The sequence below is a fragment of the Ignavibacteria bacterium genome, assembly GCA_017303675.1.
GTDB lineage: Bacteria > Bacteroidota > Ignavibacteria > Tepidaquicellales > OLB5 > OLB5.
The window spans coordinates 633,091-690,761 of sequence record JAFLBX010000002.1 but is presented as its reverse complement, the minus strand read 5'-3'; the positions used below and the strand labels follow the sequence as shown (position 1 = coordinate 690,761).

At 38.5% G+C, this 57,671-nt stretch carries 58 protein-coding genes and 4 tRNA genes (1 of these 62 running past the window's edge); 14 read left to right on the top strand and 48 right to left on the bottom strand.

Features of this window, described 5'->3' with window-relative positions:
• The 3 genes from J0M37_12565 to J0M37_12555 all read left to right on the top strand — a co-directional run.
• Positions 1-325 carry the 3' portion of a nodulation protein NfeD gene (locus J0M37_12565; protein MBN8585915.1) on the top strand. The gene continues 977 nt to the left of window position 1, outside the view, so the window shows 325 of its 1,302 coding nt (coding positions 978-1,302); its start codon lies off the left edge, out of view; it ends in the stop codon at positions 323-325.
• 188 nt (positions 326-513) lie between these two features.
• Positions 514-1,287, top strand: a complete 774-nt coding sequence (locus tag J0M37_12560) for a slipin family protein (GenBank protein MBN8585914.1) — start codon at positions 514-516, stop codon at positions 1,285-1,287.
• 251 nt (positions 1,288-1,538) lie between these two features.
• Complete coding sequence (locus J0M37_12555; GenBank protein ID MBN8585913.1) at positions 1,539-2,960, top strand: SBBP repeat-containing protein; 1,422 nt, start codon at positions 1,539-1,541, stop codon at positions 2,958-2,960.
• 151 nt (positions 2,961-3,111) lie between these two features.
• Here the strand turns inward: J0M37_12555 and J0M37_12550 are convergent, their stop codons facing one another.
• A complete protein-coding gene (locus tag J0M37_12550; GenBank protein ID MBN8585912.1) occupies positions 3,112-4,941 on the bottom strand; it encodes a DNA primase in 1,830 nt (609 codons plus the stop codon).
• A gap of 182 nt (positions 4,942-5,123) precedes the next feature.
• A complete protein-coding gene (locus J0M37_12545; GenBank protein MBN8585911.1) occupies positions 5,124-6,446 on the bottom strand; it encodes a dipeptidase in 1,323 nt (440 codons plus the stop codon).
• Positions 6,447-6,631: 185 nt separating this feature from the next.
• On the opposite strand from J0M37_12545, the gene J0M37_12540 reads away from it, so the two are divergent.
• From J0M37_12540 to J0M37_12530, 3 genes are read left to right on the top strand one after another with little or no spacing between them, the layout of a single operon-like run.
• Positions 6,632-7,582: a glycosyltransferase family 9 protein gene (locus J0M37_12540; GenBank protein ID MBN8585910.1), complete on the top strand. Its 951-nt coding sequence runs from the start codon at positions 6,632-6,634 to the stop codon at positions 7,580-7,582.
• An 11-nt stretch (positions 7,583-7,593) separates the two neighbouring features.
• Positions 7,594-8,325 (top strand): hypothetical protein, encoded by a 732-nt coding sequence (locus J0M37_12535; protein MBN8585909.1) that lies wholly within the window; start codon positions 7,594-7,596, stop codon positions 8,323-8,325.
• Positions 8,326-8,346: 21 nt separating this feature from the next.
• Complete coding sequence (locus J0M37_12530) at positions 8,347-9,138, top strand: DUF3108 domain-containing protein (protein MBN8585908.1); 792 nt, start codon at positions 8,347-8,349, stop codon at positions 9,136-9,138.
• 132 nt (positions 9,139-9,270) lie between these two features.
• Here the strand turns inward: J0M37_12530 and J0M37_12525 are convergent, their stop codons facing one another.
• Together J0M37_12525 and J0M37_12520 are read right to left on the bottom strand one after the other, a co-directional pair.
• Entirely contained in the window at positions 9,271-10,188 is a 918-nt protein-coding gene (locus tag J0M37_12525) for a phosphatase PAP2 family protein (protein MBN8585907.1), read from the bottom strand.
• A gap of 37 nt (positions 10,189-10,225) precedes the next feature.
• Positions 10,226-11,221 (bottom strand): transglycosylase SLT domain-containing protein, encoded by a 996-nt coding sequence (locus J0M37_12520; protein MBN8585906.1) that lies wholly within the window; start codon positions 11,219-11,221, stop codon positions 10,226-10,228.
• A gap of 277 nt (positions 11,222-11,498) precedes the next feature.
• On the opposite strand from J0M37_12520, the gene J0M37_12515 reads away from it, so the two are divergent.
• From J0M37_12515 to J0M37_12505, 3 genes are all read left to right on the top strand, one after another.
• On the top strand, positions 11,499-12,068 hold the full coding sequence (locus J0M37_12515; protein MBN8585905.1) for an RNA polymerase sigma factor: 570 nt from the start codon (positions 11,499-11,501) through the stop codon (positions 12,066-12,068).
• Positions 12,069-12,177: 109 nt separating this feature from the next.
• Positions 12,178-12,942 (top strand): hypothetical protein, encoded by a 765-nt coding sequence (locus tag J0M37_12510; GenBank protein ID MBN8585904.1) that lies wholly within the window; start codon positions 12,178-12,180, stop codon positions 12,940-12,942.
• Between the two features lie 37 nt (positions 12,943-12,979).
• Positions 12,980-13,450: a hypothetical protein gene (locus tag J0M37_12505; GenBank protein ID MBN8585903.1), complete on the top strand. Its 471-nt coding sequence runs from the start codon at positions 12,980-12,982 to the stop codon at positions 13,448-13,450.
• Between the two features lie 3 nt (positions 13,451-13,453).
• On the opposite strand, the gene J0M37_12500 is transcribed toward J0M37_12505, so the two are convergent.
• The 20 genes from J0M37_12500 to J0M37_12405 form a co-directional block, all read right to left on the bottom strand.
• Positions 13,454-14,749 (bottom strand): bifunctional folylpolyglutamate synthase/dihydrofolate synthase, encoded by a 1,296-nt coding sequence (locus J0M37_12500; protein ID MBN8585902.1) that lies wholly within the window; start codon positions 14,747-14,749, stop codon positions 13,454-13,456.
• Complete coding sequence (locus J0M37_12495) at positions 14,746-15,276, bottom strand: hypothetical protein (protein ID MBN8585901.1); 531 nt, start codon at positions 15,274-15,276, stop codon at positions 14,746-14,748. The genes J0M37_12500 and J0M37_12495 overlap by 4 nt, the downstream gene beginning before the upstream one ends.
• Before the next feature lie 62 nt (positions 15,277-15,338).
• The gene (gene rpoC / locus J0M37_12490; GenBank protein ID MBN8585900.1) at positions 15,339-19,622 is read right to left on the bottom strand and encodes a DNA-directed RNA polymerase subunit beta'; all 4,284 of its coding nucleotides are present in this window, start codon (positions 19,620-19,622) and stop codon (positions 15,339-15,341) included.
• A gap of 18 nt (positions 19,623-19,640) precedes the next feature.
• Positions 19,641-23,432 (bottom strand): DNA-directed RNA polymerase subunit beta, encoded by a 3,792-nt coding sequence (rpoB, locus tag J0M37_12485; protein ID MBN8585899.1) that lies wholly within the window; start codon positions 23,430-23,432, stop codon positions 19,641-19,643.
• A gap of 152 nt (positions 23,433-23,584) precedes the next feature.
• Positions 23,585-23,962: a 50S ribosomal protein L7/L12 gene (rplL, locus tag J0M37_12480; protein ID MBN8585898.1), complete on the bottom strand. Its 378-nt coding sequence runs from the start codon at positions 23,960-23,962 to the stop codon at positions 23,585-23,587.
• Between the two features lie 37 nt (positions 23,963-23,999).
• Positions 24,000-24,536 (bottom strand): 50S ribosomal protein L10, encoded by a 537-nt coding sequence (locus tag J0M37_12475; protein MBN8585897.1) that lies wholly within the window; start codon positions 24,534-24,536, stop codon positions 24,000-24,002.
• A 21-nt stretch (positions 24,537-24,557) separates the two neighbouring features.
• Positions 24,558-25,253 carry a 50S ribosomal protein L1 gene (locus J0M37_12470; protein ID MBN8585896.1) on the bottom strand — a complete coding sequence of 232 codons (696 nt, stop codon included), beginning with the start codon at positions 25,251-25,253 and terminating at the stop codon, positions 24,558-24,560.
• A gap of 17 nt (positions 25,254-25,270) precedes the next feature.
• Positions 25,271-25,696, bottom strand: a complete 426-nt coding sequence (gene rplK, locus J0M37_12465; protein MBN8585895.1) for a 50S ribosomal protein L11 — start codon at positions 25,694-25,696, stop codon at positions 25,271-25,273.
• Between the two features lie 97 nt (positions 25,697-25,793).
• Positions 25,794-26,363 carry a transcription termination/antitermination factor NusG gene (gene nusG / locus J0M37_12460; GenBank protein MBN8585894.1) on the bottom strand — a complete coding sequence of 190 codons (570 nt, stop codon included), beginning with the start codon at positions 26,361-26,363 and terminating at the stop codon, positions 25,794-25,796.
• 5 nt (positions 26,364-26,368) lie between these two features.
• Positions 26,369-26,551: a preprotein translocase subunit SecE gene (secE, locus tag J0M37_12455; GenBank protein MBN8585893.1), complete on the bottom strand. Its 183-nt coding sequence runs from the start codon at positions 26,549-26,551 to the stop codon at positions 26,369-26,371.
• Between the two features lie 46 nt (positions 26,552-26,597).
• Positions 26,598-26,670, bottom strand: a tRNA-Trp gene (locus J0M37_12450).
• Between the two features lie 20 nt (positions 26,671-26,690).
• Positions 26,691-26,855, bottom strand: a complete 165-nt coding sequence (gene rpmG, locus J0M37_12445; protein MBN8585892.1) for a 50S ribosomal protein L33 — start codon at positions 26,853-26,855, stop codon at positions 26,691-26,693.
• 27 nt (positions 26,856-26,882) lie between these two features.
• Positions 26,883-26,955 (bottom strand) — tRNA-Gly (locus tag J0M37_12440).
• 32 nt (positions 26,956-26,987) lie between these two features.
• Positions 26,988-27,060 (bottom strand) — tRNA-Thr (locus J0M37_12435).
• A 57-nt stretch (positions 27,061-27,117) separates the two neighbouring features.
• Positions 27,118-27,200: transfer RNA gene (locus tag J0M37_12430), tRNA-Tyr, on the bottom strand.
• Positions 27,201-27,276: 76 nt separating this feature from the next.
• Positions 27,277-28,011: a biotin--[acetyl-CoA-carboxylase] ligase gene (locus tag J0M37_12425; GenBank protein ID MBN8585891.1), complete on the bottom strand. Its 735-nt coding sequence runs from the start codon at positions 28,009-28,011 to the stop codon at positions 27,277-27,279.
• Positions 28,012-28,094: 83 nt separating this feature from the next.
• Positions 28,095-29,732, bottom strand: coding sequence for a S8 family serine peptidase (locus J0M37_12420; protein ID MBN8585890.1), 1,638 nt, complete (start codon positions 29,730-29,732; stop codon positions 28,095-28,097).
• Positions 29,733-29,748: 16 nt separating this feature from the next.
• Positions 29,749-30,516 carry a hypothetical protein gene (locus J0M37_12415; protein ID MBN8585889.1) on the bottom strand — a complete coding sequence of 256 codons (768 nt, stop codon included), beginning with the start codon at positions 30,514-30,516 and terminating at the stop codon, positions 29,749-29,751.
• 82 nt (positions 30,517-30,598) lie between these two features.
• Positions 30,599-32,713 carry a peptidylprolyl isomerase gene (locus tag J0M37_12410; GenBank protein MBN8585888.1) on the bottom strand — a complete coding sequence of 705 codons (2,115 nt, stop codon included), beginning with the start codon at positions 32,711-32,713 and terminating at the stop codon, positions 30,599-30,601.
• Positions 32,714-32,930: 217 nt separating this feature from the next.
• Entirely contained in the window at positions 32,931-33,110 is a 180-nt protein-coding gene (locus J0M37_12405; GenBank protein ID MBN8585887.1) for a hypothetical protein, read from the bottom strand.
• A gap of 180 nt (positions 33,111-33,290) precedes the next feature.
• Here J0M37_12405 and J0M37_12400 point away from each other — a divergent pair, with 180 nt between their 5' ends.
• Entirely contained in the window at positions 33,291-33,692 is a 402-nt protein-coding gene (locus tag J0M37_12400; protein ID MBN8585886.1) for a hypothetical protein, read from the top strand.
• Positions 33,693-33,695: 3 nt separating this feature from the next.
• Here J0M37_12400 and J0M37_12395 read toward each other — a convergent pair whose 3' ends face one another.
• From J0M37_12395 to J0M37_12340, 12 genes are all read right to left on the bottom strand, one after another.
• Positions 33,696-34,268, bottom strand: a complete 573-nt coding sequence (locus J0M37_12395) for an orotate phosphoribosyltransferase (protein MBN8585885.1) — start codon at positions 34,266-34,268, stop codon at positions 33,696-33,698.
• Between the two features lie 6 nt (positions 34,269-34,274).
• Positions 34,275-35,123: a glutamate racemase gene (locus J0M37_12390; GenBank protein MBN8585884.1), complete on the bottom strand. Its 849-nt coding sequence runs from the start codon at positions 35,121-35,123 to the stop codon at positions 34,275-34,277.
• Positions 35,107-35,700, bottom strand: coding sequence for a hypothetical protein (locus J0M37_12385; protein MBN8585883.1), 594 nt, complete (start codon positions 35,698-35,700; stop codon positions 35,107-35,109). The genes J0M37_12390 and J0M37_12385 overlap by 17 nt, the downstream gene beginning before the upstream one ends.
• 33 nt (positions 35,701-35,733) lie before the next feature.
• The gene (locus J0M37_12380) at positions 35,734-36,120 is read right to left on the bottom strand and encodes a hypothetical protein (GenBank protein ID MBN8585882.1); all 387 of its coding nucleotides are present in this window, start codon (positions 36,118-36,120) and stop codon (positions 35,734-35,736) included.
• Between the two features lies 1 nt (position 36,121).
• On the bottom strand, positions 36,122-36,745 hold the full coding sequence (locus tag J0M37_12375) for a deoxynucleoside kinase (GenBank protein ID MBN8585881.1): 624 nt from the start codon (positions 36,743-36,745) through the stop codon (positions 36,122-36,124).
• 153 nt (positions 36,746-36,898) lie between these two features.
• Complete coding sequence (gene rplS / locus J0M37_12370; GenBank protein MBN8585880.1) at positions 36,899-37,318, bottom strand: 50S ribosomal protein L19; 420 nt, start codon at positions 37,316-37,318, stop codon at positions 36,899-36,901.
• Positions 37,319-37,343: 25 nt separating this feature from the next.
• Positions 37,344-38,018, bottom strand: a complete 675-nt coding sequence (trmD, locus tag J0M37_12365) for a tRNA (guanosine(37)-N1)-methyltransferase TrmD (GenBank protein MBN8585879.1) — start codon at positions 38,016-38,018, stop codon at positions 37,344-37,346.
• Between the two features lie 60 nt (positions 38,019-38,078).
• On the bottom strand, positions 38,079-38,318 hold the full coding sequence (locus tag J0M37_12360) for a KH domain-containing protein (GenBank protein ID MBN8585878.1): 240 nt from the start codon (positions 38,316-38,318) through the stop codon (positions 38,079-38,081).
• A gap of 163 nt (positions 38,319-38,481) precedes the next feature.
• Positions 38,482-38,934, bottom strand: coding sequence for a 30S ribosomal protein S16 (gene rpsP, locus J0M37_12355; GenBank protein ID MBN8585877.1), 453 nt, complete (start codon positions 38,932-38,934; stop codon positions 38,482-38,484).
• Positions 38,935-39,222: 288 nt separating this feature from the next.
• Positions 39,223-40,578: a signal recognition particle protein gene (ffh, locus tag J0M37_12350; protein ID MBN8585876.1), complete on the bottom strand. Its 1,356-nt coding sequence runs from the start codon at positions 40,576-40,578 to the stop codon at positions 39,223-39,225.
• A gap of 607 nt (positions 40,579-41,185) precedes the next feature.
• Positions 41,186-41,470, bottom strand: coding sequence for a hypothetical protein (locus tag J0M37_12345; GenBank protein MBN8585875.1), 285 nt, complete (start codon positions 41,468-41,470; stop codon positions 41,186-41,188).
• Positions 41,471-41,985: 515 nt separating this feature from the next.
• Complete coding sequence (locus tag J0M37_12340; GenBank protein MBN8585874.1) at positions 41,986-43,020, bottom strand: hypothetical protein; 1,035 nt, start codon at positions 43,018-43,020, stop codon at positions 41,986-41,988.
• Between the two features lie 460 nt (positions 43,021-43,480).
• On the opposite strand from J0M37_12340, the gene J0M37_12335 reads away from it, so the two are divergent.
• Entirely contained in the window at positions 43,481-44,131 is a 651-nt protein-coding gene (locus J0M37_12335) for a hypothetical protein (protein MBN8585873.1), read from the top strand.
• Positions 44,132-44,137: 6 nt separating this feature from the next.
• Here J0M37_12335 and J0M37_12330 read toward each other — a convergent pair whose 3' ends face one another.
• From J0M37_12330 to J0M37_12275, 12 genes are all read right to left on the bottom strand, one after another.
• Positions 44,138-44,332 carry a hypothetical protein gene (locus J0M37_12330; protein ID MBN8585872.1) on the bottom strand — a complete coding sequence of 65 codons (195 nt, stop codon included), beginning with the start codon at positions 44,330-44,332 and terminating at the stop codon, positions 44,138-44,140.
• Positions 44,329-44,535, bottom strand: a complete 207-nt coding sequence (locus J0M37_12325; GenBank protein MBN8585871.1) for a hypothetical protein — start codon at positions 44,533-44,535, stop codon at positions 44,329-44,331. The genes J0M37_12330 and J0M37_12325 overlap by 4 nt, the downstream gene beginning before the upstream one ends.
• Positions 44,536-44,540: 5 nt before the next feature.
• Positions 44,541-44,744, bottom strand: a complete 204-nt coding sequence (locus J0M37_12320) for an HTH domain-containing protein (protein ID MBN8585870.1) — start codon at positions 44,742-44,744, stop codon at positions 44,541-44,543.
• Positions 44,745-44,771: 27 nt separating this feature from the next.
• Entirely contained in the window at positions 44,772-45,083 is a 312-nt protein-coding gene (locus J0M37_12315; GenBank protein ID MBN8585869.1) for a hypothetical protein, read from the bottom strand.
• Positions 45,083-45,913, bottom strand: a complete 831-nt coding sequence (locus J0M37_12310; protein MBN8585868.1) for a hypothetical protein — start codon at positions 45,911-45,913, stop codon at positions 45,083-45,085. The genes J0M37_12315 and J0M37_12310 overlap by 1 nt, the downstream gene beginning before the upstream one ends.
• Entirely contained in the window at positions 45,906-46,196 is a 291-nt protein-coding gene (locus J0M37_12305) for a hypothetical protein (protein MBN8585867.1), read from the bottom strand. The genes J0M37_12310 and J0M37_12305 overlap by 8 nt, the downstream gene beginning before the upstream one ends.
• Positions 46,197-46,233: 37 nt before the next feature.
• On the bottom strand, positions 46,234-46,443 hold the full coding sequence (locus J0M37_12300; protein ID MBN8585866.1) for a hypothetical protein: 210 nt from the start codon (positions 46,441-46,443) through the stop codon (positions 46,234-46,236).
• Between the two features lie 832 nt (positions 46,444-47,275).
• Positions 47,276-48,376 carry a hypothetical protein gene (locus J0M37_12295; GenBank protein ID MBN8585865.1) on the bottom strand — a complete coding sequence of 367 codons (1,101 nt, stop codon included), beginning with the start codon at positions 48,374-48,376 and terminating at the stop codon, positions 47,276-47,278.
• 836 nt (positions 48,377-49,212) lie between these two features.
• Positions 49,213-50,520, bottom strand: a complete 1,308-nt coding sequence (locus tag J0M37_12290) for a hypothetical protein (protein MBN8585864.1) — start codon at positions 50,518-50,520, stop codon at positions 49,213-49,215.
• A 740-nt stretch (positions 50,521-51,260) separates the two neighbouring features.
• Complete coding sequence (locus tag J0M37_12285; protein MBN8585863.1) at positions 51,261-52,622, bottom strand: L-lysine 6-transaminase; 1,362 nt, start codon at positions 52,620-52,622, stop codon at positions 51,261-51,263.
• Positions 52,623-52,772: 150 nt separating this feature from the next.
• Positions 52,773-53,771, bottom strand: a complete 999-nt coding sequence (gene asd, locus J0M37_12280; protein ID MBN8585862.1) for an aspartate-semialdehyde dehydrogenase — start codon at positions 53,769-53,771, stop codon at positions 52,773-52,775.
• Complete coding sequence (locus J0M37_12275; protein ID MBN8585861.1) at positions 53,771-54,766, bottom strand: phosphoribosylformylglycinamidine cyclo-ligase; 996 nt, start codon at positions 54,764-54,766, stop codon at positions 53,771-53,773. Before J0M37_12275 ends, asd begins: the two co-directional genes overlap by 1 nt.
• A gap of 216 nt (positions 54,767-54,982) precedes the next feature.
• Between J0M37_12275 and J0M37_12270 the strand changes: the two genes are divergently transcribed.
• The 3 genes from J0M37_12270 (at position 54,983) to J0M37_12260 (ending at position 57,194) form a co-directional block, all read left to right on the top strand.
• On the top strand, positions 54,983-55,231 hold the full coding sequence (locus tag J0M37_12270) for a hypothetical protein (GenBank protein MBN8585860.1): 249 nt from the start codon (positions 54,983-54,985) through the stop codon (positions 55,229-55,231).
• A 190-nt stretch (positions 55,232-55,421) separates the two neighbouring features.
• Complete coding sequence (locus J0M37_12265; protein ID MBN8585859.1) at positions 55,422-56,228, top strand: hypothetical protein; 807 nt, start codon at positions 55,422-55,424, stop codon at positions 56,226-56,228.
• 192 nt (positions 56,229-56,420) lie between these two features.
• Positions 56,421-57,194, top strand: a complete 774-nt coding sequence (locus tag J0M37_12260) for a hypothetical protein (protein MBN8585858.1) — start codon at positions 56,421-56,423, stop codon at positions 57,192-57,194.
• The last annotated feature ends 477 nt before the right edge of the window (positions 57,195-57,671 follow it).

Sequence of the window (57,671 nt, the reverse complement as noted above, 5' to 3'; positions counted from 1 at the left end):
GCTTATAGATACAGGCTCATCGCCGCTGGAAGCGGCTGTTGATATTTCGCTAAGCGTAATTATAACCACCGTTGTTATTATTGCAGGATTGTTCTCAGTACTTGCATGGCTTGTTATCCGCACTTACAGAAGAAAAGCTATGACCGGTGAATCAGGTATGATAGGCGAAATTGGCGAAGTTTTTGTTGATATTGTTAACGGTAAAGGTACTGTCAAAGTTTTAGGCGAGATTTGGAAGGCTGAATCAGGTGAAAACATTGCCAAAGGCGATAAAGTAAAAGTACTCGAAGTGAAGGATCTGACAATAGTGGTGCAGAAGGTGTAGTTTGTTACAGGCTGCAGGTTACAGGTTACATATATCAGGTTGAGTTTGTAGATTGCGGAGGTGAAGTGTTGAATAAATGACCTGCTTTTTTGCGAGGAACGAAGTGACGAAGCAATCTTATAAATTTAAAAATTCAATTTTTATTCTTCAATATAAGTTTTATAAAAATTAAACCATAAGGAGACAATATGGAGGCAGTAATAATAACATTTTTGTTCTTTGTATTCCTATTCTTTGTCATTGTGCTCTTCAGCATGATAAAAGTATTAAGGGAGTATGAAAGAGGCGTTGTATTCCGTTTGGGAAGGTATTCCCAAACCAAGGGACCCGGACTCATAATCCTGATCCCGTTTATCGATAAAATGATAAAAGTAAGCCTGCGCACGCTTGTAATGGATGTTCCTTCACAGGATATTGTGACCAAGGATAACATTTCAGTAAAAGTGAATGCCGTTGTTTACTTCCGCGTGCTGCAGCCTGAGAAGGCTGTAATTGAGGTGCAGGACTTCCTCTTTGCTACATCGCAGATAGCGCAAACAACCCTGCGCAGCGTGCTTGGACAAAGCGAGCTTGATGAGCTGTTAACCGAAAGGGATGAGATAAACAAACGACTTCAGGCTATTATTGATGACCACACAGAACCATGGGGTATTAAAGTATCAAACGTTGAAGTAAAACAGATCGATCTGCCGATCGAAATGCAGCGCGCAATGGCGCGCCAGGCTGAAGCTGAAAGAGAAAGAAGAGCGAAAGTTATTCACGCAGATGGTGAATACCAGGCTTCGCAAAAGCTTGCCGATGCAGCCGAAGTTATCAATAAGCAGCCGATATCATTGCAGCTCAGATATTTGCAGACCTTAACGGAAATTGCTACCGAGAAGAATTCAACAATAATCTTCCCGCTGCCTGTTGATATAATATCACAGTTCATGAAGATGGTTGATAGCGGCACGAAGAAGTAATTAATTTTTTGAATATTAATGACCCGGTAGTTTATTAAACTGTCGGGTTAATTTTTTAACAACTTCCAAAAATAATGAAGTATACTAGAATTTTACTAATTATACTATTTTGTATCTTTGCGTATCAAGATGATTTGTTTTGCCAGTTTGAACAAACATGGGTTAGCAAATATATAGGGCCAAATGACAGACAAGATATCTCAAATGACATTGTAATAGATAACTCAAATAATATTTTTATTTCGGGTTTAGTGCAGGAACAGAATAATAGTTTTGATATGTGTGTGATTAAGTTTCTTCCTACCGGCGATACTCATTGGGTTAGGTTATATAACAATACTTTTGATGCTGCAAAGTCAATTACTTTGGATGCTTTTGGTAATGTTTATATTGCAGGTACTAGTAACTTTAGCAGACTGGTTGTTAAGTATAATACACTTGGTGTTAAGATTTGGGAAGTAAATATTGGTTTTGGTGAGTCAACAAAAATAGTATGTGACAAAGATAATAATGTTTGCATTACCGGCTATGTTACAAATTCTGGTTCATTTAATGATTTCATAACTACAAAATTAAACTCAAATGGCGTTATCTTGTGGCAAAAATACTACTTTGGTAGTGCTAACTCACAAGATTATCCTCAAGACTTGAGCGTTGATATTCGGGGTAACTTCTATGTAACAGGTTTTACAAATGAATCGGGGAGCATGGATGACTTTTGCACCTTGAAATACGACCCGAATGGCAATTTGATTTGGGTGAAAAAATACAATGGTCCTGGAAACAATGTAGATGGTGCATTTTCTCTGTCGCTGGATGTTTTCAATAACGTATATGTAAGTGGATATAGTACGGGCGCCGGTACAAGCTCAGATTTTTGTACTGTAAAATACGATTCAAACGGGGTAGAGAAATGGGTGAAAAGATATAATGGACCAACCAATAGCTATGAAGGTGCAAGGGTAAATGCAGTAGATTTACAAAATAATATTTATGTTGGTGGACAAAGCCCGGGAACATCAGGGGGTGATGATTATTGCCTGGTAAAATACGATATTGACGGAAATCAGCTTTGGGTTTCAAGATATAACGGTCCCGGGAATAATTTTGATGGAATCAGGGATATAGTGGTAGATCCAAATGGAAATGCTTACGTCACTGGAATAAGTTTGGGTATTAACAGTCTGTATAACGCCTGCACTATTAAATTTGATACATCCGGAACTCAACAGTGGATCGCGAGGTATATTGGTGAACCCTATAGTATTTCAACTGACATTGCACTTGATAACGAAGGGAACATACTCATAACAGGTTGCTCAGTCCCTCAAGGTAGAAATGACAGCGACATTGTAGTTATAAAGTATTCATCTACGGTTGGAATTCAGTATGTTAATTCAAGTATTCCTTCAGAATATAGATTATACCAGAATTATCCGAATCCGTTTAATCCTGTTACGTCAATAGTTTTTTCAGTCCCCAAAAGGTCCATTATTAAATTAAACGTATATAACTCAATTGGCGTTGTTGTATCTGAGTTAGTATCGGGTGAAATTAATGCGGGAAATTACAAAATTAATTGGGATGCCTCAAACTTCCCAAGCGGTGTTTATTTTTATAAAATTGAAACAGGCGAGTTTTCTGAATCAAAAAAAATGATTCTGATAAAGTAGGAATTTTTCGAGGAGCGTAAGCGACGAAGCAATCTTATATTTATAGTTTTTTATATTTACCCCCGTTGTTGGTGTTGTCACCAACAACAGAATAATTTTCCCCATGTTATTGATTAGCTTCGCTCGCAAAATGTAAACTTTCGTCACTTTCCTATAAACTCTTCATACTATTCTCAATCTGCATCTGCTCGCGGCGGAGGGTTTGCTGCTCATTTAGCAGCTTAAGTATTTCAGGTGATGAACTATCTATTGATTTGATCTTTGTCTCAATCTCTTTTATCGTATTCTTAATATTTGTAAGCTTTAATTGACCCAGTACCTGGTTCGCTTCATTCATGTAATTCCTGTTCCTGCCGCCCTGCATTACATAGTTATCATCCAGTAATGATTTCCCAATAATGCTTTTTGCTTCTTCATCCTGGAATTCAATGAAAAGCTGATTAAGCGCAAGTTTTTCAGGTGAATCGATATTCATCATCAGGTAATTTACAATTTTCCGTACTGTATCATTCTTTACCAGGTCAAGCTCAAGCTCGTTCATCAGCATTGCCTTGGTCTGCGCGTCTGAATCAACCAGCAGCCTTATGAGTACAAGCTCCACCGCTGAAAAGCGCGTGCTTTTTTCCTTAGCGGGTGTTTCCGGCTTTCTGCTTTCTGAATCGCGTTCATTGAACTGCGGTCGGCTTTTTGATTTCACTATGGTATCAAGCTCCTTACGGATTGTGCTTTCATAAATAGAAAATTTCTCCGCGATACCCTTTACATAAAAATCACGCTTAATGGCATCACGCATTTTTGCTATGAGCCCTATTATTTCTCTTACAAATTCAGTTTTTCCCTCAGGTGTGGACATCTTGCCCTCAGTTTCATAACGCTCTGCTATGTAATCTATGACTGAAAGCCTGTTTGCAAGAAGATGCTCAAACCCGCTCAGACCGTTCTTTTTAATATATGTATCCGGGTCATCGCCAAAAGGCAGCTCGAGTACGCTTACTGAAATATCATTCTCTATCAGTATCTCTATAGCCCTGCGTGATGCATTCTGTCCCGCAAGGTCGGCATCATATACAACCACAACCTCTTTTGTATAACGCCCTAAAATTTTTGTGTGAAGCTGTGTCAGCGCTGTACCGCTTGAAGCAACTACGTTCTCTATCCCGCTTTGATAAAGCGAAATAAGATCCATGTAACCCTCTACAAGTATTGCAAATCCTTTTTGTTTTATGGGACCCTTTGCGAAGTTAAGTCCGTAAAGCGTTTTGCTTTTATTGTATATCCGCGTTTCGGGTGAATTAACATACTTTGCTTCATCTGTGCCTTCATCGTACATACGCCTTCCGCCAAAACCTACAACTTTGCCTGAATCATTGAATATGGGGAACATCAGCCTGCCCCTGAAACGGTCGCGGATCTCACCCGCGCCAAGCACGAGTATCAGCCCTGCATTCTGCAGGTCTTCTGTGGTGAAATCATTTTCAAACTCCCTGAAGAGCGCATCCTTATCGCGCGGTGAGTACCCAAGCCCGAATTTTGTTATAGTATCATCCTTTAATCCGCGCTCATTTAAATACTCCTTCGCATATGCGCCTTCACGGCTCATAAGCTTATCGTAAAAATATTTGCCTGCTTTGCGGTTAATATCGTAATATAGCTCAATTTTATTTTTATCGGGGTCGTACGGCTCGTTATCAAATTCAATTGTAACATTAGCTTTTTCAGCAAGCAGCTTTACCGCGTCAAAGAAAGTCATGTTCTCTGTATCCATGATAAAGGTGAACATATTGCCGCTTTTGCCGCAGCCAAAGCAGTGGTAAACCCCTTTTTCCTGCGATACACTGAATGATGGGGTTTTCTCTTCATGGAATGGACACCTGCCCATAAAGCTTCTGCCCGCTTTGCGAAGGGGAGTGTATGCCGAGATCACATCAACTATATCAAGTGATGATGATATTTCGTCTATTTTTGATTGGGGGATCTTCATATAATCTTCATGTCATTCTGAGTGAGCGAAGCGAACGAAGAATCCAGAATATAAGTCTGGATGCTTCACTTCATTCAGCATGACAGGATTTTTTGGAAATTGAAATTATAAAATTGAGAAATTACTTTCAGTGATGGAACCCTTCGTTCCTGCCAAAAACTGCAGTCACTCCGGGTTACCGGTTAACCGCATACCTGTTTAAACACTCTCAAAAAGTTACCGCCAAGTATTTTGCGGATATCCTGCTCAGTGTAACCGCGCTCAACAAGCTTTTTGGTGATAATGGGGTAACAGGTTGCGTCATAAAGCTCATTTACTGTTGTAATGCTGCCGTCAAAATCACTGCCTAAGCCAACATAATCAACTCCAACAAGCTTTACAATATGATCAATATGGTCAATCAATATATCAACAGGTGTGCCGGTATTAACTGGATTGCCGGTAATATACTCATATCTTTTTTCGTTGAATCCAACCAGGTCATCACCGAATTCATCAGCAAACTGGTTTGCCGCATTGCGGTATTTATTCTGCGCGTTTTTAATAGAGCCCGGGTTTCCGCTTGGGTCAAGGAATTTGTAAAAGAAGTTTATCCCTATATATCCGCCTGATTTGGCTATCGCTTTTATCTGCTCATCTGTCAAATTGCGGTAATGCGGTGCAAGTGAGTAGCAGTTGGAGTGTGATGCGATAATCGGCGCATTGCTAAGCTCCGCAACCTGCCAGAATGCTGTCTCGCCCAAATGTGAAACATCGATCAGCATTCCAAGCTCATTCATTCGTTTTACTACATCCACGCCGAACTCCGTTAATCCGCCTGTTTTACCGCGCTCAGTTTCATCTTTTGCTGAAATCGCTATTGCATTGCTTGTGTTCCATGTTAAGCCAAGGTATCTCACACCGCGGCTGTATAAGGTCTCAAGGTTTTCCATTGAGCCTTCTATCATATTGCCGCCTTCGCCTCCCATTAATCCCACAAACTTTCCCGCGCTTAAGCCTGCTTCAAGCTCAGCGGAGTTCCTGCACAGTGCGAATGTTTCGGGATTTTCAGCCTGGGTTTCCTCAAGCTTATCAATCAGCTTCATTACGTAGCTGTAGTGATTTGATTTGTACCTTTCAGGCACATAGATAGAAAACATCTGTATATCCAGCCCGCCTCGCTTCCATTTCACCAGGTCTGACTGCGTCCCGGGATTATCCCTGTTAAGATCGGCACCCTGCAGGAATACCGGCATTAAAATATCGTTGTGTGTATCTATTACAATTGCGTCATAGTGAAGCCTGAAAGCGTCTTTGTTAAGATCGCTGTATTTGTTTGTGCTCATAGTTGAATCCTGTTTGCCTGAATTATTGCTTACTTTATTGCTGTCAGTTTTGCCGGTGCTTTGGGGTGATGTTTGTGGTTGGCTGCCTGTTGTGCCGTCCGTTCCGGGCGATTTGCCCGAAAAACATGCGAAGTTGCAGAACATCAACGCGGGAATTAAAGCCAGTATTAGTACTTTCATATACATTGAATTTCAGTAAATATACAATATTGCCTGCAAATGGCAATAAACGATTATACTTTTTAGTGAGAAGAAAAAAAATTATATTTAATTTATAAATTTACTAAAAAATCGCAAGAAATACTAAATTAATCGCAGAGCCAAACCGCATCCTGGTTTGCCGTACAGACCGGATCGGGGATGTATTGCTTACACTTCCTGTGATAGATGCCCTAAGGGAAAGATTTCCGGAGGCAACCATAGATCTGCTGGTGCAAAGCAGGGTATATGAGCTGGTTTCTGATTACCCGGGTTTAAACAAGGTCCATAAAATGGATGAAGTAACAACATCCGGGGTTAAAGCTCTTTGTAAGGCTGAAAAGTATGACCTTGGAATTGCGGTTTATCCCAATTTTCAAATTGCGCTGGGAATGTACTTTGGAGGAGTAAAATACAGGCTTGGTACAGGTTACCGGTGGTATTCGTTTCTGTTTAACCTTCCACATTACCAGCACAGGAAAGAAGCTATAAAGCATGAAAGTGCCTATAATGTGGATTTACTTCAAGCTGTTAACTACTATAATGAAAAGGAGTTATCCGTTAAGCTTGAAGTAAAAAATGAGCATCTGGATAGTGCTTTTGGGAAGTTAAATTCTAAAGGTTTTGATATAGCTCAGAGATTCATTGTGATACATATTCCGTCCTTAGGGTCTGCCAAAGTATGGAGTGATTTCAACTTTTTGCAGCTTTTGCGTAATATTCTTGATAATGTAAATAATTGTTATCAGGTGGTTTTAACAGGAACAACAAGCGATGAAGTTCAAGTTAAAAGGATAGTGGAACAATTACCTGAAAATAACCGCATTTTTTGCGTTTTTAACATGAATTTGAGCGAACTTGCGGCTTTGATTAGCCGGGCAAGCCTGTTTCTGGGTAATTCAACCGGACCCATACATATTGCGGCTGCTGTTGGTACGTTTGTGGTAGGCTTGTATTCACCCGTTAGGGTTGAAAGTCCGCTGAGATGGGGTCCGTTGACCGCCAAAAAGAAGATTTTCGTACCAGATGAAGATGATAATTCTCGGGATGTAATGAACGATATTGAACCAAACGAAGTTTATAATTTTATAAATAAATACATGGAATTAAATAAATAATAAATCTGAAAATGAAAAAAATACTTACTCTATTTTTGTTGATTTTTGCTGTTTTCAATGCTAATTCTCAGAATTTTAAGGAAGTTAAAACCGGGCAGGATGTTATAGATAATTATATTATTGCCTCCGGCGGAAAAGATGCACTGAATGATATTGAATCGATCCGTATGAAAGGAAAGATCGGCGAAGGCAGTGAATCCGGCAGCCTTGAAATCTATTTCAGTAAAAATTATGTTTATATGGATATTGCGATGAAGGAATTCAATATGAAACAGGCTATTGACGTGAAAAAGAAGAAAGGCTGGACGAAATTCGGAGATATGATAAAGGATATGACAGAAGAAGAGATAAAAAAGAACACAAAAAATATGGATGGCTCAATGTGGGGTAATTATGTTAACCCGAAAGAACACGGAATTACATATTTATTGCTGCAGAATGAAACAATCGACTCCACTGAATATTATACAGTGGATCTGTTAAGAGATAGTATGACCGTTTCAACTGCATATTTCGATATGAAGACTTTTAACAAGGTAAAGGAAATTAAAGCGGGCATGACAAGCAATTTTTCTGATTTCAGGAAGGTTACAGATTCTGATGTAATCATGCCTTATAAAATTTCCAGCCAGACAGGTGATGTTACCATAACAAAGATTACATTTAATTCTGATTTTGATACAAAGCTTCTCAAGCGTCCAAAGGATAAAAAAGAAGATGATTCAAAAAACGAGGAAAAATAAATAATTACGCTAAATTAATATATGAGATCAATTAAAGTATTACTGCTTTTTGCTGCCTTGAATGTTGCGGCTTATGCCCAGTTCAGAACGCATACCAACAATGCATTTTCATTCGGTGAAAGGCTTTCATTCGAAGTAAGCTACGGCTTTATTACGGCCGCAGAGGCGTTTATGACCGTATCGCCATCGCCCTTCATGTATAATAACCGTGAAACATACGAAGTGAACTTCGATGTGAATTCACGCTCAAGCTTCGATAAGATATACAAGGTTCGTGATAATTACAAAACATTCATTGATGTTCAGGGTATTTTCCCCTGGCGGTTTGAGCAGCACATACGTGAAAGTGACTTTAAACACGATTTTGAAGCTACTTTTATACAGGAAAGCCTGAAGGTATATACAAAGGTAAACTATGTGGAAGATAAAACACATATTTCAAAAAATGAATATGTGCAGGACCTTATTTCTTCATTTTATTATGCCAGAACACTTGACTGGAAAGGTAAGAAGGAAGGCGATGTTGTAACTGTGAATTATTTCTACAAAGATAATTTTTATCCGCTTGATATCCGTTTTGAAGGAAGGGAAACAGTTGATGTTGCTGCCGGTGAATTTAAAACTTTTATCCTTAGACCAATGCTTAAGGAAGGTTTTACCAACAAAACCTCAGATATTTTTATTTATTTGAGCGATGATGAAAGAAAAATTCCGGTGAAGGTTAAGATGAAGATAGTTATAGGAGCACTTGTTGCTGAGTTGACCCAGTATTCCGGCCTTAACGGCCCGCTGGATTCAAAAGTAGGTGACTAGTTACTTAATAATTGTTAATTAGAACAGAATTTTCAAGAACAAGGGGTTGCAACCCCTTGTTCTTGAATAGTAAAGATTTTTATTATTTACAGATTGATTGGTTTGAGATTTTCACCAGTTCGGTAATTCTTTTTACAGTTTCCACTTCACATTCAGCCCGCCGCGTTTATTATCCATCCATGGTGAAATAAAGAACCGTTTGCCGGGGTCTTCTTTAAATATAAAATTATCAAATATAGCGCTTATTGCAAACGCTGCACCGAAAAATGTGAGAACACCGCCGTTTACTGAGCCTTCATCAGTTTTATCTTCACCTAAAACCTGGTTTTTAAATCTGAACAATTCCTTGCGGAGTGAATACACCAAAACAGAGGAACCTGTTCCTATCAGTGCGCCAGCCAGAAGGTCGCTGGGGTAGTGCATCCCGAAATAGGGTCTGGCATAAGCTATTATAAATCCCCACACATACATCGGTGCATACACCTGGGGATAATCAGGATATCTCAATGCGAACATTGTAGCCATTGCAAATGTTGTGCTTGTATGCCCCGAAGGAAATGAATATACATCAAGTATCGGCATACCTTTGCTGTGTACATTCTTTAGCGCATTAAGCGGTCTTGCTCGTTTGAAAAAAGTTTTTATCCCGAACGTAACAGCAAAATTAGTGAACTCTGAACTAAATAACAGGTAAGCTGAATTTTCATCGTACGTATTTCTTTTCACCCTGCTGTAAATAAATAATGAAGGCGGCAGCATTAATGCTACCGGAAGCATTGAGTTATCAAATGTGTTCAGTACCTTGGTTTTAAGCGGTGAGCGTGAATTGTTTATTGAGCGGAAAAGCCTTACATCAAAGTTCGTAGGTTCCAGCGGAATTGGTATTGTAATCGAATCCCCTGAATTTTGCGGAACGGTAGTTACTTTTTTATGAGAATCTTCTGACTTCGTTTTAAGAGAGTCAAACAGTTTAAAGTTGATCGTATCCTGTGAATAGGAACTATAACCAAGCAGTAAGGTAATTATGATACAGGACAATTTTATATTCATTCAGTAAAGATTCCTGCTTTCGCAGGAATGACAATTATTATTTAGTTTTCTTCTTCTTATTTAACTTCTTATTGTCTTCGGGTAAGGGGTACAGCTTTTTATACTGCTGCCAGTACCACATTATATTTTCAACGTAGTTATAAGGCTCTTTCCAGTTTGCAAAAACTGCATGAGGCGGCCTTGAGTTCCATACAAGCTGGTGCAGGGAGTCATTACCCGGTGCAAGCAGCTTCATGTATTCCTTAACAATATCCCAGTCCTTATAATCCTGGTTAAAGTAATAAGCCATGCTCATAGCATCTTCTATATGTCCGGAGCCTGCATTATAGGATGCAAGCGCGAACTTGTACATATTGGTATCGCCCGTGCCGTAGAATCTGCCCACAAGCATTGCATAGTAATAAATGCCGGCTTTCAGATTGTTAGCAGGTGAGCGGTGTTCTTCAAGTTTTAATGTCTGCTCAAGCATTGAGCCTGTTCTTGGCATTATCTGCATAAAACCGTAAGCCCCCGCATGAGATACAGCATCTGAAGTAAACGCTGATTCCTGCCTGATCATTGCAAGAATTAAGCGCCAGTCAAGATTGTAATACTTGCATTCTTCGAGGATTATATCACCATACTGTTCCAGTATCTGGTCAGAGCCGCCTTTATTGAACTTCCTGTTAGGATTTCTGATAATCTTGACCATGTTCTCATACCTGGCAACTGAATCAGCAGTGTTAAATGTGCTGTCATTCAGGTTGTAGGTGAATATATCAAAAAGGTTCTGCCAGTTCAAAAACGCATTTTCAATATTTATAGCGTTTTTGTAACTGACATTTTTCATGTAATTATCATTTTTGCTGTCGCTTGTTGTTTCTACCGGGGGTATTACTGCATCAGGGTTTGAGCTTTTTGTTTCCATTGTAGTGCCTGAATTGTAATCAGCGTATTTAACTATCACTGTTGTTATAACAATGATGACCATTGCGGCTATAATAATAACCGGAATTTTAAGTAAATTATCTAATTTTATTGACTTTAGGCTCAAGTACACAAAGAATTTAATGCAAATATAATCAGAATAGTTTCAATTTTAGCATTTTTTTATCCTTAATGAAATGCTATTATTTACTGAGAAAATCAATATTTTACTCAAATTTTTCGTTTTAAATTTATGCTTCAATAATTAAACTATTTCCTGAAAATATTGTCATATTTATGAAAAGTAGGGTAAAAAGCGGGCTGGTAATTCAATTATTGCTGAATAAACATAATGATAACAATAATTTACAAATTCGACTCGAGGTAAACCAACAGCTCGCATAATGACGGGGAACATTGCGAATAAAAATAACGATAAAGAGCTGATCAGCAGGTTTAAAAGCGGTGATATTACCGGTTTTAACGAGATAGTTAGAAAATATCAGCAGCAGGTTTACTGGGTCATCAGAAAAATGGTTCAGGATCATGATGAAGCCGATGATATCACACAGGAAGTTTTCATTAAAGTTCACAGCGCTTTAAAGGATTTCAGGGAAGAAGCGAATTTATTTACATGGCTTTACAGAATTGCGGTTAACTACTCCATCAATCATCTGAAAAAAGTTAAGGTGCGAAATACAGTCAGTGTTGAGATGGTACTGGATCCGATAGAATCAAAAGATAAAGGTGCCGATGAAATGATTGATGATGAGACAAAAAGCAGGTATCTGGCAGAAGCAATTGAAACGCTGCCGGCGCAGCAAAGAGCAGTATTTAATATGAGATATTATGACCAGCTTCAGTATGATGAAATTGCCGATATTCTTGGAAAATCAACAGGCGGTATAAAAGCGAATTATTTTCACGCAGTAAAAAAAATTGGTGACTATTTAAAGGGAAAAATAGAATATTAAAACAAAAGTCAAAAGTAAAAAAGCAAAAATAAAAGCAAAAGAACAAATTAATCAATCCCATGCCTCCCCTCTCCTTACAGGAGAGGGGTTGGGGGTGAGGTAATAATAAATGAACAGTAAATTAAATATTGAAGAGATCCGGATTTTAATTCCTGATTATATTACGGGAGAGCTTAATGAGGCTGATAAATCACGTGTTGAACAGGGATTGACGGAATTTCCGGAGCTTAAGCAGTTTTACAATGAAATGAAGGATACTCTCCATTTCGTAAGTTCTGTTAAATTTACAGAACCTGCTCCCCAGTACTGGAATACACTTCTTCCCAGGATCCATGAAAAGATCGAAAGCCGTGAGGCTAAAGGTTTTTCCTGGAAAAAGATCTCCGTGCTGTGGAAAGTTATTGTACCTGTTGCAGCGGTCCTTCTTATAGCACTGGTTTATTATGTTGTTAAACCATCAAATACCCAGCTTACAGAAGAAAAGAAAATTGAAAATATAAATAAGGATAAAAAGCCTGAAGAAATAATAAAAGATAAGCAGGATATTAAACAGGAAAACAAGCCTGAAAATAATATTGTTAAAGAAAATGAGAACCGTTTAACACCTGAAGATAACCAAAAGCCGGTTAAAAGGAATACCATAGAATATAAATATGAAATAGTTAAAGATGATGTTAATGCAAACGACAGCAAAAAAGAAAATGAAAAGTTAAATGAAGATCAATTTGCATTAGATGATGATATAGAAGAAACATCTGTATTTGCAACCGGCGAAGGTGCAGGTTTGGATGAAGAAACGATTAATGAGCTAAAGAAACTCGATGACAATGAACAGACAAGGCTTCTTGAAGAGCTAATAAACAGTAACTTATAATCAGTTGCATATAAATGAAAGTTTAAATTTTAATGATATGATAAAAATTTACAAAATATTTCTGATCCTCTTAACTGCTGTTCTGTTTCAGAACTACAGTGTGCTCTCGCAGGATGATTTCAGGGAAAAGCTGCAGGAAATTAAGCTTGAAAAGCTGACAGCAAAGCTTGAGCTGGATGAGAGCACAAAAACAGTTTTTATTGATAAGTATAAAACGTTTTCAGCTGATATTAAGGACCTTAATAAAAAAAGGGCGAAAGCATATAAGCTTATGACTGAAAATATCGAATCAGGCAGCGGCCTGGATACGCTGGTTAACCAGCTGCTTGATTATGAAGCCAGGATAAATGACAGGCGTGAATTATTTGTAGAGGATATGAAATCAATACTTACCGCACAGCAGATAGCTAAAATGATAGTATTTGAAAGAAAGTTCAATAATGAAATAAAAAAGCTTCTTAAGCAATACCAGAAGGATAATAAAAAGGAAAAACCGTTTAAAGATTAAACACTAAGGAAGTTTTTTGTGACCAAGCGACTTTAAAGCGTCTGAAACTATAAAAAATGAACCTGATATCATAATTCTTTTATATTTCATCTTCTCAGCGATAATTAATGCATCCTTTACACTTTCAGCTATCATCAAATTATTATTGGTTTTAAGCTTTAATGAATCTGCGAATAATATACCGGGCTCCAGGGCACGTTCATAACCAGGTTTGGTGAATATTATGTTCTTTGTTATTGGCAATATCACTTTTAAGGCAGTTCTGTGATCTTTATCACTCATAATACCGAATATAACAGCATCAGGCTTAAATGAAATATTTTTCGCTGCACTTGCTGCATTTTTTAATCCATCTGGATTGTGTGAGACATCCAGCAGGTATTCTTTTGAACCTCTCTTCATTAATTCAAGCCTTCCGAAATATCCTGTATTTTGCTTTACTCTTTTGATTCCTGCTTTAAAATTTTGTAGTGAAAAATTCTTATTGTTTATCCTTAAAAACTCATTAACCGCAAAATACGCTGCTGCTGCATTGCGTGACTGATATGCCCCCGAAAGGGGAGAGGTTAGCTTTAGTGCAGTGCCGTCTTTAACATTCAGGCTGAACTTTATTCCTTTAGCGGAATTATTAATTATTTTAATTTTTGTAATATCATCAATGTAAAGCAGGTCCTTTGCAGGAATTGCTCTGTGAAATAACTTAACAAGCCTGCTGTTATTATCACTTACTATTACTTTAACATTCTTTTTAACTATTCCCAGCTTTTCTTTTGCTATTTGAGTTAAGGTGTTGCCAAGGAACTGCATGTGGTCCATATCTATCTGAGTGATAACCGATACATCAGGATTTAAGATATTGGTAGAATCAAGCCTTCCCCCCAGGCCGCACTCAATTACCGCAGCCTCAACATTATTATCAGCAAAATACTTAAATGCCATTGCTGTGTTGACTTCAAAAAATGAAGGTTTAATTTTCTTTATTATTTTAAAATTATCCGTAAGGAATTTTTTAATATAGCTTCTGCTTATGCATTTACCGTTTATCCTGATCCTTTCGTTAAACTCAAGAATATGCGGTGAAGTGAAAAGTCCGGTTTTATAGCCATGCTCTTTCAGGCCAGAAGCTATAAAAGAAGCTGTTGCCCCCTTACCGTTTGTTCCGGCTATATGTATAGATTTGAAATTATTTTGCGGATTCCCTAAATACCGGCATAATTTTGTAATATTGGTAAGGTCATATTTTATTCCAACACGTTCTAATTTATATAGATATTGAAAATATTCGTTTATGTTCTTCACTTTGTCACCTCCGGCCAATAATGCAGGATTTCTTTGGCAATGATTTCGATGGGTTTACTTTCAGTATCAACAACAATATTTTCAAGATGTTTGCTTTCAAATACACTAATTAGCTCAATTGCTCTTGCTTTGTGCCAATCCAGTAAACTTCCTATCTCTCTTTTATCCAGTCTTTTATGCAGCGTAGCTGCTTTAGCAGTGAGTCTGACAACAAATATATTGGTACCGGGAATTAACTTTTTGAATGCTTCTGTTTCTTCTTTGCTTTCGATCACTGTAGGGATAATGAAAAGTTTGATTCCAAGCGCTAAGTAATTAGGTATAATGGAATTTAAATTCTTAATACCCAGACGGAAGTTAAATCTGTCATCATTCGGTGAGGGGTAAGCTGATGTAAGCCAGTCAAAATCAATAACTGCGCAAGGGATTTTCTTTGCAGAAAGAAGGTCATATATCGTTTCTGCAGCGGATGTTTTTCCTGCTCCAACCGGTCCTGTAATAATTAATATTGAATACCCGTTTTCCATATTTAAAACGAATAAAAAACCCCGATTATTACCGGGGTTTTTATTAAAACATTATATTAATATTATTCTGTTTCTGCTGTTTCTTTAGCTTTTTTCTTTGTCTTCTTTGTTTTTTTAGGTTTTTCTTCTTCTGAAGGTTCGGCGTCTTTGCTTGTTACAAGGAGGTCCTTGTAAGCTTTTAAGCCTGTACCTGCGGGAATAAGCTGACCTACAATAACATTTTCCTTCAAGCCCTGCAGTGAATCAACCTTGCCTTCTATTGCGGCATCAGTTAATACCTTTGTGGTTTCCTGGAATGAAGCAGCTGAAATAAAGCTGTCTGTTGTGAGTGATGTTTGTGTGATACCAAGAAGTACCGGGTTGGCAATAGCCGGGTTGGCATCGCGGAACTCGATAAGAGCCTTGCCTTTTTTCTTAAGCTCGGCATTCAGCTCTTTAACCTTCTTTTTATCCATCATATCATACATTTTCACTTTGCCTGAATCGCCTTTATCTGTAACGATTATCTTGTTCCTTAGTGTTTCATTTTCAGTTAAGAACTTGAAACGGTGAACAACATCACCTTCTAGGAACATAGTATCACCTGAATCAACAACTCTCACTTTCTGAAGCATCTGTCTTACTATAACCTCAATATGCTTATCATTTATCTTCACACCCTGCATTCTATAAACTTCCTGGATTTCATTTACAAGGTATGCCTGAACGTCACCAACGCCTTTGATCCTTAGGATATCATGCGGGTCAACTGAACCGCTTGAAAGCGCTTCGCCGGCCTTTACATAATCACCATCTCTTACGAGAATGTGTTTACCTACAGGTATCATATATTTCTTTTCAATAGCAAGATCCGCTGTTTTTACCTTAACTTCACGTGAACCTCTCTTAAGTGAACCGATCTCAACGAAACCGTCGATCTCAGTTACAACTGAAGGTGAGTTCGGGCTTCTTGCTTCGAAAAGCTCAGTAACCCTCGGCAGACCGCCTGTGATATCCCTTGTTTTACCGGTATCTCTGGGGATCTTAACAAGTATCTGGCCTGCGTAAATTGGCTCATCGTTGTTAATAAGCAAATGAGCCTGAGCGGGAATGATATACTGGCTAAGCAGGTCACCCTTTGCATCGGTAATTTGTATTGTGGGACTAAGTGTCTTATCTTTTGATTCAATAACAACCTTCTGAATATGTCCAGTTGTTTCATCCGGAGCTTCAACGTAGCTGACATTTTCCTTCAGGTCAACATATTTACCTGTACCGTTATGTTCAGCAACTATCACTGAATTATACGGATCCCATTCATAAAGCACCTGGTTCTTTTCAACCATAGATCCGTCTTTTATCATAAGGTGAGCGCCGTAGGGAACGTCATACTTGGAAACAAGGCGGTTATTTTCATCAAGTATCTGTATCACACCATTTCTGCTGTGTGTTACATAATATTCACCCTCTGTTGAAGCAGGGTTGGTATATTTAATTGATTTAATGCTGTCAAATTTTACTTTACCTGCAAATTTTGTAGGTATCCTTGATTGTGTTACAATCCTGCTCGCAGTACCGCCGATATGGAATGTACGCAGTGTAAGCTGTGTACCCGGCTCACCAATTGACTGTGCAGCTACAACACCAACAGCTTCGCCTACATCTACAAGCTTACCGGTTGTCAGGTTCCTGCCGTAACATTTAGCACAGATACCCTTGCGTGATTCGCAGGTTAATACAGAACGAATTTCAACAGATTGAATTGAAGTACCTGCGATCTGCTGAGCAAGATCTTCATCAATAATTTCACCTGCTTTTACAAGTGTTTTTCTTGTTAAAGGATCTACAACGCTCTGCAGTGCAGCACGTCCTAAAATTCTCTCAGCAAGCGGTTCTTTAATATCTTCACCGTCTTTTAATGCTTCAACGGTCAAGCCTCTGATAGTTCCGCAGTCAATTTCAGAAATAATGACATCCTGTGATACATCCACAAGCTTACGTGTTAAGTATCCAGCATCTGCAGTTTTTAAAGCTGTATCTGCAAGACCCTTACGTGCGCCGTGAGTTGAAATAAAGTACTCAAGGATCGAAAGTCCTTCTTTAAAGTTAGCAATAATCGGGTTCTCGATAATTTCACCGGCCTGGCCTGTCATGCTTTTCTGAGGCTTAGCCATAAGACCCCTCATACCTGCAAGCTGGCTAACCTGGTCCTGTGAACCTCTCGCACCGGAATCGATCATCATATGAAGTGAGTTGAAGCCATCCCTTGATGTTCTGAGAGTGCTCATAAGATCACTTTTAACATCGTTGGTAGCATGGGTCCAGATATCGATTACCTTGTTATATCTTTCACCTTCTGTGATAAGACCCCTCATCCTTGATTTTTCGATTGCGTCAACCTTTTTCTGCGCAGTCTCGATTATCCTGTCCTTTGATTCAGGTACAACGATATCATCAAGATTTACAGAAAGGCCGCCTTTCATAGCGTAGCGGAAACCTGTTTCCTTTAATGCATCTAAGAACTGTACAGTTTTTTTATTGCCTACGCTTTTGAATACCTTTGCGATATTTTTTATAATTCCTTTTTTGGTAAGCAGCTCATTGATAAACGGAGCACCTTCAGGAACGATATTATTGAATAATACGCGTCCTACAGTAGTTTCAACCATTTCACCTTTGATTCTCACCTTAATCTTGGCATGAAGACCGACTTTTCCGTTATTGTGTGCAACAACTACTTCTTCTGCACTTGAAAATACTTTATCTTCACCAAGATCGCCTTTTTTATACTTGGTTAAATAATAACATCCAAGAACTATTTCCTGGTTAGGAACAGTTATCGGGTCACCGTTCTGAGGTGACATCAGGTTATGGCTTGAAAGCATAAGAATACGTACTTCAAGCTGCGCTTCCGGTGAAAGGGGAACGTGAACAGCCATCTGGTCACCGTCAAAATCCGCGTTGAATGCAGTACATACCAGCGGATGCAGCCTGATAGCTTTACCTTCCACAATAGTGGGCTGGAAAGCCTGGATACTTAAACGGTGCAGGGTAGGGGCACGATTAAGCATTATCGGGTGTCCTTCGATAACGTTTTCAAGAACTTCCCAAACTTCAGGAGTTCTGCGTTCAATTAATTTCTTCGCGCTTTTTACTGTCTTTACAAGATCCCTGTCGATCAGCCTTCTTATAACGAACGGCTTGAATAATTCAAGAGCCATATCCTTCGGAAGGCCGCATTCATGAAGCTTTAACTCAGGTCCAACAACAATAACCGCACGGCCAGAGTAATCAACACGTTTACCAAGCAGGTTCTGTCTGAAACGTCCCTGCTTGCCTTTCAGGATATCTGAAAGTGATTTTAAAGGTCTGTTCTCGGATTTTACAGCGGTTGCTCTTCTTGAGTTATCAAGTAAAGCGTCAACTGCTTCCTGAAGCATACGTTTTTCATTACGTAAAATAACTTCAGGTGCTTTAATATCTATAAGTCTTTTTAAACGGTTATTTCTTATAATAACGCGCCTGTAAAGATCGTTAAGATCTGATGTAGCGAACCTGCCTCCTTCAAGAGGCACTAAAGGCCTTAATTCTGGCGGAATAACCGGGATAACATCAAGTATCATCCATTCAGGCTTATTCTGCCTTCTTCCTTCTTTTTTCTGGAAGGATTTAAGTACCCTTAATCTTTTGATCAGATCCTGTTTTTTCTGAACGGAGGTTTCTTCATAAAGCTGGATCCTTAACCTTGAAATATCCTCTTCTACATCAACGCGTTTAAGAAGCTCTTTTACAGCTTCTGCACCGTTTTTGCAAACGAATTTATTCGGGTCAAAATCATCAAGCTCATCATGATCTTCAGGGAGGTTATTTAAAGTATTTAAATATTCATCCTCTGTAAGCAGATCATTTTTTGTGAATTGGGTCGGACCCGGGTTCACAACAACATAATTTTCATAATATATAATACGCTCAAGTTCTTTGTTAGTTAAGCCAAGCAGGTAGCTGATCTTGCTTGGGGTAGAGCGGAAATACCATATGTGAACTACAGGAACGCTCAGGGAAATATGACCCATTCTTTCGCGTCTTAAGCTTTTAAGGTTTACTTCTACACCGCACCTGTCGCAGACTATACCGTGATATCTTATGCCTTTATATTTTCCGCAGTGGCATTCCCAATCCTTAACCGGACCGAATATTTTCTCACAGAATAGACCGTCTTTATCAGGTTTAAATGTTCTGTAATTTATTGTTTCAGGCTTTAATACCTCACCATGTGAATTCCTTATTATGGAATCAGTGGATGCGAGATTTATCGCGATCTTGGTAAATGCCTTTTTTACTTTTTTCTGATCTCTTTTAAAAAACATATGTTTTTATGATTTTAATTAGTCTAATGTGATATCAAGGCATAAGCCCTGTAATTCTTTTACCAAAACATTGAATGATTCCGGAACCTGCGGTTCAGGAGTGTTCTCGCCTTTAATAAGCGTTTCATATGTTTTGGATCTTCCGGTGACATCATCACTCTTAACAGTAAGGATCTCCTGGAGTGTATATGCAGCGCCGTAACCTTCAAGCGCCCAAACCTCCATCTCTCCAAACCTCTGTCCGCCGAACTGAGCTTTACCTCCGAGCGGCTGCTGTGTGATAAGTGAGTATGGTCCGATTGACCTGGCATGTATCTTATCATCTGATAAATGTGATAGCTTCATCATATAAATGTATCCAACAGTTACCATCTGGTCAAATTTGTCGCCGGTCTGTCCATCGTACAATATACTTCTTGAGTTGCTTGGCAATCCGGACTGAACAAGAATATCAGTTATATCCTCAAATGAAGCGCCGTCAAAAACCGGGGTTGCAAAAGTGCATCCCAGTAATTTTGCAGCCCAGCCTAAAGCTGTTTCATATAACTGACCCAGGTTCATACGTGAAGGTACGCCGAGCGGGTTTAGAACTATATCAACAGGTGTACCATCCGGTAAGAATGGCATATCCTGTCTCGGGACAATTTTAGCAACAACACCTTTGTTACCATGACGACCTGCCATTTTATCACCAACTGAAAGTTTTTTCTTCTTGGCAATATATACTTTAGCCATCTTTACTACGCCTGTGGGAAGCTCATCACCAAGTATTATCTTGTTGCGGTTTCTCTTTGTCTTTTCTTCTATATCACTTAACCTGGTTTTATAAATTCTGTATAAATGCTGCAGAAGTGATTGTGCTTTTTTGGATGAAGTCCAGTCATTTGTAACATCAAGTGTATCGATCCTGAAATTCGGATTTTCAAGATGTTTAATGAATGTATCCTTCTTTATGGTTGTGCCGCCTCTTATTATTATAGTTCCGTCAATATCACGGATTCCAAGTGAATCCTTGTTATCAAACATTTGACCTAATTTTTCAGCAAGCTTTCTGTTCAGGTCATTAATTGCATCATAGCGGTCCTGCTCAAGCTTTTCAAGTTTTTTCTTTTCTTCTTTCTTGGTCTCGGTATCTCTTTGCTTTCTTGTGAAAAGCTTTTTGCTGATTATGATACCCTTCATTCCCGGTGGTGCTTTAAGTGATGCATCTTTCACATCACCTGCTTTATCTCCGAAGATAGCTCTTAAAAGCTTTTCTTCAGGTGTAGGTTCGGTTTCACCTTTAGGAGTAACTTTACCTATCAGGATATCGTTTTCCTTTACTTCAGCGCCAATCCTTATAATACCGTCTTCATCAAGATCTTTTGTAGCTTCTTCGCTTACATTCGGAATATCACGGGTAAGCTCTTCTTCGCCGCGTTTGGTATCTCTAACCTGGAGGTTATATTCTTCAATATGAACTGAAGTGTAAATATCTTCAGCAACGATTCTTTCACTGATAACAATAGCATCTTCAAAGTTGTAACCGCGCCAAGGCATAAATGCCACCAGAACGCTTCTTCCAAGAGCAAGCTCGCCCTTATCAGTAGCGGCGCCATCAGCTAAACATTCGCCTTTTTTAACACGCTGTCCAACCTTTACAATTGGCTTCTGGTTAATAGAAGTATCCTGGTTGGTTCTTAAGAACTTAATCAGGTTATATTCTTTTATTTCTTCATCATCAAAGCTTAATAAAGCTTCATCTGAATTCTTATCAATATCATATTTTACAACTATCCTGTCAGCTGAAACATGCTCTATAACGCCATCAGCTTCAGCAAGGATAAGTGTCCTTGAGTCATTTGCTACTTTCTTTTCGAACCCTGTACCTATAAGCGGAGCTTCAGGCCTTAAAAGCGGAACGGCCTGGCGCTGCATATTGGATCCCATCAGCGCTCTGTTAGCATCATCATGCTCTAAGAAAGGAATAAGTGCAGCAGCCGCGCTTACGATCTGGTTCGGAGCAATATCCATGTAGTGAACTTCCTCGGGATTTACAATAGGGAAGTCACCTTTGAATCTTGCCTTAATTTTAGTTTCAGCCATTTTTTTGTTTGCATCAAGCTCAACATTTGCCTGTGCAATGATAAAATCATCTTCTTTTTCAGCTGAAAGGTAATCTATTTCATTAAGTACTTTTCCGTTTTTAACCTTACGGTATGGTGTTTCAATAAATCCGAAATCACTTATTCTTGCATGTGTGCAAAGTGATGAAATAAGACCGATATTCGGACCTTCAGGAGTTTCGATAGGGCAGAGGCGGCCGTAATGTGTATAGTGTACGTCACGAACCTCAAATCCTGCACGCTCCCTTGTCAAACCGCCGGGTCCTAGTGCTGATACCCTGCGTTTGTGAGTCATTTCACTGAGCGGATTGGTTTGATCCATATACTGTGAAAGCTGGCTTGTTCCGAAAAATGAAACAAGAGCTGTTGTGATCGTCCTTGCGCTTACCAGGTTACCCGGTGTGATGTTCTCTTCATCGTGAATGCTCATACGTTCGCGGATGGTTCTTGACATTCTTGCAAGTCCAACATTGAACTGTGCAGCAAGCTGCTCACCAATTGAACGAACTCTTCTGTTGCCAAGATGGTCAATATCATCTATTTCTTTTCTGCCTGCTTCAAGATCAACAAGATAATTGATGATCGAGATAATATCTTCTTTTGTAAGAACAGTTTTATCAGAAGGAATATCCAGGTTCAGTTTATAATTGAGCTTATATCTTCCAACTTCGCCAAGATCATATTTCTTTTCATTGAAGAAAAGTTTGTCTACTAAATTCTTGGCTGATTCATCATCCTGGTCTGGTCTTAGCTGTTCTGATATCTGCTCAAGCGCGTCAATTTCTGATTGAGCTGCATCTTTGTTAAGTGTGTTCGCTATCAAAGATTCTTCATACGGTCTATCTGACTTAAATAATTTGATCTTTGAAATTGTTGACTTATTTATTTTTTCAATTAGCTCTTCATCAACAACTGCTGCTTTTTCGGCAATAAGTTCACCGGTTTCCTTATCGATCAGGTCATCGCTGAGCTGTTTGCCCATAAAGTTTTTCAATTCTTTCTTTTCCACAACTTCAAGAAGTCCGAAAAGATCCAATATTTCTTCATTAGTAGAGTAACCAAGAGCTCTTAAAATAGTTGTTACCGGGAATTTTTTCCTTCTGTCAATATATGCGAATAAGCAATTATTGATATCAGTCGTAAATTCAACCCATGAACCCTTCATAGGAATTATTCTTGCTGAGAACAGCTTTGTACCGTTCTGATGCATTGATTCGCTGAATACAACACCCGGTGCCCTGTGAAGCTGAGATACAATTACTCTTTCAGCCCCATTGATAACAAAGCTGCCATAAGGAGACATATACGGGATATTACCCATATAAACATCCTGTTCAACGGCATTGGAATATTCCTTTGCTTCTTTATTTGGCTTGGTAGAAAGGCGTAACTTGGCTTTTAATGAAACAGCGTACGTTAAACCCTGCTCCTGGCATTCGCGTATTGAATACTGCGGTTTTTCTAAATAATACTCTATGAATTCAAGAAGAGCAGTTTCCCTGGAATCTGTAATTGGAAAATTCCTTGTGAAAACAGCTTGCATCCCTGTATCTTTTCTTTCATTGGGTGCAACATCTTCCTGCAGGAATTCCTTAAAAGCCTGTATCTGCACATTAAGAAGATCCGGTGCTTCAGGCTGTTTGCCTGATTTGGACAGGTAGATACGCTCTCCGTTGAAATTGAATTTAGATATGTCTATTGGCATTTTTTTCGACCTCCCGGTGGGGGTTTATATAAATAGGTAATAGACAAGCCATTAGAACATGGCTTGCCTAAAATTTATGAAATTAAGTATTTTTTGAGTTTATAGGATTCAGTTAGAACCTATTTCTTTTGGAATAGAATTTATATTCTGATTTATTTTAATTCTACTTTTGCACCTGCAGCTTCAAGCTCAGCTTTCAGTTTATCAGCATCAGCTTTTGCAAGACCTTCTTTTACAGGTTTCGGAGCGCTTTCAACGAGACCTTTAGCTTCTGTTAAGCCAAGACCTGTAGCATTTTTAACTGCTTTGATTACGTTGATCTTTGATGCGCCTGCATCAACAAGAACTACTGTGAATTCTGTTTTTTCTTCAGCAGCAGCTGTAGGAGCAGCTCCGCCGGTTGCTCCAGCCATAACCATTGGGGCAGCGGCAGTAACACCAAACTTATCTTCAAGTGCTTTTTTTAATTCAGCAGCATCTGAAAGTGTGAGGTTGCTGATTTTTTCTACTAATTCTTCTACTACAGACATTTTAATGTATCTCCTTAATTATTAAGTTTTTTTTATTTTAATTTGCGTTTTTCTTTGCCACTTCTTCAACAATTGATGCAAGATCTCTCATAACGGCGTTTATTGCGCCAACTATTCCCGAGATCGGTGCGTTAAGGCTTCCTATAATTGCTGAAACTATTTCAGGCTTAGATTGTAATGATGCAAGCTGGTTAAGCTGTTTGCTTTCGTAAGCAACGTTTTCAACCAATGCCAGCTTTAACTTCGGTTTCTCTGCTTTATCATAAAACTTCTTTATGATCTTAGCAGGGGAGACAGGGTCATCAAAAGCAAATACTATACCTGTCGGACCTTTTAAGTGTTCGTTAAGCTTTTCACTTTGTGTGTTAAACTTTCCGTCACTCTGCTGAAGTGCTTTTTTAACGAGAGTATTTTTTAAAACCTTATACTCAACTTTTGCGTTAAAGAATTCATCTCTCAGCTCATTGGTCTGCTCAACGGTTAATCCGCTGAAATCGGTAATATATATGCTTGAAGCCTTGTCTAATTTTTCTTTTATTTCCAGAACTGATTGTTCTTTATCTTGCTTGTTCATGAAAGTCTGTTTTATAATAAATTAATGATGTGCTAATTCGTTTTTGCTTATTGTAAGCCCGGGGCCCATTGTGCTGGTAAGTGTAACACTTTTCACATATTGCCCCTTGGAAGTAGCCGGTTTCATTTTAAGTACCTGGTTAATAAAAGTATGTATGTTATCTTCAAGCTGTTTTGGCTCAAATGATGCCTTACCTATACATGCATGAACAATACCTGCTTTTTCAACCCTGAACTCTATTCTGCCTGCTTTAACTTCATTTACTGCTTTTGCAAGATCGTTGGTAACTGTTCCGCTTTTTGGATTAGGCATCAAGCCTTTTGGTCCAAGTACTTTTCCAAGTTTACCAAGCTCGCTCATTGTATCAGGTGCAGCTATAATAACATCAACATCAGCCCAGCCATCTTTAATTTTTGCAAGATAGTCATCAAAACCAACATGATCAGCCCCTGCATTTTTTGCTTCTTCCTGTTTTTCAGGTTTTGCAATTACAAGAACTCTCACTGTTTTGCCTGTGCCGTGCGGCAGGGCTACTGTACCTCTGACAAGCTGGTCTGCCTGTCTGGGGTCAACGCCCAGCTTCATAGCTATATCAATTGATTCATTGAATTTAGCTTTTGATGTTTCTTTGAGCTTAGCTACAGCTTCAGTAATAGAGTATTCTTTGTTAAAGTCTACTTTACTGTTTATTTCTTTTCTCTTTTTTGTAACTTTCATTGTTATTAGTACCTTAATTATCCTTCTACTGTAATTCCCATGCTTCTTGCAGTACCGGCAATTACTTTTACGGCTGATTCAATTGTCCTAGCGTTAAGATCTTTCATCTTCAGGTTCGCGATATCTTCAACCTGTTTCTTTGAAACCTTACCGACTTTGTTCCTGTTGGACTGTGCGCTGCCTTTATCAAGCTTCGCTGCCTTTAAAAGTAAAACGGCTGCAGGGGGAGTCTTAGTAATGAATGTAAAAGACTTATCTGAATATACTGTAATTACTACAGGAATTATCAGACCCTGGTCTTTTGATGTTCTTGCATTGAATTGCTTACAGAATTCCATACCGTTCACGCCTCTTTGACCTAAAGCGGGGCCAACGGGCGGTGCCATAGTTGCCTGGCCGGCCGGGATCTGAAGCTTTACAAATCCAACTACTTTTTTTGCCATTTTATATTATTGTATCTTTTATTTGTGTGAGTGCGTAATATTTTTAAATGATCTCAAACAGGGAGAACTGAAAAGATCACATAATCTGAATTTAAATCTATTTTTCTTTTTCTATCTGAGTGAAGTCCAGTTCAATTGGGGTTTTTCTTCCGAAAATACTTACCATTACTTTGACTTTCATTCTTTCCAGGTTGATCTCGTTTATAGTACCGTTGAAATTTACGAACGGACCGTTAACTACTTTAATAAGATCACCTTTTTCAAACTGCATATCAATTTTTTCTTTTTCATCGGAATCATTTATTCTTCCAAGTATTCTCTTAACTTCATCATCTCTCAATGCAACAGGCTCATTTTTATCACCAACCATTTTCAGCACTGAAGGTGCATGGTTGAGAAGGTAAACAACTTCTTTATCAAGATCAGCTGCTACCAGAACATAACCGGGAAAGAAATTTTTATATTTAATTTTTTTCTTTCCGCCTTTTACTTCAAATACTTTTTCTTCAGGTATCAATACCTGTGCAATTTTATGCTCAATTCCAAGCTCTGTGATCTCAGTTTCCAGGTAGTTCTTAACACGCTTTTCATGCCCGGTTATCGTTCTGACCGCATACCATTTTTTCCCGTGAGCAGCTACATTCGTCTCTGTTTTTTCTTCGCTCATTATCATTAAAATATTATTTTTAATCCTTCGTTAATTACTTTATCTACAGCATATACAAACACTGCGAATATGAGCGAGGTTGCTATTACAACCATTGTTGATTCTTTAAGCTCTTCTCTTTTTGGCCATGTAACCTTCTTCATTTCTTTTACAATATCAGTGAAGAAGCCAATGATTTTATTTTTCAATCTTTATAGATCTCCGTTTATTATAACTTAAGTTCAGAGAATGTTGCACGTCAGGAGGGACTCGAACCCCCAACCTGCGGTTTTGGAGACCGCTGCTCTACCAATTGAGCCACTGACGTATTTTGTTCAGTGCCTTATACTATTTGGTTTCTTTGTGGAGTGTGCGTTTTGTGCAATGCCTGCAGAATTTTTTATATTCTACTCTGCCTGAATGTTTTGTTTTATTTTTTGTTGCACTGTAGTTTCTGTTTTTACAGTCAGTGCATTCCAATACTATGATTAATCTTCCGTCTTTTGCCATGATTATTTTAAGCTATTATTTTTTTATTTGAGCGGGAGACGAGACTCGAACTCGCGACCAACAGCTTGGAAGGCTGTGACTCTACCAACTGAGTTACTCCCGCTTGTTTGATTTAATTTCCCTATTACGAAGTAGAGCTGATGACCGGGATTGAACCGGTGACCTCTTCCTTACCAAGGAAGTGCTCTACCAACTGAGCTACATCAGCAGTGAAAATAAAATTTCATTTGAAAGAACTTTGAAATTTTAATAAATAAAAATTCAGTGGGTAGAGAAGGATTCGAACCTCCGAAGGCATAAGCCGACAGATTTACAGTCTGTTGCGTTTAACCACTTCGCTATCTACCCTTAAATCTCAAACTTCAAAAATATCTAAAAAATAATCTAAAATCAAGTGATTTTATGTTGTATGGAGCTAATTTAGTTAATCTATCCCGGTTAAACTTAGTTCACCGGCATTAAATATTTCCGGTTTATCATTAATCTTGACAGTGATACTCCCATCATAATTTAAATCTATAATTTTACCGTTATTTATTTTCCCATCCGGTCTTGTAAAATTACAGAGTTTTCCGATAATTTTAGCTTGCATTCTCCATTTTTCAAACAGAATTGCAGATTTTTCCGGATGTAAAAGTTCTTTAAGCGAGTTAAATTTGTCTAAAATATTAATAAGTAGACCGGTTATATCGATTTCATTCCCAATGATCTCACTAAGAGATATTGCATTCAGTTCAGCCGGGAAATATTTTTGATTGCAGTTAATTCCGATCCCGGTAATGTATATATCAGAAGGGAGCTTAGATTCTACCAGAATACCGCAAAGCTTTTTGCCGTTAAATAAAATATCATTGGGCCATTTTATTATCAACCCGTCACTATTATTTTTATTTGATCCATCAATAAGTTCTTTAAGTGCTGAATGAACACAATATGAAAAAAAACGAATTATATTTTGGTTTTCAGCAGGGGATATGTTGAATTTTTTCTTTATGGAAAATGTCAGTGAAGTATTCTTTTCAGAAAGCCATTTTTTCCCGGCTCTTCCTTTTCCTGCTGTTTGTTCATCAGTTATTACCAAAGAATCTACAGCAATTTCATTCGCAGAAATATAATCATTTGTGGATGAAAGTGTTTTTTCGTAGAAAAATGATTTCAAGAAATCGTTTTTTTGCAGGGAATTTATGAGACGGTCTATATCGATCATTATCGGAATAATTTAAAGTAAGGATGGATTAATGATTACCTGTCATCTGCTTTAGGTTTTTTACCTCTTTTGTCATCTCTGTCATTTCTCTTATTATTGGAATTATCGCCGTCATTTGCTTTAGCCCTGGTACTGTTCCCGTTATTGTTTTCGGTTTCATTGTTCTTTTCGTATTCATACTTTTCCTTAACATCGTTTTCTTTTTTCTTAACCTCTTTTTTACCGCTGGAAAAATTTCCGTAAGTTAATGCTTCGTAAAGATCAACTCTGCCGTAACCGTAATATTCGTCCCAACCTGAACGATCCTCTCTTGGATCACCAACCTGGTCTACTGCAGTTTGGGTAATAATTTCTCTAAGGTCATTGCTTGTCCTTGTTGGATCCTGTCCAAGTAAAATACTGGCAATACCGCTGACATATGCAGTTGCCTGGGATGTTCCGCTCCAGTATACATCGTAATTTGAATTATCTTTATGATCGAGCCCGTATATCTTATTGCCAGGAGCAACAACTGCAATATGTTTGCCCCAATTGCTACCGCCGCCCCAGGTAAATTCTCTGCATCTGCTGTCGTCGGTATCCGTTGCACCAATAGCCATTACATTACTGAAGCTGGCAGGATAGTATGAATCGCCGTTATTTTTATTCATCATGCTGGCAACAATTAAACATCCTGCATCCTGAGCATACTTTATCGCGTTTTCAAGTGTTTTGGAGTAATCATAACCGCCTTCACTCATGTTAATTATCCTGGCTCCGTTGTTTGCAGCATAATACAAAGAAGCAGACCACCAGGAATATTCACCTAAATTTTCGTCATCCAGATTTTTGCAAATCATAAGCTTACAATTCTGATCTATACCTGCATATCCAAGGTTATTGTTTGTAGTAGCCCCTATTGTTCCGGCAATATTTGTCCCATGTCCGCCATCATCTCTTACATTAGGGTTATCATATGCAAAATTGTATCCATTAATATCATCAACAAATCCGTTACCGTCATCATCTTTCCCGTTTTTTACTTCTTCGGTATTAACCCATATTCTTCCATTCAGGTCAGGATGATCGATCTTTGTACCTGAATCCATAATCCCTACAATTATATCACTGCTGCCTGTTGCAATTTCCCAGGCTTTAAGCACATTCATATCAGCCCCTGCACGTCCTTTTTTGCCGGGTGTTGTTTTTAAAGAACCATCATTATGCAATCCCCATTGCCTGCTGAACAGTTCATCATTCGGAATTGTACTTTCTCCCATTTTGCCGGCAGCTTCTCCTATAAAATCAGGTTCTGCAAAATCTATTTTTTGGTCATTACTTATTTTTTTACATGTTTCAAGGATAGGTAATTTGTCATCAAAATAAACAATAAAGTAAGTTTCGAACTCATATTTTAATGCAAGTTCTTTGTTCCTTTTTAAATCTTTAGGAAATAATTGTTTTATCTTTTTAATGCTTATTTTGTTTGAGGTAAAAATCTCATTAATAGTTTTTTCATAAGTTACAGGGTATATGCCTGATGCAGCAAGAATTTCATTCTGTTTTTTTAGCTTTACTATAATATGATCAGAAGCAAATCTTGTATTGCCGGAATTTTCTTTTAAATATACTTTATGAGCCGGGAAACTCATAAAAGCAGCAAGTAATATTATAGTAAAAATTATTTTTTTCATAAAATAGTTAATATAGCTAAAAATGATATTTTAATCCGGCTGAAATCCTGGTGCCGTCTATAAGAAGCCTTGAATAGACAGGATTATCCAAACTATAGATATTTCCTCCAATAGTGACATAATCTACTGCAAACCGGTCTTGAGATTCAAAAGAAGCCTCTCTGAATTTAAACTCAAAATCCAGTGATAAGTTCCTTTGAAAAAAGTATTCTAGCCCTGCTAAAACATTCATGCTAACTCCGGCTTTACGGGAAATAGGGGAGGTAGAGTAAGGACCTACAGAACGGGTTCTGTTGCCAAAATATATCCCTGCGCCTCCTCCAATGAAGATTTTAAATCTTTCTGTGCTAACCGGCAGGTTCCATTTTAAACCGGCTTCCAAAGGGAGTAAATTATATTCTTCGGTAAATCTCACAACCGATGAAGCTGAATCATTTTCAAAACGAAGAAGTAATTCGTCATCTTTTACTTTCATGTATTCTGATGAAATGTAGAACATTATGTCAAAGTTGGAAAATCCCGGATTATATGTAAATTCAGCGCCGTAACCGTAACCGCCTTTGAGTTCTATCGAAGCATCACGAACAAAAGAAACATTTGATTTGATATTGTTTTGCAGTTCTGCTGAAGAAACATACATTCCGTAAACCTGAAGGGTAAATTTACCTGAGCCATTATATGGTATGTAATCTTTGTTTTCGTTTTCGGGCTGGGAATATAAAAAATATGGGTTCAATAAAATAATTGAACCCATAAATAAATATATTAAAAATTTATTCTTCAAATAATACCGTTTAGTTATTTTAACAAATTGCTTATTTGCAAATTAACTCTATCAGAATTAATATGCAATAAGCTATAAAACCTTACCGGTACATCATATCCCTGTTATCAACAATGACAGCTTTTTCTTTAAGATCAGCCAGCCATTCCTGTACAATAGTTTGTTTTTTCTGGTTTACCAGTGCAGATTTAATTGTTTCAAACTGAATCTGGTAAATATTCTGATCAAATGGAGATATATTTCTCATTTGTACAATATAATATCCGCGCATTGTTCTGATTGGTTCGGATATCTGTCCGTTTTGCAATTTATATACTGCATTTGTGAAATCAAAATCAGCGCCAATCATAGGGCTTGGGGCTGCAATACTTACTGTATCAGCTTTTTGAATAATCAGCTGCGGATTAACTGATTTTAATGAATTGATATCTCCGCCCTGAATTTTTCCTTTTAAGTCGATTGCCTGCTGTTTTAAAAAATCCAGCTTCTTTTCATTTTTTACAAGTAAAGGAAGCTGCTGTACTTTTAATTCGTCAAAAGAATAATATCCTTCTGGGAATTTATCAGTTATCATGTAAACAGCATATCCAGTTTGTATTTTCATAGGGTCACTAACTGCACCCTTTTTTTCAGATAAAGCGAATTTAGTAACCGAAGAATTTTGTCCTGCTCCGGGAACGAATGCCCCTTTTGTTATGTAGTTCGGAATATCTACAACCTGAAGACCGAGTTTTTTAGCCTCTTCTTCCAGATTACCTTTTTTGGAAATAAAAGCAAAGTCTTCAGCTCTTTTTCTGGCTGCATCTTTAGTTTTAGTTGATGCTTTTACTGTTTTTTTAATATCAGCAAACTTGAACTCTTTATTTTGCCTGCCTTTTACCTTTATGATATGGTATCCGAATTGTGATTTAACCGGACCAACAATATCCCCTATGTTTGCAGAAGTGACTGCAACTTCAAATTCTTTAACCATGGCACCTTTGCCAAACCAGCCAAGATCCCCTCCTTTGAATTTGTTTGAAGGGTCATCGGAATTTTCTGCCGCCAGCTTTACGAAATCTTCTCCGCCTTTTAATCGCTGGGCAATCTGTTCTGCTTTTTGCTTAGCTGCATTTGTATCTGTTCCGAAGTTAATAAGAATGTGCTGGGCATTGCTGAAAGTTTCTGTGCCTTCTTTAGTATCAAGTAACCTTACCATGTGGAATCCATCTGATGCTTTAATGATATCGGAAACACTGTCTTTTGCCGCTGAAAATAGGAATGCTGCAACTTCAGATGCAATTTCATTAGGTTTTACAAAATTGTTTGAAAATTTTGTCAGTGAATTATCATTAACAATTCCATAAGTAGTCGAATCATCTGCTTTTAAAGTTTTGAGATCTTTAGTAAGAGCCTTCATCATTTTTTCAGTGTAAATAGTATCTTCCATATTAGCAGCATCAGCGAACAATACATATTTCAGTTTTGCTGATTCCTCACGTTTAAAATCATCTTTATGGCTTTCATAATAATTCTTAATATCATCATCTGAGATTGATATCTGGTTATCCATAACATTATTAGGGTCAAGTAAAACATATTCAAAGGAAGCTTTGATATTTTCATCTTTGAATTTCTGTAAAACTTCACCTTCGGTAACTCTGACAGTTCCGGTTATTACACTTTGCAGTTTCTGTGAAAGCAGGGTCTGCTTTAGGTATTCTTCAACCTGTGACCAGAATTTTGTAACTTCAGGAGTTTTGGTTGCAAGCGCTTGCTGGTAAACAGCCATATTGAACTGCCCGGTAGAATCTATAAAATTCCTTTTTATTACATCAGGCAGTGTTTGTGGTGAATTATATACCCAATTGAGAATTTCCTGATTTGTAACAGTTATACCAAGCCTTTTTATTTCCTGCTCTGCAAGAATCTGGGATACCATCTGTTCCCAAACCTGGTCTCTGATCATTTTTATTACATTTTCGTCCGGATCTTCTCCGGTCTGCTGTCTCTGCTGGTCAATTGCAAAATTGACCTGGCTTTCGAAATCAGCAAATTTTATTTCCTGTCCGTTAACTGAACCTAATTCTGTGACCTGTCCGCCCCTTAGTCCAAGGTAATCCATACCCCATTCGAATACTATAGTAGCAAGAAAAGCTATTATTAATATTATCAGAATAATGTGCGTTTTATCGCGCAGCTTATTCATTAAACCCATAAGTAAATAAACCTCTCTTTAAGCGCTGAATCTTTGATCTAGCGAATTTTCAATGAAATTTATGAAAAAACAAACACAAATATAGTTTTATGTCAGTCAATAATCAATGTAAAGATAATACCTTTTTAAAATATTGTATAATAGAGCTATAAAGGTAAAAATTGTAAAAAATAGAGATTATTTAGATACTATGGAAGTTTTATACTCTAAAAATTTTCTAAAAACAATCAAAAATTTGATCTTTTTCATATTCTTCACGAAAAATATCATCAGTCAAATCAGGGATTTTGTTTAAGCAGTTATTTTGATAACTTGATAAATCATTTTTTTCTGAACTTTCAGAATGGTTATTTTCATTCCATTCAATAATTTCGGAGTGGAAAATTGATGCAAGCATTTTGACCTCCATTAAAGGTATTTTGATGAATTTGTTTTATATAATGCAAAAATATATTTACTTAGTTCCGGGAATATTTTATTTAAGTTAAAAAATGATTCATTCAATCGGTAACATATAATACTATTGTTAAATTTTATTGATTATGTTATTTTTAATAAAATACACTAATCATTTCAAATGAAATACACTATCAATTACAACATTAAAGGAGATTTCCTCAGTGTGATTTTGTCCGGAAATTATCCGACTGAAAAATTTAAGGAAATATCCGGGGATATGGACAGGGTAATTGATGAGAACGGGATTTCAAAAATATTAGTTGACTTGCGAAAATTTGAAGGCAGATTCGGAGTTTTTGACGGATTGAAGGAAATTGAAAATTTCAGGGAAGAATCTAAATTTCTTCAGTTTGCTGTTCTGGATATACCCGAAAATAAAAAGAATAATGATTTCTTTGAAAATGCCTCATTTAACAGGGGGTATAAACTTTTATTTTTTTACAAAAAAGAGGATGCTTTAAAATGGCTGAATGTACATCAAGCTGAAGAATTTGATAAAGTTTTGGTGAAAGAATATTAATTGTTATTTATTAGTACTTCCGGGTTTAGTTACTGGAATCTCGGCAAGCCATTCAGGTACTTCATCAGGTTTAAACGCGATAACATCCATCTTCACAAGCGGCTTCAATGGTATGCCAAAATCAACTTTACCGCCTGAGCGGTCAACAAGACACCCAACCCCTATAATTTCAGCTTTAAATCTGCTTACTTCATCTATCACTTCCTTCACACTTCCTCCAGTTGAAATAATATCTTCTACTATTAATACACGGTCATCAGGCTTTACTTCGAATCCCCGGCGGAATTTCATTTTGCCTTCAACCCGTTCAGTAAATATAGCTTTAGTATCCAGATTTTTCCCTACTTCATGAGCAAGGATAATTCCGCCTGTCATCGGTCCCACAACGAGTGTAACGTTATCTTTTTCAAACTTCTGTGCCAATTCTTTGCAAAGCATTTCTGTGTATTTAGGATGTTCAAGCACTCTGAATTTTTCTATGTAATGTGGGGAGTGATTGCCCGATGTCAGTATAAAATGCCCGTCAAGCAGCGCACCTGAATCTTTAAATATATGTAAAATTTCCTGTTCTGTCATTCTTATTTATAAAATTACTTTATGTACATGTTTAAGCTCTTTTGAAAGAAATCTTTGACTTACTTCTTTAAATTTATGCGGGAAATCTGATACATAAAATACTGAATGATTCTTATCAGTCATTTTATGTTTATTGATAAGATTTTTCTTTTCAAGTATTCTTTTTACTTCACGTGCTGTCTCTCTGCCGGAATCTATAAGTTCAACTTTTTTGCCAACAGATCTTTGTATAACATCTTTAAGAAGCGGGTAGTGGGTACAGCCTAAAATGAGGGTATCGATGTTTTTTGATTTCAATGATCTGAGATATTCATCAGAAACCATTTGTGCTATCCTGTTCCTGTTCCAGCCATCTTCTGCAAGGTGAACGAACAGGGGACAGGGGTCCTGAAATACATTAACCCCCGGCTTAATTTTCTTTAATGCTTTTTTGTATGCATTAGATCTTACAGTGCCAAGTGTACCGATTACTCCAACCTTATTAAGCTTAGTATTTTCAATAGCAGCTTTCGCACCCGGGTCTATTACTCCAATCACCGGGATATGGAAATGTCTTTTAAGAGTGGGAAGTGATACTGATGACGCAGTATTACAAGCGACAACCAGCATTTTTATCTTTTTCTTCATTAAGAAGTAAGCAACCTGCAGTGAATAATGTACTATAGTCTCTTTGGATTTATTTCCATAAGGCACTCTGCCGGTATCACCGAAGTATATTATTTTTTCATCCGGAAGCAACCTGTTCAGCTCCTTAACAACAGTTAAACCGCCAACCCCGGAATCAAACACACCGATGGGTCTGGAAGCTTCATCATATTTTGCCGGTAGTTCTTTAATTTTATTTTTTGAACTCATTGCTGAGCGGATGTTTTATTTTTTCAAATGATTCTTTGTAGTTAAAATCGGTTTCCTGGAATGGGCAGGCATCTTCTTTTAAGACACGCTCATTATTCCCTTTTTTACTGTGGCATGCCAGACAGGTTGCTTCATCTCCTTTAATGCCGCCATTGCGTGTAAAAGCGCTTTCGTCCTTCATTATCTCAGCTGCGGAATATTCAGAGCCTGCCCCATGGCAGGCTTCGCATCCAACACCTTCAGAGATATTATAGAACTGGCCTTTGCCCGTTTCTTTCAATTTATATTCGGTACTATGGCATTTGAGGCATTTTTCTTCTTTGTCTGGTGACTGCAGACCGTTTTTTTCTGCGAATTCCCTGGCCTTTGTACTGAAAAGAACTGTATATGCGCCGGAATGTTCAGAGTTCTTCCATGGAGTCTGCTGGTCTCCGATATTTTTAAGCTGGTGGCATTCACCGCACATCTGAGAGCCGGTAATATATGCAGGCACCTGCTTTGGTTCCAGAGCATTTTTAAGAAACAGAAGCAGCGCTCCTATGAAAAGAAAAAATACAAGGTAAGAAATATATTTCATTTATTTATTATTATTAACCGTTACCTTGATATTTTAATATTCAGTGTATTGCTTAATTTCTTTTAATGAAGAGCCTGCAAGTAAATTGATCTTATTTTTGATCTCTGATCTTTTATCGTTAGTTATATAAACCGCTCTTGCCAGTTTGATGAAATCACCGTCGAATTTTTTTATAGCTTCCTTTTTCCTGATTTTATCTTCAGTAATCCACAGCTTTAAGTTAACATTATAAAGCTTCTTTGTGAGTAACTTAAACTGCCCGGTGTGAAGACTATATTTCTTAGCGAGTGCTGTTAGCTGAAGCAGCTCTTCTTTTACTGCGCTGAGCTTTGTTTTTTCTTTTATCCTGGAGCGTTTGATCTCAAGTATGGTGATTTTATCAATAAGCTCTCCCGGTGATACTGGTATTCTGATCTTCATTCTACCTGAGGTTCTTCTTAATGCTGCTTATTATCAAATTAAAATGATCAGGATTATTCACAAAATCAATATTGTCGGATTCAATTACCAGTACCTTGCCCAGCGAATAGCTGTTTATCCAGCGGCTATAGCTGCGGTTAAGCCTTTCGAGGTATTTTTTCTCAATGCTTTTTTCAAAATCCCTGCCGCGAAGCCTGATCTGCTTAAGCAGTGTTTTAACATCAGCCTTCAGGTATACAACCAGATCCGGCGCCTGAAGATAAGAGACCATTTCGTAAAACAAGGCGCGGTAATTTATGTAATCGCGCTTTTCCATTCTGCCCATAAGGTGAAGGTTGCGTGCGAATATCTCAACATCTTCATATATAGAGCGGTCCTGGATTACAGATCTTTTTGAGGCGATGATCTTTTTATGAGTATGAAAGCGGTGTGATAAAAAATACACCTGGAGCTGAAAGCTCCATCTGCGCATATCTTTGTAGAAATCAGGTAAGTAGGGGTTATCCTGAACAGATTCAAAGTAGGGGACCCAGCCGAATTCTTTGGCAATCATTCGTGTAAGTGATGACTTGCCCGAGCCTATATTGCCCGCAACAGAGATGAAGTACTTCTTTCCTGCTTTCAATTTATATAATGTGTAATATTCTGGAATGAAATTGATTAATCACCAAAAATAGCAATAAAATAAATATCATTCATTACATAAGAATGTGCATATAATATAAAAACCGTTAATTGTAATTAACGGTTTTATGTAATACCTGTATTGACCCGGAAATTATTCCGCGGATTCCTGTACCGGAGCTGGCTCAATTACCGGCTCTTCTTTTTTAACAGGAGCTACTATTTCAGGAGATATCCTTTCCTTGATCTTGGTAGCTGATTTACCCTTTAAGGCTCTGAGGTAATAGAGCTTGGCTCTTCTTACTTTGCCTTCTTTTAACTTTTCTATCTTTGCAATTGATGGTGAATGGATAGGGAATATTCTTTCAACGCCAACGCCGTTTGAGATTTTCCTGACACGGAATGTTCTGCCTATGCCTGAACCTTTGATGCCCATAACTATTCCCTGGTACTGCTGAATTCTTTCCTTATCGCCTTCAATAACTTTTACATGGATATTAACTGTATCGCCTGACTGGAACTGAGGAAAGTCATTTCTCATCTGCGGAGTAGTTACTAAATTTATTTTGTTCATTGTTATTCCTTAAATGATTTACTTATTATAATTTTTTTCTTTTTACTTTGCTGTATTTTTTCTTTCCCTGTTCGGCTCTCCATGCAGCTATTTCTTTGTGGTTGCCGTTCAGTAATACTTCAGGTACTTTCATCCCGTCAATTTCGGCGGGACGTGTGTAAACCGGCGCATCAAAACCGCTTTCGACCTGGAAGGAATCGGTTAAGGCTGATTCGCTGTCACCAAGGACACCGGGCAGAAGGCGGACTATAGCATCTATTACAACTATCGCCGCGGCTTCGCCGCCTGTTATTACATAATCACCGATTGATATCTCACTGGTGACATACTTATCTATAACTCTCTGGTCTATGCCTTTATAATGCCCGCATATAAAGAGTAGGTTATGTTTAAGTGAAAGCCTGTTGGCCTTTACTTGTGTGAACTTTGTGCCCTGGGGCGTTAAGTAGATGACTTCGTCATAGTCACGTTCAGCCATAAGCTTATCGAGGCATTTAAAGAGGGGTTCAGGCTTTAACACCATACCCGCTCCGCCGCCGAAAGGCTTATCATCAACGTGGCGGTACCTGTCATCGGCATAGTCACGAAGGTTATGCAGAACAATTTCTGCAAGGCCTTTATCCTGTGCCCGCTGCAGTATGCTTTCATTAAGCGGGGCTTCCAGGATCTTAACAACTGCAGATACTACATCAATTCTCATTAAAATTATATTTGCAGTTATTTTATAAATGCAGTTATCTTAAAACCGGAAGTAAAGAAATTATTCCTTGCCTTCCTCAATTTCAAGGTGACCGCTTTTATTGTTCTTTGCTGCAACCGCAGTGAATAATGTTCTCATAGATTTCGCGGTTTTGCCCTGTTTACCGATGACCTTGCCCAGGTCACCTTTTGAAACATGGAGCTTTAGTGTAACTTTGTTCTCATCAATGCTTTCTTCAACGCGTACGTTATCAGGATCATCAACAAGATTCTTGGCGATGTATTCAATAAATTCTTTCATAAGCATCCCCCCATTTGGGTCGTTAATTAGTAGAATATTATTTATAGTAAAACAATAATTCAAACCATTAGCGGGGACCGGTACGATCTTATTAAATTATCAAGCTGGATGAATTGGTTTGGACTTAATAATTATTTCTGATCTCGCTTATGCAGATAAATAATTATGCAGACTGTTCTTCAGCTGCAGGCTGCTCTGCTGCCGGTGTTGAGGCTGTTGTTTCAGCCGGTTTTTCTGCCGCTTTTTTCTTCTTTTCTTTTCTTCTTAATTTTTTATCATGCATTCTCTGAAGCTTTGATTCCTGCATTGATTCCCACTTTGAGAATTCCGCAGCTATCTTAGCTTCATCGGCTCCCTTTTTTGAAAGGTGGAGCTTAAGCATGAGGCCTTTATGTGATAAAAGATTTTTAACTGTTACAGTTGGCAGAGCGCCTGATTTAAGCCAATACATTGCTCTTTCTTCTGAAATATCCAGCTTCGCAGGGTGTACGTTTGGATCATACTGACCAACAGCTTCAATGAACCTGCCGTCTCTTCTTGATCTTGAATCTGCTGCTACGATTTTATAAATGGGAGCTTTTTTTCTTCCCATTCTTCTTAACCTGAGTTTAACCATTTTTTCCTTCTGATCCCGGGCTATGTAGAGCGAAATTTTTCAATCGCCATTGCCTTTTCGGGATATCCCTGAACGCAGTGAAGGGTCTCTTGCCTTCAACTACCAGGGTTTTTGTTTATTAATATTATTTTATAATCTCATCTATTTTTTTATCCTGAATCTGGTTCAGTATCTCGCTTCTGTACTTTACTTTGTCGTCTTGAGCGGAGTCGAAAGACGTTTGTAACTTTTATTCATTATCCTTCGACTACGCTCAGGATGACAGCTTTTTTCGTACAGGATTGAATTTTACTTCAAGCTGAAATTAGGCGGCAGACCCATGTTGCGGAGCACGTTATTCATGCCCCTGCCTTTTTTGAAGGTCTTTATCATCTTCTGCATATCATAGAACTGCTTGATAACACGGTTCACATCCTGTATTGATGTTCCGCTGCCTGTTGCTATTCTTTTCCTGCGCGCGCCATTTATAATATCAGGATTCGTTCTTTCCTTCAGCGTCATGGAATTTATCACGGCTTCAACCTGGCGAAGCGGCTTATCATCAATTTCCTTGCCCTTCATTATCCTGTCAACGCCGGGGATCATTCCCATTAAAGAGGAGAGTGAACCCATTTTTTTTATCTGCTGAAGCTGCTCGAGGAAGTCGCCGAAATCAAACTTATTGCCTTTGAACTTCTCTTCAAGCTTGGCTATTTTCTTCTCATCAAGCTCCTCAGGGAGCATTGTTGCGGCTTTTTCTACCAGTGACTGGATATCACCTTTGCCAAGTATCCTTGATGCCATCCTGTCCGGGTAGAAGGGCTCAACTGCATCGAGCTTTTCGCCCACACCCACAAACTTTACGGGCTTATCTACAACTGCCCTTATGGATAGGGCGGCACCGCCGCGTGAGTCACCATCTAATTTTGTTAAAATAACGCCGTCAAAGTTAAGCCTGTCGTGGAATTCCTTTGCCGTATTCACCGCATCCTGGCCTGTCATTGAATCCACAACGAAAAGTATTTCTGCGGGATTCAGCTTACTTTTGAGGGTCTCAACCTCGCGCATCATCTCTTCATCTATCGCTAAACGTCCTGCTGTATCAACAATCAGAGTATCCTTATAGTTCTGCTTGCAGAATTCAACAGCAGCCAGTGCGATCTTTACGGGATCTTTACTGTCATCGGAATAAACCGCGACATCAATCTGTTCGCCAAGCGTTTTAAGCTGGTCTATAGCAGCAGGGCGGTAAACGTCACATGCTGCAAGCGCGGGATTTTTGCCGCGTGCCTTTAAATATTTGGCCAGCTTGCCTGAAAAAGTGGTTTTACCTGAACCCTGAAGACCGACCATCATAATGACCGAGGGCACGTCATTGCTGAACTTAATATCGGTCTTTTTTTCACCCATTAAGCGGACAAGCTCTGCTGTAATAGTATCTATTACTATCTTGCCCGGGTTAATTGATCTTATTACATTTTTTTCAAGCGCTTTAGCTTTAACATCATCAACAAACTGTTTAACTACTTTATAGTTAACATCGGCATCAAGCATTATGCGACGAACTTCGCGCAAAAACTCATCAATTGTAGCCTCTGATACCTTACCCTTGCCTTTGATGAACTTAAAAACCTTATCGAACTTGGAACTTAGATCTTCAAACACTCTATTTCAAATATCAAATAATTAAACCGAATAACGGCTTTAAATTTTAACGGAAAAACTAAAAATTTCTTTTGTATTAAATAACCAAAAGATTTAAAAATAATCAAATAAAAGTAAATACAACTCCACAGAAAACCCCGAAAGGGGAAGTCTGCAGGTTAAATTTTTTACTTAACCTGCAAAATTAACGATTTTTTTAGTATTAATCAAGGTTTTATATGTCCCTAATTCCCACCATTGTCATTCTGAACTTGTTTCAGAATCTCGTTTTTTTAATTCCCGCAAATTTTGTCGGTATGTTACGGCAGGGGATTAAAGCAACCCCCGTCTTTAATCTAAATACCTCCCTCTACAAGTCTATCAACGTATATATGTCTCCCCCTTACCAAGGGGGAGTGTCCGGCAGTTGCCGGACGAGGGATTCAGAGGCAATACCCTATTGCCTTTGAAAGCAACCCCCGTCTTTAATCCACGAAGGAAACAGTTTTCGTGCAATTGTGGATTAATGAATACTCAGACTGATTCTCCCCCCTTTATTAAAGGGGGGAGTATATCTTGAATATTAAAGGCCATGACGATCGAGTAATTTTCTGTGGGTTTAGAAATTTCACAGATGGGGGTTCGGCTTTTGCTTTTCAAAGCAAACCCCCATAGTTTTTACAGGCGGACTTTTTGCAGAAAATAAATAATAAACTGCATTTTTCTCATTATGAATCGCACCAATTTTTTGTGATATTTTTTTTCGCGCTTCTGGAAGTGTTTTTGCCCAATACAGCTTATTTTGTGAAAGTGAAACTTTCTCATTATGAATATTTTCATCTTGAGAGAGTTTCAAAATGAATTTTTCATCTTGAGAAAATGCGTGAATCAGAATTTTTTTAAGGATTTTCATTTTTTATTATTTTTTCATTTTGAAAATGTTTTTCTTTGTCGTTTTTTGTTTCAGCAGGTTTAGTTACCCCCTCCAGCTCCCCCTATCAGGGGGAGAGAAACATCATTCATTGAGAACCCCGACGTTGACAAGTTACCCTCTCTCTACGAGTCAACGACTCGATCAACGATTCTTCGAATCTTTGATTCGTAGAAAGAGTCGTAGACCAGCTCCCCCTATCAGGGGGAGAGAAACATCACTCATTGAGAACCCCGACGTTGACAGGTTACCCCCTCTCTACGAGTCAACGACTCGATCAACGATTCTTCGAATCTTTGATTCGTAGAAAGAGTCGTAGACCAGCTCCTCCTATCAGGGGGAGAGAAACATCACTCATTGAAAACACCAACATCGGGCTGTGAATCGTTTGATGATAAAATATCTTCTGTAGCCGAGCCCTTTTAGGGCTCGTTAGTGATTGAAGCATTTATTGCAAACGAACCCTGAAAGGGTTCGACTACGTTTGTTTATCTCGACTACTTGTCTTTCACCTCGCCGGGGGGATTATCGCTGCTATCGGGTGATACATTATCCGCGGCGGGGGCGGGAGTGTATGCCGGGACCGGTTTGTTACGCGAGCGGTCAAGGAACGGGTGCGATGCAATTATCTGTGCTACTTTTTCACGGGTAACGCTGGGTGAAAACACACCTACAACATGCATAAGCTCTTCGAATGTGTAATACCCGCCCGGCGGGGCAGCGGAATCGCGGACCTGCGTTAACACACGGGTTGTTGAGGCAAGCTGCCTGAGCTCTAAGGGTGTAATATACCCCCGCTGCTTCGCGATATTAAGCTGGTTCAATAGCAGCACATCAATTGAGTGGTTTACTGCTTCCTGTTTTGACTTACCGCCTGATTCAGATGAAGCAGCAACAAGAGCCAGCGCTTCTTTAATAACGGAGTTCTTCACATAATGCACATCGCCGTTAGGGAATGAAAGCTTCTGGATGATTTCAGGATCAGTGGTATCGATGCCGCAAAGCAGGCAGAAGAACTTTGACGCATTGCCTTTGTATGCCGGGACCTTCTGGTCCTTTGGCGTGATGCCGCTTTTGCCATCAGCCCTTATGAAGCTTACTTTTGATATCTTCATGCCGTCTATCATTTTGGGGTCATATATATGATGAATAATTTTTGGTTTGGGGTTATTTACCAGGTGCGCTTCGAGGCTTATCTTTTGTTTTACCTTGGCAAGGCGCGTGTAAGTATATTCAAACTTCTTTACCCGTGACATTACCTTCATTATCTGCTCATTGGATTTGCGTTCAACTATAAGCCTTGCAACACGGTCAAGCTCATCTCTTGTGATCTTGGACATATTGGGTTTGTGTGGACGCAGTTGGTAATTGCCGGGCTCAGGCTTTTTAAGCTCGCGGTAAAGGGTTGCCTTGCTTATATTATGCTTAGCCGGAAGCTCATTATACAGCTTTAAATATTCTTTGCGTGAAGATTTGGCGAGTCCCCGAAGTTTTGTAATATCATCGTGAAGCTCCTGGTTGAATTTTTTCATAAGTGTGTTTTTGGGTTTTAGGTTACATGTTACAGGTTGCATCCCGCCAAGGCGGGACCGGCAAAAAACGCCGGAGTTACATGTTACAGGCTGCACGTTTCACGTAATTATGCTTACTGCATACTCTGACAAATATAATATATGCTAAATGCATTGTCAAGAGTGAAAGCCGGGCAGGGGAAATATACGTTTTTTGGCTGAAAAATGGAACACGGATGACGCTGAATTAGCGGATTGGCACTGATGGGAATGCTGGGATGGGTAGAGATGGCGTTTAGAATGTTGGTTTGTTGTTGGTGATAACACCTGAAACGAGGGGAATAGTTAACATGGAGTTTTTCAATTGAAATAAACAGCGGGTGGTTGAATGATATGATACGGATGTATAATAATCTAACAATGAAATGAGGATCAGCTTGTTGACTTGCAATACTTAAATAAAATCAGCTATTTTAAGATAATGAATACAGATTGGAATATAACTTGGGGACTATATGAGTACTCTTACATGATACTTCAGGACCTACATAGGAGTATTTATTCATTAGAAGTTTTATATGAAAATATCGAAAGTTACATAGAGAAATATTTGGAAAAAGATTTAGAGAAAAAAGTAAATGAAGAAGTTGACGGAACTGATGAAGATCAAAGAGCTATAATTCAAGCCATTTTTGGCTCAAGTTCTGTAACAATAGACGCTAGGGATATATTTAGTCAGTATATGATAGTGGCAACCTATAGCTTTTACGAAAAATATACAAAAAGTATATTTTATTTGTTAAGGAAATTAAAGTATAAAAAATTATCAAAGAAGAAGATTGATGATTGTTTTAAGGATGGAAAATTTGCTGAGTTCCTATTTACTGAATTTAATATTGTTTATAAGGATCTGACTGATTATAAACGAGTCGAATTGTTAAGATTATTAAATAATGATATTAAGCATACTGGTAAAATTACGAGTAAAAAATTGAAAATATTTAATGATAAATGGAGGAAAAATACTTTAATCCAAGGTAACATATACAACTGCTTTAAATATATTAAAGATGCTCCGTTTAATCTGTTAGAGGATATTACTAACCAACTAGTAAAAGCTAAATCTAAATAAGATATATTATTTTTTTAGTTTAGCCCTAATTCCATCAATAGTGCCTTTTGGTATTCCTAGTATACCAGAAATATCAGCATTTGAAAAGCCCTTGGCTGCTAAAACTTTTATTTGTTCATCTCTTTCTTTACCTTGAGTAAGTAAAATTGCGATTATTATATCCAATTTTTCTACTATTTGATTTTTCTCTTGTGTTGTCATTTCTTCTTTTTAGTTTTTTTCTTATTTCTATAAAGTGCCATTTCCACTGCCTTTTTCGTTGTATTTAAAATGTCCGCTGTCTCTGATTGCGTATAACCCGCGGAAGTTAGCTGGGTAATACTTTTTATAGGTTCTTGATCTTTGGTTATTAACAAAGCAAGAAGTTTGTTCATTTTTTTTATTTCATTTAAAAGGTCAGTCATTGTTCTTATTTTTTTAATTTACCACTTTTTTTTAGTTCTGCTATTTTGTTATCAATTGTTCTTGTTGATACCCCTAGAAAAGTAGATATGTCGGGTATTGAATACTCTAATAATCGTAACATCCTTACTTGTTCCTCAAGTGGTTTGTCTTGAATTGCAATAATGGCGATTAATTTGTCAATTTTGTTGCAAAGAATTTCTATATTCATGCTATCTCCATTTTTAGTTTGCTAATTTTATAAGTTTAAATCTGAAAGTTCTACAATTTTTTTGAATCTTCCTGTGTACTCTTCACTGGGTTCCACCAAACCTATGGCATACCATCTTTTCCAATAGTTATATACTGTCATGTGACTAGCTTTTACACCTTCTTGTTGAAGTTTCTTTGATATATCATTTGTGCTAAGTTTACCATCAGTAAGCTCAAAGATTCGTTTTTGTTCTTTTGAGCAGATAGTATTTTTAATAGTATCTTTTAATCCTGGCAACGATAGAAATCTCAGCCATTTTGTTTGTTCTTTTAATTCTCTTAAAATTTCAGTGTTCATTATTCGCCTAACTTTTCTTTTGTATACGTTAATTGTTTTGTCCAGTCTCGAAAATGTATTTTGATACGTTCAAAATCTTCTTTAGAAATTGGATTGTTATGCTCAACAATACGTCTTGTCTTATTGATAACATCAATCATATTTTCAATAAAAGATTTTTTTTCTTTTAAGTATTTTTCTAGATCATTATAATATTGATGAATTATCTTATACAAATCGATAACATCAGTGTAATATATTTCATGCGCGCCTCTTTTTGAATGATATCTATTTTCATTTTCCTGTTGTTTTCTGTCTGTAACCTTCTTGCTCAAACTATTTAGATGTTTACCATTAATCTTAGTATCCCACCAATTAACTCCATATATCTTACTCATTACTAAGTTAATGAAATTCCTTATTGAATTTTCAAAAATATAGAGTAGGATAAATGCATTTGCCATATTCTTAGCATCACTTACTATGTTTGTTGGTAAAATTGGGTCGTTAATTGATTTTATTATATTGTCAATGTTAACATTTAGAGTCAATGATGAACTTTTATTAATAGTTCTTTTTTTAGATCTTGACGGATTAGTTGTGTTTGCTGTATTGCTTTCTCTTTCTTTCTTCGCGAATATTTTTTCTATAATATCATGTGGATAATATTTGCTTATTGAAAGATTATGTTCAAGCGCAATATATCCAATGCCTGCACCCTTTGGCAAACCTCTTTTTTCCAAATAAATTGCTTTATCATATAATTGTTTTTTCGATAACCCCGTTTTAGGTTCCAACTTTTTATAAAGTACATCAGTATTTGAATAGTCGGTTGTTTTACTTTTATACATTTATACCCAGTTCTTTAAGCGATATTATTTTATTGTATCTATTATCCTGTCCTTTTGTTAGGATGCCATATGAATACCATAAATTCCACCAATTTGATATTGTACCACCGGCAACCCCCGTTTTTTTTGATATAGTAGCCTGACTATTCTTGCCATCAGTCATTTCATAAACAAGTTTTTTTTTACTTTCATCAAGTAATTTTGGGATAAGTTCTCTTATTATAGCTATGCCCTGTAATTTTTGCCATTTAAGAATTTCATTTAAAATTGCATTGGTTTCCATATTCATTTCTGAATTAATTAGATTATTTGTGTATAACTCATTTATTTTTTTTCTTTAAAGCGTTAATTGTTACACTTACATGATTAGGGGTTTTACCTAATACATCCGCTATTTCCCTGGGCTGTAGTCCCACTGAAGAGAGGAGTGACACTTGTTCCATAAAATTTTTGTCTTGAATGACGCCTGCTGCTGTTAACTTTATAAGTATATTCAGTCTTTCGATTACACTTGAGTTAGAATTGTCCATTATATACCTTTTTATTATTTATAGATATTTGAATATATTTTCATTACCAAGAATATTTACGAAGCAAGTTTCCGCTCTGGTCCGGTTTGGCTTAGTCTATTGTTAAGTACTTTACTTGCTTTATAATTTGCCACTTACCGTTAATTGATTCAAGTGCTTTATTAACTTCTTTTATACTGAATCAGTGTAAAAGTAATATAAACATTAATTAATAGCAAGTCATAAACTTAGTATATTGCTTGTTACATTTAAGAATAAACTTTGTGAGATTGCATCAACGGAGTATGACTCATAGTGTATGAAGCCAAACCAGTGCGGAGTGGAATGCTTACTCGATAATATTCTTGGCAATGAAAATATTTTGTGTTCCTTTGTATTCTATACTATAAATGTTCCTAAGTTAATACTCTGCATGTGGCTAGTTCCATCCTGCATAAAAGTATAAGGAAAACTCCGTTTTTTCGTGTCAGGTACATACCTGACTCCACAAATCTCTGTTTTCTCAATGTTCTCAGTGGTTAGTACTTTTGCTTTTGATACGAACAAGGGGTTGCAACCCCTTGTTCATAAAATAGGGTTTAAAGGCTGGTGGTGGTTTTTTTCATCCAGCCGTTGTTGGTGCCTGCCTTGTTTCTAAGGTATTCACCAACGATTAAGATATTGTGAGGTTGGTGAGATCAAAGGCAGAAAATGTTTATACCACCCTATCACACCTTCGGTGTGATTTCCCCTCCTCAAAAACTGCACGGGCAGTCAGGGAGGAGGGGAGCTGTCTTAATATCATTTTATAGAACTTGCAGCTATATGAATATTTGCTTTTGGTTGGGGAGATTTATTTCCTTACTCCTTTTAGCACTATTGAGCGGTCTTTGGTGTAATCGTAAGATAAGGCGTATGCCAGCTTTTCTGATGCGTAAAATACAGTGAAGTTCTGGAAATCTTCGTTCTCAATGAACTCCTTGCTCCATTTAACGCCGTTGTAATTGAAGAGGTAATCATTATGATCAATAAGGCTGAAGCCGCTGATGAAGATATTTGAGGGTGATGAGCCGGCGAAGCCTGCATCGATAAAGAAAAAATGCTCGCCTTTGGCAAAAATGGTAAAGGCTGTGCCGTTGAAAAATCTTAATTCATCATCCAGCGTGCAGTATATCTGCCTGCCTATATTTCCCGTGAAAAATGTACCGCCATACCCGCCTGCGAATTCTTCCGAGTAAACGGTCTGCCAGTTAGTGCCGTTGTATTTATGCAGCTCGGCTTTTGTGTTTGTAACCATCGGGCTTCCTTCATAGATCTTGCTTGAAAAATATACATTGCCGAATTCATCTTCCATAAACGGGTCAATATACCAGTAGCTGGTATCAAAGCTGAATCGCGTGAAATTGCTGCCATCAAATTTGTAAACTTTACCGTTTATTGATGAAAGCCAGTGCTCATTATGTGCGCGTGAATAAACGGAATGGAAATACGGCGACTTATCTGATGTATCGGCTAGCGTGAAATGTTCAAACCCGGCGCCGTTCCATTTCTTAAGCGCAGCTATGGACTGGGAGTATCCGGTCACATCGGAACCCCCGATGTAAATGTTGTTCTCATCGATCCCTGAGATACTGTATCCCCCGAAGAGATACGGCATGTAATGCCTGATGTAAGCAGTGCCGTTATACTCATATAATGCCGAAATGGTGAGAAAGAACATTTTGTTAGTATCGATAAATACGCCGTCATAAAAAAACTGACCGGCAATTGTATCGCTTTCCCATAGGTATCTTGCGCTGTCATATCCCGAGTGATCGGTAATTACGATATCTTCCTGGCATGCGGTAAAAACCGCGGCGGTTAAAAAGATAAAAAAAATGTTCAGTGCAGTTTTGCAGTGAACATTTGATAAAAGTTTATTATTGAAATTGAGAGTAAAGTAAAATCCGGGCATATCAATAAAGTTTATTTCAGTATAAGATATACAAATATAAATGAATATTTCTGAAATTATGGTGGTAAAGTGGGGGGCAGGTTTTTCGCTTATATATCTCCCCCTTACCAAGGGGGAGTGTCCGGCAGCTGCCGGACGAGGGGGTCGATAACAAACCCTTTTGCGGATTTTGCTTTTTAAAGCAAACCCCCGTCTTTAATCCACGAAGGAAACAGTTTTCGTGCAATTGTGGATTAATGAAAACTCATACTAATTCTCCCCCCTTTATAAAAGGGGGGAGTATATCTTGAATATTAAAGACCATGACGATCGAGTAATTTTCTGTGGGTCCGGATTTTCACAGATGGGGGTTCGGTTTTGCTTTTTAAAGTTAACCCCCGTTGTATATCTAAATACCTCCCTCTACGAGTCTATCAACTCGATCAACGATTCTTCGAATCTTTGATTCGTAGAAAGAGTTGTAGACCTAAATCCCCTCCTTGGTCCTGCTTTCAGTTGGACTTCGATAACACTTCGTGTTATCTTGAAAGGAGGGGACTGTTAAAAGAGCGAAATGTCTCCACCTTAGCAAGGGGGAGTGTCCGGCAGTTGCCGGACGAGGGGGTCTATAGCAAACACTTTTGCGGCTTTGCGTCCCTTCGTGCGAAGCTTTTGATTTTGATAGGCGACTTAAAAGTGAAACGTTTTCCCTTGCATGTCGGGGTATATGAGATTGTCGTCTGGATACCCGCCTTCGCCCCAACGGGGTAAACCAGGTATGACAAAAAAAAAGCCGCCCGATATCGAGCGGCTTTGTGTATATTCGTTTCACTTTTGACATTTCACGTTTGACGTTCTCACTTTTTCCCGTCGTTCTGTTTGGTTGGGGGTGATTCGGTTTTCCCGTTATTGTCATTATCCCGTTTTGGCGGCGGATCCTTGCGGGGCTGTTCCTGCTTTGGAGGATCGTACTGCTTGGGCGGATCCTTTTTAGGCTGTTCCTGTTTAGGCGGGTCATACTGTTTAGTCGGCGGGGGAGTGTATTGTTTATTCCCGTCGTTGTTCTTGTTCCCGTTATTGCCGTTCCAGGTATCCTTATTCTTGCTGCCGTTGTTATCTTTTGAACCGTTATCCTTGGTGCCGTTATTACCGTCAGTCTTTTTTGTGCCGGTGTTATTATCTTTGCCTGAGTTATCGTCGGTCTTTTTCCAGGTATCAGTGTTATTGCCTGTGTTGTTGTTCCCGCCGTCGTTTTTCTTCACACCGGTTTTATCATTTACTCCGTCATTGCCTTTGGTGCCTGTGGTATTTTTCCATGTGTCGTCATCTTTTTTCTTTACATCATCATCAACCTTGCTGCCGTAATATTTATCGGTGTTGTTATACATATTCACATCGTTAACAGGCTGCTTTTTACCGGTTACATCTTCAATTGATTTAACGCCCGGACCGTTAGTGTTAACGCCGGTCTTTGTGATATGCGGATTGGCATCAACCGTGCCTGTTTTAACTATCTCAGTAATTCCCTTTGGATCAATTACAGGAACCCTTGGCGGAATGGGGTCTGCGAACTTGCGCTTTTCAACATAGGTCCAGCATCTTACCTTGTAGCGCATGTTATGGCATCTGTAGCCGTATCCGTGATGCCATCTGACCCATGGTGAAATGGGATACCAGCCGCAGTAGCCGTCGTTATACATCCACACGACCCATGCCGGCGCCCATACAAAGCCGGGCGACCATACCCAGCCGTAATAATCAGACCACCACCACCTGCCGTAATGGCATGTGCGCCATCCCCAGTCATAATACGATACCCACATCCAGCCGCAGTTAGTGTAGCGCCAGTAGCCGTTTGTATAGGGCGACCATCCCGGCTCAACATTATACGGGCGCCAGATATACTGGGTGTTGATCTCAGGATCAAAGCCGCCGGACTGGTCTGCGACCGCGCCGGGATCGATATCTTCCTTGTTGACCTTGATCCATTCGCCATCGGTGCCAAGCTCTTCCTTGACGCTTTCGATGGTGAAGGTGCTGTCATTCTGGAAAACGACTGAGTCAGCATAATAACCCGCGGATAATTTTGATGTGAACCCAAGCATCATAATTAATGATACTGCGTACATCAGCATTACCCTTGATGTAATTTTCAGCGATTTCATTTTTTAGCTCCTTATTATTTGGTTTTGAATTATTGTCATTTATTATTTATCCCCAAAATACAATAAAGCAAAAACCGTTTTTGTAAGATATGCAGCAAGTGAATGTAACTTTTGCCGCAGGACTAAAATAATAGAAAATTAATATGTTTGGGGTAACAATTTGTAAAAATATGTAACAGGGTAGAGGGTTGCAGGTTGCAGGATGCAAGTTGCATGTTACAGGTTGCAGGTTGTGGGATACAAGTTGCAGGATTGTAGCCCGAATCGCTGATTCGGGTATGCTCGAAACGGCGTTTCGAGTTGCAAGATGACCCCACCCTTCCCTCCCTTAGAAACAAGGCCTGCGGCCCGAAGGGGAGGGTTGCGTATATTTAATGTCATCCTGAATGAGTGAAACGAGTGGAGGATCCAGAGAGTGCGTTTGGATAGAATGAGATCGAAACGGCGTTTAGAGCTGCAAAGCGACCCCACCCTGCCCCTCCCCGAAGGGGAGGGTTGCGTATATTTAATGTCATCCTGAATGAGTGAAACGAGTGGAGGATCCAGAGAGTGCGTTTGGATAGAATGAGATCGAAACGGCGTTTAGAGCTACAGGATTTGAGTTTGGATAGGATGAAATTGAAACAGTGTTTCGAGCTGCATAGGATAGCATAAAAAAGGCAGCCGTTGGCTGCCTTTGATGTTTCAATTAATGTTATAGCTTAATTCATCGGATGAACTGCAGTCATCCGATGAATGATTTACAATTCTTTTATAACTGATTCAATTACATCGAGTCCTTCATCAATCTGCGCTTTTGTGATAATGAGTGACGGGCGGAAGCGAATGCTTCTTTCGCCGCAGCCGAGGAGTATCACGTTCTTTTCGAAAATTTTCGAAACAGCTTTGCCTCTAAGCTCGCCATTTGGCAGGTCAATAGCTGCAAAGAGTCCTTTGCCCCTTGCATTTGAAAGCATTGCAGGGTATTTCTGCTGCAGGTCGGTAAGCTTATCAAGCAGGTAAGCGCCAACATTTGCAGCGTTTTCAACAAGGTTATCATCCTTTATTATTTCGAGGTATCTTTTGAACCTTATCATATCAACAATGTTGCCGCCCCAGGTGGAGTTTATCCTGCTTGAGGTGTGGAAGACGTTCTCAGGCACTTCATCAACTCTATCTGTAGCAAGTATGCCGCATACCTGTGTTTTCTTTCCGAAGGAAATAATATCAGGCTGCACGTAGTGCTGGTGAGCCCACCATTTACCTGTCATACCAACGCCGGTCTGCACTTCGTCAAGTATCAAAAGAATTTCATTTTCATCGCAGATATTTCTGAGCTGTTTGAAGAACTCAACCCTGAAATGATTATCACCGCCTTCGCCCTGAATGGGTTCAAGGATTATGCATGCGATATCATCTTTATTTTCAGCGATAGCTTTATGTATTTCAGCGATAGCCTGGTTTTCAAGCTTAATTACTTCATCCAGGTTATTTTCATTCAGAGGGAACGTTACTTTGGGGTTTGTAATTCTCGGCCAGTCGAACTTAGGATACAAAGCGACCTTTACGGGATCAGTATTTGTAAGCGACATTGTGTAACCGGTACGCCCGTGAAAAGCCTGCTTAAAGTGAATTACCTTGTGTCCTTTTTCTTCTGTGTAACCCTTTTTAAAGTTCTTGCGCACCTTCCAGTCAAACGCAGTTTTAAGGGCGTTCTCAACTGCAAGTCCGCCGCCTTCTATGAAGAATGCGTATTTAAAGTAAGAGGGGATAGCTGTTTCGAAAAATGTCTTTACAAAATCAGCGAATTCAGCGTAATAAATATCGCTGTTGGAAGGCTTGTTGAGCGCAATTTTTCCGATATGCTCTATGAATGCCTGGTTGTTCATTTTGGGGTGGTTCATACCCACAGGGTTTGAAGCTACAAATGAAAAAAGATCAAGATACGGTCGGTTATTGCGCGCCTCATATATATACACTCCCTGTGATTTCTCCAGGTCCATTACTATATCAAGTCCGTCAACGTTAATGTAATTTTTTAATGTATTCATTACATGGTCAGGGTGAATTGCATTTACGGCTTCAGGTCTTGTCATCATTGTTTTTGTTATTACGTTATCCATTACCTTGCGTCTCCTTTCATTTTTTGAAACTCAGGCTCATATTTTTATTGAGCCATGTTTATTTTGTTGTGTGATGCGAAAAATTATGTTTTGATGCTAGAAAATCATGGTACTATCTGTGAGATCCTTCGCTTCGCTCAGGATTGAAAGTTATTTACCTTTTACGTATTCTTCGGCTATCTGCACAGCGTTTGTGGCAGCGCCTTTTCTTACGTTATCTGCAACTATCCAAAGGTTAATGCCGTTCTTCACAGATTCATCCTTCCTTATTCTGCCCACAAACACATCGTCTTTTTCAGCGGAGTGAATTGGCATCGGATATAAATTCTGTGACGGGTTATCGGTTACTGTAACACCTTTGGCTTTGCTTAATACTTCTTTAACATCTTCAGGTGATACTTTTTTATCAAACTCTATGTTAACTGATTCACCGTGTCCTGTGAGTGTTGGTATCCTTACACATGTAGCGGTGATAGCAAGATCTTTTTTGCCCATTATCTTTCGTGATTCATTGATCATTTTTAGCTCTTCGCGGGTGTAGTTATCATCAAAAAATACATCGATGTGCGGGATAGCGTTATGTGCGATCCTGTGGGGGAAGGGTGAGTTTTCATACTGTTCAATATTGCGGAGCTCTGTTTCAAGAGCTGTGATGCCTTTATTGCCAGCTCCGGAAACACTCTGGTATGTTGAAACCACAACGCGCTTTATCTTAAATTCATTATCAAGCGGTTTTAAAACCGCAACAAGCTGAATTGTTGAGCAGTTCGGGTTTGCTATGATGCCTTTATTTTTGAACATATCCTGTCTGTTCACTTCGGGGACAACAAGCGGAACATCTTCCTGCATGCGGAATGCTGAGCTGTTATCGATAACTATCGCACCATCGGCGGCAGCTTTTGGTGCCCATTCACGCGATACTGACGCGCCTGCTGAGAAGAAAGCGAATTCGAGATTCTTGAATATATGCGGTTCAAGCTTATTGAGCCTGTAAGTTTTACCTTTTATGTTTAGCTCTTTGCCTTCATTTGAATCTGATGCGATGGCAACAACTTTGCCAACTTCAAATTTCCTTTCCTGGATAATTTCCAGTATCTTGCGGCCTACAAGTCCGCTTGCGCCTACAACTGCAATATCGTGTAATCTCATTATTCTGTAATCTCTCCGATAATATAATTTTTAATTTTTTGTTTCTTAAGCTGCTCTGTTACCGCTTTGGAGTTTTTTCTGCTGACAATAAATATCAATCCGATACCCATATTAAAAACCTTACGCATTTCATTATCGCTTATCCTGCCGGTCCGCTGTATCAAACCGAATATCGGGTTCGGTTTCCACGCGTTCCAGTTTATGTTTATTTTAAGGTGTTTGGGAACCACTCTTTTGGTATTCCCTAGAATTCCGCCGCCTGTGATATGGCTTATGGAGTTAACTTTGAATTTTTTTGTGACAAGCTGAATTTCTTTTAAGTATGACCTGTGAACCTTCAAAAGCTCTTTAGCCAGTGAGCCTTTAAGCTCAGGTATATATTCAGTTAAACTGTATTTCTTAAGTAAAACATTCCTTGCAAGTGAGTAACCGTTGGTGTGAAGTCCGCTGCTTGGCAAGCCAATCAATACATCGCCGGCTTTTACATTCTTCTTATCAATTATCCTGCCGCGTTCAACTGCACCAATGATAGTGCCTGCAACATCGTAATCATCTTTGGCATATAGTCCGGGCATTTCGGCGGTTTCACCGCCAATAAGGGCTGCGCCGTTATTTTTGCATCCGCGTACAAGTCCTTTTACAATATCAACCGCAACTTTTGAGCGCAGCCTGCCGAAAGCCATATAATCCAGAAAGAACAGGGGAACTGCGCCGCAAACGGCAATATCATTTACGCAATGGTTTACAAGATCTTCACCGATGGTATCGTGTTTTTTGGCTAAAACTGCTACTTTCAGCTTAGTGCCAACGCCATCTGTGCTGGCTACAAAAACGGGATTTTTAAAGGTTTTTGGAATATTAAAAAATGCACCAAAATTGCCGATCCCGCTTAAAACTCCGTTACCAAATGTACCTTTTACCAAAGGCTTAATTCTCTCAACGAATTTATCGCCTTCAGAAATACTGACACCGGCTGCTGAATAAGTAGATCTCATTTCCAAATATACCCAAAACGGGTATTATTTACAATTCCCAAAAATGCCCATAACAGCCTGTTTTAGCCACTTTTGCGGTTTAAAGTGTTTAAAGTGAATATACAAAAGTAGTATTTTTAGGTATTTTTAAATCATTTGAATAAAATAACGGTTTACAGTGAGGGATATATTAAGATATCACGGTATTTTTGAGGAACATTAAACTAACAAAAAGACGTGAGAGCAGGCGAAAACAAGATAGTATTCACAAAAGAAGAAGCAGAAGCGGGGAGAGAAAAAATTAAGCAATTTAAGATCAACATCTCAAAAGTGATAACTGATGAGGCGTGGAAACATTTTCCTGAGCTTTCGAAGCTTGAGCTTGAAAAGTTCGTGCTTTTCCAGGAAATAGTAAACAACGTTTCGGATGATCTTACTTTTAAGATAAACAATCTTTCAGGTAAAACCAACCGGAAAACAGCTTAATTTTTTCCTGAGTTCTTCTTGGGTTAATCCGTTTTTAAACGGGGATAGGGTTTCTATCCCCGTTTTTCTTTTATAAAAGCATTTTTTGGGAATAATTAAAACTTCTTTAAAAATTTTTCCCCGATATTTGTTTCTCATTTTTAAAAAAATAATGTAATTTTGTAAAACAATTCAGGAGGAAATCTTTAAAATGAAAATGAACTGGGGTATATGGATCGGATTAGGCGGAGCAGCTATCGGGTTGATAGTTGGCTTAGCTGCGGTGATTGCCGCTAAGGCATGGATTCCGTTGATAATAATGATCGTTGTTGTTGGCATTATGGCAGTCATTTTCTGGAAAACTTTATTCGGACCAATGGTTTTAAGCCAAAGGCTCGCTAAATCAGGTTTTGCCACAACTGCTAAAGTTATGGAAGTATCCGATACAGGCGTTACAGTTAATAACGCTCCCCAGGTTAAGCTGCTTCTTGAGGTCACACCGCCTAACGGCGCAACATATTTAGTTGAGACCAAGCAGCTCATTTCAAGGCTGCAGACCTCCATGTATCAGCCGGGAAATATGATACCCGTGCTAATTGACCTGAACGATAAAGATGATATAGTTATTAATTACGAAGGAGTCGGCGGCGCATCGGGACAGAATACTTCTTTTGCACCGACTACTACTGTACCTTCAGGACCATGGGCTGGAATGCCTCAGGAACAGGCAGAGCTGAAGCTGGTTGAAAACGACAACAGGAACAAAGAACTGCTGAAATATGGGGTATCAAGCAAGGCAATTGTAACTAAATATACATGGCTTGGGATACATGTGAACGGTAATAATCCCGCAGTTGAGCTTGAAGTGCAGGTATTGCCTGCAGACAGGCCTGCTTTTGGAGGCAAAGCAATAGGAATTATAATGGAGCAGTCTGTTTCAAAATTCCAGGCCGGTGAGGAAATATTCGTAAAGTATGACCCGGCAGACCAGACGAAAATCACTATAGAACACTCCTAAAGTAAAATAGCTTAACTTATATATATTAAATATAGATAGAATGCAGCATTTCTACTTGTTTCACGGTAGTTCGTGAACTAAGCAGATGTGTTGCAAATTACATACCACATATATACTGATTATAAACCCTTCCGTTAGTGTATTCCAATTACTTAAGCTTAATTTTGTGTTACTTCAAAACAAGGGGGTAACATGAAACGGGGCTTGGTTATCAGTTTAATTTTTTTACTTTTCATACCCGGTTTATTTTCACAGGTTAAGTTAAAAACCAAACCTGAGCGCCGGGTACCGAAGGTTTCAATTGCTTTAAACGGGGGATTCGGATATGTATTAAGCTCTGCCAACGGGGAAGGCAGGGATTTCAGCAGCAGCTATAATACACCATCGGGGAATGTTTTTACCGGTAAAAATCTGGGTATGCAGCAGGGTTACGGAATAGGTGTAACGGCAAAGTTTGTGGTCACTAAAAATAAAAAGCTTTCTGTAACCGGAACTACGGGCTATAATTTGTTTTATAACTCCGAAGACAGGGGATTGAACCGAACGAGGTGGAATATTATAAATCTTGGAGCCGGTGTTGAATACAACTTTACCCCCAAACAGAAGGAAAGCCTTTTTATTGGGGCTGACCTGAACTACAATCTGATGTTCGGGGCATGGCAGTCAAATATCACTTATCCGGATGGATACCAGTCTAACATTTACACAAATTTTAAGCCTGCAAGCAGGCTGGGCATGAGCGTTACTACCGGTATGCAGTTCAAGCTTAACCGCAGGGCTGATTTTTTTGTAGCCTTAAAAGGCGTATGGGTGAATTTAATCCCAAAGCAGAACTATTATACTACTGAATCGTACTCAACTTATATAAATGATTCAGGCAGCAGCAACGGTATTGAGCTAAACGGAAGAAAAGAGATAATATATCTGCAGATAGTTGCAGGTGTAAATCTGCCATTGAGGTATTAGGTTTAAAAAGGGGAATGGAGTAATTATACTTTTGCATTCAATTTTTATCAGGGGGGAATGCAGATAAAAATAGAGCGGGTAAATTTAACCCGCTTTTTTATTTAAGATTGTTTCTTTAAAGTTGTCCTGAAGTATTTGTCTATTTATGAGATTGCTTCGTCGCTTCGCTCCTCGCAAAATATCTTTTGTTACCGTCCCTTTTATATTTTTGATTGTTTCTCTAAAATTGTCCTGAAGTATTTGCCTATTTATGAGATTGCTTCGTCGCTTCGCTCCTCGCAAAATAACTTTTGTTACCTCCCCCTTTTATATTTTTGATTGTTTACCTAAAGTTGTCCTGGAGAATTTGTCTATTTATGAGATTGCTTCGTCGCTTCGCTCCTCGCAAAATAACTTTTGTTACCTCCCCCTTTTATATTTTTGATTGTTTACCTAAAGTTGTCCTGGAGAATTTGTCTATTTATGAGATTGCTTCGT

Bases quoted from the DNA above. Each gene is read 5' to 3' on its own strand.
- J0M37_12525 (MBN8585907.1), bottom strand. From the start codon at position 10,188: ATGAATATAAAATTGTCCTGTATCATAATTACCTTACTGCTTGGTTAT.
- J0M37_12275 (MBN8585861.1), bottom strand. From the start codon at position 54,766: ATGAGATCTACTTATTCAGCAGCCGGTGTCAGTATTTCTGAAGGCGAT.
- J0M37_12295 (MBN8585865.1), bottom strand. From the start codon at position 48,376: ATGCCCGGATTTTACTTTACTCTCAATTTCAATAATAAACTTTTATCA.
- J0M37_12545 (MBN8585911.1), bottom strand. From the start codon at position 6,446: ATGAAAGTACTAATACTGGCTTTAATTCCCGCGTTGATGTTCTGCAAC.
- J0M37_12390 (MBN8585884.1), bottom strand. From the start codon at position 35,123: ATGAGTTCAAAAAATAAAATTAAAGAACTACCGGCAAAATATGATGAA.
- J0M37_12285 (MBN8585863.1), bottom strand. From the start codon at position 52,622: ATGGATAACGTAATAACAAAAACAATGATGACAAGACCTGAAGCCGTA.
- J0M37_12380 (MBN8585882.1), bottom strand. From the start codon at position 36,120: ATGAAGATCAGAATACCAGTATCACCGGGAGAGCTTATTGATAAAATC.
- J0M37_12420 (MBN8585890.1), bottom strand. From the start codon at position 29,732: ATGAAAAAAATAATTTTTACTATAATATTACTTGCTGCTTTTATGAGT.
- J0M37_12335 (MBN8585873.1), top strand. From the start codon at position 43,481: ATGAATACAGATTGGAATATAACTTGGGGACTATATGAGTACTCTTAC.
- J0M37_12340 (MBN8585874.1), bottom strand. From the start codon at position 43,020: ATGAAAAAATTCAACCAGGAGCTTCACGATGATATTACAAAACTTCGG.
- J0M37_12405 (MBN8585887.1), bottom strand. From the start codon at position 33,110: ATGCTTGCATCAATTTTCCACTCCGAAATTATTGAATGGAATGAAAAT.
- nusG (MBN8585894.1), bottom strand. From the start codon at position 26,363: ATGAGCGAAGAAAAAACAGAGACGAATGTAGCTGCTCACGGGAAAAAA.
- J0M37_12535 (MBN8585909.1), top strand. From the start codon at position 7,594: ATGAAAAAAATACTTACTCTATTTTTGTTGATTTTTGCTGTTTTCAAT.
- J0M37_12300 (MBN8585866.1), bottom strand. From the start codon at position 46,443: ATGGACAATTCTAACTCAAGTGTAATCGAAAGACTGAATATACTTATA.
- rplL (MBN8585898.1), bottom strand. From the start codon at position 23,962: ATGTCTGTAGTAGAAGAATTAGTAGAAAAAATCAGCAACCTCACACTT.
- J0M37_12385 (MBN8585883.1), bottom strand. From the start codon at position 35,700: ATGAAATATATTTCTTACCTTGTATTTTTTCTTTTCATAGGAGCGCTG.
- J0M37_12470 (MBN8585896.1), bottom strand. From the start codon at position 25,253: ATGAAAGTTACAAAAAAGAGAAAAGAAATAAACAGTAAAGTAGACTTT.
- J0M37_12395 (MBN8585885.1), bottom strand. From the start codon at position 34,268: ATGACAGAACAGGAAATTTTACATATATTTAAAGATTCAGGTGCGCTG.
- J0M37_12310 (MBN8585868.1), bottom strand. From the start codon at position 45,913: ATGTATAAAAGTAAAACAACCGACTATTCAAATACTGATGTACTTTAT.
- J0M37_12290 (MBN8585864.1), bottom strand. From the start codon at position 50,520: ATGAAATCGCTGAAAATTACATCAAGGGTAATGCTGATGTACGCAGTA.
- J0M37_12265 (MBN8585859.1), top strand. From the start codon at position 55,422: ATGAAAATGAACTGGGGTATATGGATCGGATTAGGCGGAGCAGCTATC.
- J0M37_12360 (MBN8585878.1), bottom strand. From the start codon at position 38,318: ATGAAAGAATTTATTGAATACATCGCCAAGAATCTTGTTGATGATCCT.
- rpoC (MBN8585900.1), bottom strand. From the start codon at position 19,622: ATGTTTTTTAAAAGAGATCAGAAAAAAGTAAAAAAGGCATTTACCAAG.
- rpsP (MBN8585877.1), bottom strand. From the start codon at position 38,934: ATGGTTAAACTCAGGTTAAGAAGAATGGGAAGAAAAAAAGCTCCCATT.
- J0M37_12550 (MBN8585912.1), bottom strand. From the start codon at position 4,941: ATGAAGATCCCCCAATCAAAAATAGACGAAATATCATCATCACTTGAT.
- rplS (MBN8585880.1), bottom strand. From the start codon at position 37,318: ATGAACAAAATAAATTTAGTAACTACTCCGCAGATGAGAAATGACTTT.
- J0M37_12495 (MBN8585901.1), bottom strand. From the start codon at position 15,276: ATGGAAAACGGGTATTCAATATTAATTATTACAGGACCGGTTGGAGCA.
- J0M37_12410 (MBN8585888.1), bottom strand. From the start codon at position 32,713: ATGGGTTTAATGAATAAGCTGCGCGATAAAACGCACATTATTCTGATA.
- rplK (MBN8585895.1), bottom strand. From the start codon at position 25,696: ATGGCAAAAAAAGTAGTTGGATTTGTAAAGCTTCAGATCCCGGCCGGC.
- J0M37_12475 (MBN8585897.1), bottom strand. From the start codon at position 24,536: ATGAACAAGCAAGATAAAGAACAATCAGTTCTGGAAATAAAAGAAAAA.
- trmD (MBN8585879.1), bottom strand. From the start codon at position 38,018: ATGAGAATTGATGTAGTATCTGCAGTTGTTAAGATCCTGGAAGCCCCG.
- J0M37_12325 (MBN8585871.1), bottom strand. From the start codon at position 44,535: ATGACTGACCTTTTAAATGAAATAAAAAAAATGAACAAACTTCTTGCT.
- rpoB (MBN8585899.1), bottom strand. From the start codon at position 23,432: ATGCCAATAGACATATCTAAATTCAATTTCAACGGAGAGCGTATCTAC.
- J0M37_12330 (MBN8585872.1), bottom strand. From the start codon at position 44,332: ATGACAACACAAGAGAAAAATCAAATAGTAGAAAAATTGGATATAATA.
- J0M37_12510 (MBN8585904.1), top strand. From the start codon at position 12,178: ATGAACAGTAAATTAAATATTGAAGAGATCCGGATTTTAATTCCTGAT.
- J0M37_12400 (MBN8585886.1), top strand. From the start codon at position 33,291: ATGAAATACACTATCAATTACAACATTAAAGGAGATTTCCTCAGTGTG.
- J0M37_12345 (MBN8585875.1), bottom strand. From the start codon at position 41,470: ATGAAAATCCTTAAAAAAATTCTGATTCACGCATTTTCTCAAGATGAA.
- J0M37_12505 (MBN8585903.1), top strand. From the start codon at position 12,980: ATGATAAAAATTTACAAAATATTTCTGATCCTCTTAACTGCTGTTCTG.
- J0M37_12315 (MBN8585869.1), bottom strand. From the start codon at position 45,083: ATGAACACTGAAATTTTAAGAGAATTAAAAGAACAAACAAAATGGCTG.
- J0M37_12560 (MBN8585914.1), top strand. From the start codon at position 514: ATGGAGGCAGTAATAATAACATTTTTGTTCTTTGTATTCCTATTCTTT.
- J0M37_12260 (MBN8585858.1), top strand. From the start codon at position 56,421: ATGAAACGGGGCTTGGTTATCAGTTTAATTTTTTTACTTTTCATACCC.
- J0M37_12530 (MBN8585908.1), top strand. From the start codon at position 8,347: ATGAGATCAATTAAAGTATTACTGCTTTTTGCTGCCTTGAATGTTGCG.
- J0M37_12320 (MBN8585870.1), bottom strand. From the start codon at position 44,744: ATGAATATAGAAATTCTTTGCAACAAAATTGACAAATTAATCGCCATT.
- J0M37_12305 (MBN8585867.1), bottom strand. From the start codon at position 46,196: ATGGAAACCAATGCAATTTTAAATGAAATTCTTAAATGGCAAAAATTA.
- asd (MBN8585862.1), bottom strand. From the start codon at position 53,771: ATGAGATTACACGATATTGCAGTTGTAGGCGCAAGCGGACTTGTAGGC.
- J0M37_12515 (MBN8585905.1), top strand. From the start codon at position 11,499: ATGACGGGGAACATTGCGAATAAAAATAACGATAAAGAGCTGATCAGC.